Below are 57,671 nucleotides of genomic sequence, written 5' to 3' on the forward strand. Positions count from 1 at the left end.
ACTGTTCCAGATCCACCTGCCTGCCGTCGTGCCCGGCGACGATCATGCTGTCCCGCCAGTCGGGCAGATAGTGGCCGATCAGCACTTTCGGCTGTTCCGGCGGCAATTCCTTCATAAGTCCGTCGAGCCAATCGCCGTAATCGGCCAGGTCGTAGGGCAGCGGCGTTTCTCCGTAGTGGATCGGCGCGGCGATGAAAATGATGCCGCCGCGTTCGAACGAATACCAGAACGGCCCGAGATAATCCTGATAGTTGCGGCCATCGGGCTGCGGCGGCACCAGGTCGTGGTTGCCGACGGTGTAGAATACCTCGCGTCCCATCGTTCCGGCGTTGAACTCCCGGGCATGGACCGCGATGTCGGGAAAACGGCACAGATCGCCGGTCGCCAGATAGAAATCGACGTTTTCCAGTTCGCCGCGCTCTTTTACTTCCGGCAGCCAGTCGAGATTGGGACTCTCCTGGTCGGCCACCTGCAGAATCCGCACGCCGGCGGCGGCGGGAACGCGGGTCAATGCAAAATCGAACGTTTCGCCGGCCAGAAAGCGGTAAAAGCAGCGGACGCGGAATTCGGAGGGAACATGCAGCATTGCGAAGCGCGCGTCCGGCGCCGGTTCCATTGCAAAGGTGCCATCGGCACCGCTGCGGACGAATTGAAAACCGTCGCTCAACAGCAGGTTCGGCAGCGGCAAGTCGCCGGCATCGAAAACACCGTTGGCATTGACATCCTCGAATACCCGGCCGGTAATGGCTCCGGTCGCCCCGGCGCTGCCGAGCAGCAAGCAACTGCCCAGCAGCAACTGCCATTTCTTCATCATGGTCCTCTGTCTTTATTTTGTCGTTATGACGGCGTTGAAGTTTGCAGTGTCGGCAATCGAAGGCGGTTGTCCGGGGCGGACAACCGTCTTATCATGCCGACCGCCTGGTCTATTTGAAGCAGCCGGCCGGAGGCTTCACGGACGATGGCCGTAACGGTACCATTTGTTTTCCGGTTTGTCGAAAATGATCTCATCGTTTTCGAACTGATCGCCGTTTACCCCTTCGACGTGGCCGTCGAGCTTCAGGCAGTTCGCTTTTTTGTTGTGGATCAGGCCGAAGCCCCAGGCGTAGGTATTGCCGCGTTCCGCATGCTCGGTATAGTTGCCGTTGGCGGCTACGCTGCAGAAAATAAATTGGGAACCATCGGCGGCGGCGACATCGCCGAACAGGACGACATCGGACGGATTGGTCGGTTCGGTGCTCTTAATGGCAATCAGATAGCGCGAATGAACATAGTTTATTTTGTACCCGTTTTCGGCGTTCGGATCGCCCCAGATGCTGCCGACCGAATTGGTCGGGCATTGCAGCAGATTGTTCAGCTCGCCGAGGCCTTCTCCGCTGTAAATCTGCTTCCCGCTGTACCACCAGCCCAGGTCGAGGAACCAGTAGCCGGGGCCGGCCGCCCAGCCGTCAGGCAGGGTCCAGTCGTCATTGTCGTTCAAATACAGATTGTAGACGACCCCGGCCTGCTTCAGGTTGTTGGTGCATTTGATCTCCTGGGCTTTGGCTTTCGCTTTGCCGAGCGCCGGCAGCAGCATGCTGGCGAGAATTGCAATAATCGCGATGACGACGAGCAGTTCAATCAATGTGAATTTCCATTTCTTCATTTTTTCTTTTCCTTTCGTTGATGGTTGCGTTTTTTATTTAGAGTTGGAACACTTAATCTTCATTCACGGCTGCGGTGCGCTGCCCAGCGGAAGTTCCGGGTACCGGGCCGGTGGAATCCCGCATGATCAGCTCACCGGCCCGGTAGAAAGCGAGAAAAGCCTGCCGGACTTCTTCCCGGCTCTTCCTGCCTTCCAGAAGATCGAGCAGATTTTCCGCCGCGGTCGTGCCGGTTTCATAGAGCAGATCGTCGGTGGCGGTCAGCGGGATGATGCCCTGGCGGCTCAACGCGCTGTCGGAGGCGACGATGCTGATATGATCGGGGCAGCGCTTGCCGTGGCGCAGCAGATGACGCAGGAAGCCGGTGCAGAACTGATCGTTGGCGATCAATGCCGTCGGCGGTTCGAGCTGATGAAGCCAGCCTTCGGCGAAAATTTCACCGTCGATGAATTCGTCGACCGCGCTGTAAAACGCCAGGCACAACTCGAGGTCGTGGTAGCGTCGGTCCATTTTCAGCGTGCGGAGCGCCTGCTGGTAAACCGTCATCGTATCCTGATAATGATAGGGCACCAACAGTTTGCGGTGTCCCAGCCTGTAGAGATAGGCGATGATCTTGAGTAGCGTCGAATAGCTGTCCGATTTCAGCGACAGCACATCGTCCGGATAGTCGCCGCCGATGATGACGAACGGGGTGCCGGTGTCCTGGATCTTCCGGATCACCGTCAGGTCGGTCGCCCCGGCGGCAATCAGGCCGTCGACATTGCGCTGCCAGATGTTGACCGGGATGATGAAGTTGTTCAGCATGGACAGATCGTAGGTGGTGACCACCAGATGATAGTCGCGGCGTTTGCAGACTTCGGCGATCGCCGACAGGATCGAACTGAAGTAACTGTTGGCCAGGCCGAGCGTCACTTTGCTGGAAATCAGAAAGCCGATCTGGAACGATTTGCGGGTCGACAGCGCCCGGGCCGACCGCTGCGGGACGTAGTGATATTTGTCCACGACGCCCAGCACCCGTTCGCGGGTGGCGCGGCTGATTTGCGGCCGGTTGTTCAACGCAGCGGAAACCGCCGAAATCGAAACGCCGGCCAGTTTCGCGATATCGCCGATCTTCAACGGCCTTTTTTCGTCGATTTCACCTTCGATCATCTTTTCATTGCTCCAGTCATGAAACGGCTGAACTTCCAAGCGGATCCGGAAAGCCAAGACATTCCTTTTTTTTGTTCAATTTTGAGGGTGTTGATGCTAAATCGTTTTAGTGTTATAAGAATATTACCAAAAATTTTTAAAAAAGTCAACCCCCTTGTCAATTTTTTTCCATTTTTTTCCAGCATTTTTTTTTCGCTTGGAAGATTGATTTTTCTAAAACGATTTACTATATTAAGAAATCGCGACTCAAATCGTTTTAGTGCCTCGAGTGCGGACAACCGGCGCTGTCGTTCATGGTGAACGATGGCGTTTCCGGTTTGACTGTCAACGGAAAAACTTTCGTCTTTCTCTTATATAAAGGAATCAGAGGCATGAAACGAAAACTGTGGATTTTGTCGCTTCTTATCTTCTGTTGCTGCTGCTGCAGTTGGGCCGGCGAGGCGTGGACCTTGCGCGGCAGTTTGGACCGGAAAGGTCTGCACCTGGCAAACGGCCTGGAAACGATCTCGCTGGGGTCGCGGGTCATCGCGGTCGATCCGGCCTGGAAACACCGTTTCTTTCTGCAGGACAGTCCGGTGGCGGTGACGACGGTGGAAAACGGTATGGTGATCACTTCGGCCGGGCCGGCCGGAGATGCGGTGCTCGAGGAGTATTCGCTGCAGTTGAATGGCAGCCGGGCGCTGCTGACGCTGCGGATGAGTTTACCCGAAGCGATGCCGACGACGGTCGAATACACCGCGATGCTGCCGGCTCCGGCATTGCTGGCCGGGGCGTCATATCGGGCGGAACTATGGGATGGCCGGCAGGTTTCCGGCGCGATTCCGGAGAAATGGACCGACCGGCATAATCCGGAGACGCTACTGGAAGATATTCGCAAGGTCACTTTTATCAATCGCTACGGTTATGCCAGGATCGTCATTGAAGTGCTCGAAGGCGGCGCGTTGCGTCTGGTCGACCGCCGGGCGATTCCGTTTGAAAATCAAGAATGTTTCTGGCTCGGCGGGGAAATGCCGCTGACGACCGCAGGCCTGGCCAGCCGGATCGCGGTGACTTACGATCGCCCGGAGATCGTTTATGCCGAACCGCAACCGGGCGGCGCGTTGCCGGACGCATTGCCGGGAACGGCGGTGAAAAGGGTGGCCGGGGCGTCGATGCCGCCGTTTCCGTTGTTGCCGCAGCCGAAGGAAATCGTGCCGGGAACGGGGGAATTGCGGCTGCCGGAGGTGATTTCTATGTCAATCACCGGAGCGGCGGAAGCCGACCGCGGCCGGTTGCAGCGGGCGGCGGCGCGACTGTTCGGCCGGGAGACCGGCGCGACGGTAACGGCGGCAGCGGCCGGCGAGGCGCTGCTGAAAATTACGGTTGCCGACGCTCCGGCGCTGCCGGTTTCTCCGGACGGCTATCAACTGGCGATCGACTCCAGCGGCATTGCGATCGATTCCCGCAGCGCCCGCGGCGCGTTTTACGGCTTGCAGACGATTCGCGGGCTGCTGCGCGACGGTGCGATTGCCGTCCGGACCATCCGGGATTATCCGGATCTGGAGTTTCGCGGCATTCATCTGCTGGTCGACGATCACTCGCTGGCGGTACAGGGGGAATTGATCGAGAAAGTCCTGGCGCCGTTGAAGATCAATCATCTGGTGCTTGAGTGCGAGTACGCCGCCTGGGATGCGACGAAGGAACTGCACCGGCCGCAGGCGATCAGCAAGGCGGATTTGCGCGAACTGATCGAGCTGGCCGAGGAGAATTTTATCGAGGTGTCGCCGCTGCTGCAGACGCTCGGTCACTGTGAGTGGCTGTTTGTCGACGGCAAAAATCTGGATATGGCCGAAGATGTTTCGTTCCCGTATGCGTACAACGTCTCCAACCCGGAGGTCTATGAGCTGATGACGGCGATTCTGGACGAAATTCGCGAAATGTTCCCGAACGCCCGCTATCTGCATATCGGCCACGATGAGGTGAATATCTTTCTGAATTTCCCGAAACGGCCGGAAAATATCGCCCGCGGCATGGCGGAAATCGTCTACGACGACGTGATGTTCTATCACCGCTACGCAACCGGGCACGGCTGGCGGCTGATGATGTGGCACGACATGTTTGCCACCCATCAGGAGAATCCGGATATCGCCGGAGCGAGCGATACGCCGGAAAATCTGTCGGCTTTGCGCGACCGGTTGCCGAAGGACATCGTTTTTGCCGTCTGGCGTTACGAGCCGGAAACGGTCTATTTCGCCGATGCGGCGGCGTTGCTGCAGGAAGGCTTCGAGGTGATCGGCTGTCCGTGGAACGCCTATGGCAATATCGAGAACCTGGCCCGGTTCTGCCGGGAACACGGGGCGCTCGGTCTGCTGCAAACCTCGTGGACCGGCTATTTCGGCAATCAAAAATTGTTGGACAGTGAATTTCCGCAGGTTTCCGCCTATGTCCGGGCGGCCACCCGGAGCTGGAACGGCGCCGATGCCGCCAACGGGTATGACGATAATTTGGTGCTCGGCGAATTGCTGCGGCGGGGGGAAGCCCGTCCGTCCGGTCCCGGCGAATGGATCGATCTCGGAGCGGTGGCGAATTTGGAATTGACGGCGGAAGCCAACCCGTTCCTCAATCATCGCCTGTACGGGTTGGAGCAGTTGACGCCCGGGCCGTTCAACGTGGGCGACGGATCATTTGACCTGGCCGGCCGCGATGGTAAATTGATGGCGGTCGCGGTGCGGTCGCGGCTGCATCCGGATTTTCCGGCGGCGGTGTCGCTGCCGTTGAATCGCCGGGGCAAAGCGCTCTATTTTTTACAGTGGAGCATCGCTTGCGGCCAGAAAACGTTGACCGGGGTCGGCCGTTGGCTGGTGCGCTACCGGGATGGCGCCGAAGTGGAAATTCCGCTGCTGTACGGCAAGACGATTTATGATCCGCTCGCTCCGTTCAACTACCGTTTTTCCGGTTCCAACTGCCGGGAGCTGGGGGAAGGGCGGCTGTGGTTTACCCGCTGGGACAATCCGTATCCGGAAAAGGAGATCGCTTCGCTGACGCTGCAGAGCGGCCCGGCGGAATATCCGGTCTGTCTGTTGGCTTTGAGCCTGGAACAGTGAGCGGAAACATGGCCGGGTCGGGTCTAGTTGGATAAAAATCAAGTATATTTTGAAAAAAAATTGAACCGCTTTGATTGGTTGGAAATGGTGGATTCCAACTGCTGATTTCTCGTGGAAGAGTAAATTTGCATAAAATCTTATTTTGAGCTTGTAAAACGTAAATATTTCAAAAAAATCTATTTCCACCGCCGAGGTGTATTGACTTTTTTATTTTTTTTTGCTATACTTACATCAAACGATAAATATGAATTAATAGAAGCGCTTCGATTTTAAAAAGTATATGGAAAATAAACGTTTCAACATCGGTGATATCGCCAAACTGGCCGGCGTTTCGTTGTCGACCGTTTCGGGTGTCATCAATAACCGGCCGAACGTCAAGCCGGCGACTCGGGACCGTATCCTGCAGGTGATCAAAGAGTGCAACTATGTTCCGCAGAGTTCGGCCCGGGCGCTTGCCGGCAAACGTTCGAAACGGCTCTGTTTTCTGGTTTCCAGCAATGTTACGCTCGGCATGGCCAACGTTTACTTCAGCACCATCCTTTCCGGCGTCAACGCGGTCTGCCAGGCCGGCGGTTACCAGGTCGTCGTCGGCACTTATGATTTGAGCAACATTTCCCGTTTCATCCTGCCGCCGGATCTGGCGTCGAACAGCAGCGACGGGCTGATTCTAGCCGGGTTGACCGACATCGCGGTCATCCGGGAAATCCAGAAGACCGGCATTCCTTTCATTATCATCAACGGCGATTATCCGGACCCGGATATATTGACTTTGAACAGCCATGAGTCAATTTCCCTGACCAATATGCTGCTTCATCTGCTCAAGCTCGGACATCGCCGTATCATCATTCCGCATACCGCTGCCTACAGCTTTCAAGCCTACCAGCGGGTGCTCGCCGCCTTGCAGCGGCTGGACAACTATCTGGATACCGAATTGATTCCCTGGCAGCATGAACTGGATGAATTCGCGGCCGGGCGACTGTTGGCCAACGAGTGGCTGCTGCAGCGGCAGCAGTTTACCGGCCTGATTGCCAACGATCAATTTGCCATCGCCTTCCTGCACGAATTTCTCCAGCTTGGCGGCCGCTGCCCGGCCGATGTCAGCATCGTCGCCACTGAAAACTATTTTCTGCAATATTGCCAGGTTCCGCTGACCGCCCTTGATGAGCGGGTTTTTGAAGTTGGCTGCCATGCCGCTACCCATCTGCTGGACCTGCTGGAAGGCAAACGATCCTTCGAAGAAGTTCGGCATGAGATTGCCACTAAACCGATCATTACTAAGTTGATCGTCCGCGAATCGACTGCACCGCGATTTAAGGAGTGAATTCTCCTCTTTGGTCAACTAAAGAGGAATAGAAATGAAAAAAACTGTAATGAAAGAACAACCGGAGAAAGGCATTGCAGATTTCCTGCATCAATAACTTGAAAACTCTTAATTTGGGACATATTCTATATGCCAACGATTACGATGACATGGTTCCGGCCGGATATTCCGGAGGCCGTTTTTGGCCGACTGCTTTAGAGTATGCCGGAGTGCTCATGGCGCCGCCAGAATTCGGTGAGAAAAGTGATTGGGTCTGTCCGGCCAATGTTCATGTTCCATCTTCTTCAAGTTGGTTTTCCAGTTATGCCCGTATTCGGAATACGCCGCATTAATCCGCTGGCGATTAATCTGGCCTTTTGGGATGGCCATGCCGCATTGACTGGACGTAACGATATTTGTAAGGAAACCACCGATGATGGCAATGCCGTCTGCAATTTTAAACTGTGATTGTTTCGTTGAAAACAGAATTATCCCTGCTTCTTTGCTGAAGCAGGGTTGCTCATTCATAATGACGAGGAAATCGAATGCGCTATTTTTTGCTTATGGCTGTATTGCTTGGGGGGATTGTTGCTCAGGCTTCTGCCCCGGTTGATCAATTAATCCCGTTACCGCAGCAGGTGGGCGACACCTGGCGGCGCCTGAGTGGTTCCTGGCAGTTTGAGTATGATGCTGACATCCCCTTGCTGGAGCTCGGAGTGAATTACCTGTCCGAACGTTTGATTGAGGCCGGCAGTCCGCAGGGCGGGCCGGTTCGGATTCAGGTTGGCTTATTGAGTGAGCCAGGCATCCGGAAACGGCTGCCGGATGCTCAAAAGCTGCTCTTGACACTGCCGGGGGAGGGCTATGTCATTCGTCCGACTGGCGATGGCGTTCTGGTGGCCGGCCGGACGCCCCGCGGCGCCTATTACGGTTTGATGACGCTGGCGCAGCTTGTCGATTCGGCAGGCCTTTGGGTGGCTGATATTCTCGACTATCCGGTCTGGAATCGTCGCTATTTCGGCGATTATGATTTCGGCGGCGCCGAGGGGTATCTGGCGTTGTCGCGAAGGAAAATCAACGGCTTCGGGTTACAATGGCGCGATGAATGGCAGAAATTTCAGCCGGAACAATTGCAGAAGCAATGTGCGGCAATGGCCGAGGCGGCCGAAAGCGGCCTGATGGATTTCATGCTGCTGATGCATTTGTATTCTTCCTGGGGAGCTCGGGAACTTCCGCAGTTCTGCCACAGCAATCCGGCGCATGTCGAGCAGTTGATCGCCAAATTGCGCACAATGGCCAGGTGTGGCGTAGGCCATATCATGATTTGCGCTGACGATTGGACTCCGGTGAAAGACGGTAAATATATTCTGCCGACCGAGGAAGATAATCAGGCTTTTCCCGATGCGGCAAGTGCTCATGCCGCACTGATGAACCGGATTGTCGAAGAATTGAAACCGGAATTTCCGGCTCTGGAGTTTTCGCTTTGTCCGCCGCCTTACTCATTGTCACACGGCAACTCGGACCAGCGAATGGCACTGCGGCAGTACTTGACTGAAGTCCATCGTCTGACCGAACCGGAAGTCAGACTGGTCTGGACCGGCCGCCACATTGTATCCGCCTCGGTGGCCCGCGACGATTACAATGAATTTGTCGGCTATCTGCCGGGCCGCCGGTTGTTTCTGTGGGACAACAGCGATTGCATCGAATCGGAATTTCCGCTCTGGCGGACGGTATTCTATCCCGGTTTCGAATCTGACAGCGATGGTTTGATCTTTCTCAATTCCCATGCGCTTGGCGTGGCTGACAAGGCTTCGTTTATCTGGGAAAACAATGACTATTTGTGGAATCCCCGCCGGTATGAACCTGATCGTTCGTTCAAAGCGGCAGTTTCCCAGTTGTACGGCACTGCGGCGGTTGAGCCGTTGACGCAGTTGCGGCATGATGTGATCCAGTTGATGCACAATACGCCGGCGGATGCCAGTGTGCGGCAGGCCGCCCTTGATCGAATCAAAGTGGAACTGGCCGATGTCAAAACGTTGGGATTCTCGCCTTCGCGCCTGATGCGGATTTTGGAGGAAAAAGAGCAGGTATGGCATGCGGAGGTGCCGGAAATTACGATTCCGGTTCTCGAAATCGCCGACTTGCCGGTCGAACCGGATCAATTGTCTGACGATTTCTGGGCGCGCGGTACCCGGTTGCAGCTTCTGCCGAACCATGGCGGTGCCGAGGTGTCCGCCGAATACCGGACGGAAGTGACGCTGCTGATCGCCAACGATTGTCTGTATATGCGTTCAACCCAGGAACAGCCGGCTTTGGATAAAATTCCGGAAGTCGCCTATGTGGAAGCGGCCAATACAATCTGGCATTATCCGGAGATCATTGAGGTTTTCCTGCTGCCGCGTGAAGATGGAGATGCTTACGTGCATATGGGCTTTGATTTTGCCGGCCGCCGGGCCGGGGAATATAAACAAGGTGAAAAATGGCTGCCGGATTGGAAAGTGGCCGTTGAAGGCCGGGAAGACGGCTGGAGTGCCGTACTCCGGGTTCCGTTGTCCGAATTGGAACGCCTTCATCCCGAGGTGCCGTCACCGGATGCGGTTTGGCGTATGAATATCTTCCGGATTCCTTTCCAGGGACCGGTGCAGAGTCTTTCGCCGAGCAACCGTTTCCATGCGACGGAATTGTTTGCCCGTGTGCATTTTTCGAGCGGACAGGAATAGTTGAACAAATCGATTGTCAATCTACATTCTTTTCTGGCCGGCCGGGGCGGTTATCACTACCTGTTTGGCGTCGCCAGCTTGCGGCCCGGTGGAGAATATGGCAATGTGGTAAGGTCCAAGCACAAGCTTGCGCGCATCGGATTGATTGATTTGCCGTCCAACCATTATGAAAGCCGTTCTGCCCTGGTGGTAAAGGTGTTGGCTCCCAATCCCTATTATGTGGCGGGGACGCATTTGACTTTTGAAGATACGCCGGAGATGGAAACGGTGCGTGTCGAGGCGATTGATAAGATTGTTGGCTACATCAAAGCAAAGCGGTTGCAGCCGGTCATGCTGATGGGAGATTTGAATTCTCCGGCCGACGGCAAAGTTGTTGCCCGGTTGCGGGAACACGGTTTTGTCGTTACGAATGACACGGTTCCCGGCGAATTGTCCTGGCCGGCCGACCGGCCTGAGATCCTGCTTGATTACATGGCATGTTATCCGGCGGATCGGGTCAAGATTATAAATCATCGGGTTGTGGATGAGCCACAGGTTTCAGACCACCGCCCGGTATTTTCCACGATTAAATTCAACGAAAAAAAGGAATGATGATGATTGCACTGGTGACATCGGGGGCAAATGATCTGAGCGAAGTGTTGACGCAATCCGGCCTGTGTTGCCGGGCCTTTGCCGCTCCGGAGCAGGCGTTGCGGGAAACTGAAACGGGCGATGCGCTGCTGCTGCTGGCGGACGGCTGGCCGGACCGGCCGACCGTATTGCCGGAGAGCGTCGCCGCCGCCGCCAGGGAAGGGACGCGCCGGGTTTTGATCGAATTCCCCGCGGCTCTGCCCGGCTGTCCGGCGGCGGAAACCCGGGCAATCGAATTTGAGCGCGGCGTCGTTGCCGCCGATTGTTTCGGGCCGGAGTTGGCGGCCGGCCGGATCGTCATGCTGCACGATTGCCGTTTCCGGACCTTTGCGGCAGCCGACCCGGTATTGGTGCTGGCCCGGGTGGCCGGTTTCGATACGGCGGTTTACGGTTTGCCGGAGGAGCGGTTCCCGGTGCTGTATTTCGACCGGGAAAATCAACTCTGGGTGGCGACGGCCAGATTGAGTAGATTCGTCACCTCCCGGTTCGCGCCCGGCGATGCCTGGCCGGTGATCTGGCGCTGGCTGCTGCAGGAACTCAGTGGCGAAACGATTCCGCCGTTGACGGTGATCCCGCAGGTCGCGCCGACCGGTTCGCCGGCGCTGGCAATTGGCGCGGAAGAGGAACGGCGGGCGGCGGGACGGGGGACCGCCTGGGTTGAAAAGGCCCGGCTGTTTATCGGACCGGACTGGTCCGGCCGCTATCCGGTCGGCAGCAACGGTTATCCGGACGGCGTCGATCGCAGCCCGGCTGCCAAAGGGTTCAGTTGCGGCGACGGTTCATTGGGGATGATCGAGGGGGTCAACTCGATGATTTATCATGACGGAACGCAGAATTACCGCTATACGGTGCGTGCCGACTGCATGGGCGAAGCATCGCTGGCGCTGGCGCTTGGCGGCGTGACGGCGGACGTGGAGCGCTGGCGGCGTTTCAGCGCCAATCTCAATGGCTACGTCTTTTTCGACAGTTACTTTGCGCAGCGGCGTCGGGCGGAACCGGACAGCGCCAGCTATGGACTGGTGGCCTGGATGGGCAACGATGTCAACGGCGGCGTTTACTATGGCGACGACAATGCCCGGCTGCTGCTCGGTTCACTGGGGGCGGCGGCACTGCTGCGTGACGGCCGCTGGCTGGAGCCGGCGGTGCGCTGTCTGCTGGCCAATCTGCGGACGACCGGACCGGAGGGCTTCCGGGGCGAGCGGCTTGAGGACGACGATTTGCAGCGGAACGGCTGGCGGCATTATCGCCAATTGTCCCGGACCCATTATGCGCCGCATTTCGAAAGCTGGTTGTGGGCGTGTTATCTGGCCGCCTACGCCGGCAGCGGTTTCCGGCCGCTGCTGGATTGTGCGGAAACCGGCCTCCGGAATATGATGGCCGCCTATCCGGAGCGCTGGAAATGGACCAACGGCATCCAGCAGGAACGGGCGCGCCTGCTGCTGCCGCTGGCTTTTCTGGTGCGGGTGGAGGATACGGCGGAACACCGGAACTGGCTCGCTTTCATGGTCGACGAGCTGCTGCGCCATCAGGACGGCCTCTCCGGGGCGATTCAGGAGCAGGTGGGCGAACCGGGAACCGGCATGTTCGGACCTTGCGCCTCCAATGAAGCGTACGGCAAAACCGAAGCGCCGCTGATCCAGGACAATGCCGACCCGTTGAGCGATCTGTTGTACACGGCCAATTTCGCTTTCATCGGCCTGCATGAAGCGGCCGCGGCGACCGGCGAACTTCGCTGGACGGCGGCGGAAGACAAACTGGCCGCTTTTCTCTGCCGGATTCAGGCGGCATCGCCGGTGCATCCGGATCTGGACGGCGCCTGGTTCCGGGCCTTTGATTTCCGGCGGCACGATTACTGGGCCAGCAACGCGGATACCGGCTGGGGGGCCTGGAGTGTGGAATCGGGTTGGACTCAGGCGTGGATTGCCGCGACCTTGTGGCTGCGGCAGCGGCGGCAGTCATTGTGGGAGTTGTACGGTGCGCTGGAGTGGCGGGAGACGGTGAAACGCTGCGCCGCCGGACTGGAGTTGTTGTAAACCGTCTGTTATATGAAGTGTCCCCCGAAAGTCAGGCAGACTTTCGGGGGACATTTTCTCACCGGCCAGCCGTTCGCGACTGCTCGGCGGCTTGCCTTCAACGTTTCGGAATGGCCGCTTCGATTTCGGCGGCAATCCGGCGGCGGACCTGTTCCAGCCGGACCGGATCGCGCGAGAAATCGGTCATCGAGCGGCTGATCGCTTCGACATGGGGCAATACCGCGTCGCGGCCGCGCAGCCGGGCAAGGATGGCCAGATATTCGTAATCCTCGATGCCGTCGCGCAGGCTGATCATCCGGATGCCGGCGACCGGACCGTCCGGCGTCGGGTAGAGCAGGTTGCCGTCGCCGCTGGCGACGAATCCGGTGGTCTGCCAGTCGAGAAACGGCTGCCAGCGCGCAATCTGCCGGTTGAACGACCAGTCCTGATTCATATGCCAGTAGAGCAGGCCGTCGCTTTCGAATTGCCAGCCCTGCCAGGCGAGCAGCCGCCCCTCGATCAGCGGGTAATCGATCGCGGCGAAATTCGCGTAAGGATAACGCGGATCGTAACAGACGTACCACCAGACCTCTTTGCCTTTCCGTCGCAGCTCGGCGGAATGCTGCGGATCGTAATCCGGCGACAGCGGACAGTAACAGTCGAGCCAGTCCTGGTATTCCGGCCCCTGATTGCGGCACTGCTCGTACAGATAACGCGCCGTCGACAGCGTTTTCAATTCCGAATAACGTTCCTTGACGAACCGGAAGGTCTGCTTGATCACTTCATCGTATTCCGGGCCGCGCTCATCGAAACCGTAGAGATAACCGTCGGCGGCCAGATTGTTCCGCTTCAATTCCCCGACATAATCGTCCAGCCGTTGGGCGATCGACCGATTGAAGTCATCGCCATAGGCGTCGACCGGACTGGTTGCCACCCACAGCGCCTCGCTGCCTTCCTCGATCGGCGTGACCAGATTGGTGACGCAGAAGGCGTTCATGCCGCGTGACCGGGCGTAGAGCAGATCGGTGACCGCCGGCGGTTCGACCCGGGAAATATCATCCGGATTGAGTTTGTAATCCAGCATGATGTCGAGCAGTTTGCGGCGCAGTTCCGGCGTGATCTCCGGCCAGACGCAACGGGTGAAGCCGTCCATCTGGGCAAAGGCGGTCCGCATGGTCGGCCGAACCGGCAGCTCGAACGAATAGACCTGCAGGGTGACCGGGAAAGCGGCGACGGTCTGACCGGCGCTTTTCACTTCGACCGTTCCCCGGTAAAGGCCGGCTGGCTGGTCGGCGGCGGCGTTGAATTCCAGCCAGACGCTTTGCGTATAACCGCCGCGCAGTGTGAAACTATCCTGTGGAATCAACGGTTCCGGCGTCCAGCCCGGCCGCGACGCATGCGGGTCGCCCGGATGGAAGGACGGAGTCGGGCTCCAGAGGTTGGCGCCGAGATAACAGCGGATGGCCGAGGCGGGAAAGCGGGCGCCGTCTTCGGCGACCAGATCACCGGCGATAATTTGCAGATCCAGCGTTTCCCGGCGCGGCAGCCGCAGCGCCAGTTGGGCATTTTCCCGTTCCCGGCGGGCCAGCGCCAGATCGATGACGGTGCCGTCGCCGTCGGTCTTCAATTCGTCCGGATAGAGTCGCCGGGCTGCCGGCACGGTCCAGGCTTCCAGAGCGGCAATGTCGGGTTGAGCTTCGCCCGACGGCGCCGCATAACGAAAAGTCATGGCAGTTTCGCCGTTGAACGTGGTCAGCTCCACTTCTTCCGGCCGGCGGTCATCGGTTGGGTGCCAGTGAAAGAGCACGTCGGTCGGATGCCAGCGGGCCAGCGTCTCCTCTGCCGGCTTGTCCAGCACGGCGATTTCTTCGCCGCCGGCCAGCAGCCGGCAACGCCAGCCGGGCCGGTTGTCACCGAGCTGGGCGCGGATCAGCAAACCGTCCGAACAGGGCTGGTCGGAGCAGACCTGGACGGAATTGGGCAGCAGATTGGCCAATTCCGGCACCGGGTTGCGCGACAGTTTCAGGTCGTCGAACCATACCCTGCCGCCCTGGCCGTCACGGATCAATGCGAACAATTTGATCTGTTTGACCGGCTTGACCGGCTGGAAAAATCCGGCGGCATATTCCCAGTCGTGGGCAGTCGGCCGCCAGTTGGCATAGGCGCCGTAGTGGAAGGTGCCGTCTTCGTAGGCGATGTCCAGTTGCAGTTGGTAAGTGGCGGTGGCGGTCCGTTCGCACCTGCTCCAGCCGCTGAAAAAAATCGGCCGGGTATCGGGCTGTTCGTAATCGACGGTCTGGCAGAGGCCGAGCACCGCCGTCGTATCGCTGGAGGCCAGAAAAGAACGTTTCCCGCCATGGGCGGTGGAATCGTCCACCTTGCCGCCGTCGCCATAGGCGGTCCAGCCGGCCGGGAATCCGGCCGGATCGATGGCTTCAAGGCCTGGGTTGACCAACTGGTTGTCGCCGGTACACGACGATATGGCTGCCGTGAAATTCGTCGAACTTGACAGCAGAAGGCCGGCTATGACAGTTTTAAAAAACATTTCAACACTCCGGAATGATGGCGTCAGCGAACCGGCGTTTCCCGGCCGGTGGCGATATAAAGGCCGCTGGCACCGTTCAACGGGCTCCACAACTTTTCCCACAGCAGCCATTCGGCGGCGACGACCGATTCGGCATGACCATCGATGGCTACCATGTTGGCGCGGTTGTTGTGCCGGCCGGCCACCGCATAGGCGTTCATGCTGGTTCCCTTCAAAGTCGGCCAGCAGCCGGCATCGACGCTCAATAGAATGCTTTCATGCCAGTTTTCCATGCCGGCGGCGACACCTTCGCTTTTCGGATAACTGTCGGCGGCATACATCAGCGAAGACGCCGTACCGAAGGAAGCCAATTCGACGGCTTTGTGCGGCTTGTGCCACCAGTTGCGGCCGCTGAGCTCGTAGGTGGCGACGATGCCGGTGCTGTTGTAGTTGATGCCGTAGCAGCCTTCGTCCTCGTCGAGGATGGTGTCCCAGTCGGTGCCTTTGCCGGCGGCGGCCGGGCAGACGACGCTGCCGGAGCCGTAACCATACTCCTCCTTCAGAATGCCGTAATAGGACCACCAGCCGTTGTCGCGTACCAGATTCGGACTCAATACCCAGTCGTCGTAATCATTCTGATAAAGCGCGTTGGTGGTACCGAGCTGTTTCAGGTTGTTCAGGCATTTGATTGATTGCGCCGTCGCCTTGGCCTTGCCGAGCGCCGGCAGCAGCATGCTGGCGAGAATGGCGATGATGGCGATCACGACCAGCAGTTCGATCAGTGTGAAATTCTTTCGGGACTGATTTTGCATTTTGACATCCTTTCCTATTTTGGATTTGTTCAAATGATATGACAATCAGCTATTCGGCCGGTTGCCGGCGGCAATTCGGGACAGTTCGCTGATATCCAAATATATATTTAGCGAAAATTTGCAAATAAGTCAATGGCCATTTATGTTAAAAACAGTTACTCGTATAGCACGAAAGGATACTGATGCAAAATGTCGGAAACGAGTGCCATCCCGTCTTTGCTCTTCTCCCATGCCGGCATCGGTGCCGGCAAGGCATTTTTCGGCGGCCACAATCATGACGGCACGGAACTGGTCTTTGTTCGCCGGGGACATTGCGAATCGGTTTTCAGCCGGGAGCAGAACAGCCGTGAATCGCTGCGGCTGACCGCCGGCGTGCACGATCTGTACGTCATTCCGCCGCGGCTCTATCACAATCAGATCAACCTGGAGACGACCGAAACGCTCTATCTGGTTTTTCAGGCCAGCCGCGAGTTGTTCGACAGTACGCTGCGGATCATCCATGTGACGGACGAACTGGTGGAAAACTGGCTGGAGTTGATCGTCAGACTGGACGATGAACTGCAGTTTGAACAATGCCGCGGACTGCTCTATGCCTTGCTGAACCGGTTGAAGGAGGCCGAACGGTCACAGCGGGCGGACGACAGGTTTCCGCCGCAATTGAACCGGGCTTTGGCCTTCATTGAACGCAATCTGGCCGACGGCGAACTCTCCCAGAAGGAAATTGCCCGCTCGGCAGTGATCAGCGTCAGTTACCTGAAGAAGTTGTTTCTGCACCGTCTCGGCACCAGTCCGATGACTTATGTTCAGGACCTGCGGATGTATCGCGCCAGACAGTTGCTGCGCAACCGCTATTTGTTCATTTCGGAAGTCGGCGTAAAGTGCGGCTATCCGTCGGCGAATTATTTTTCCCGGGTATTCCGCCGGCATCACAATATTTCCCCGGAGGAGTTTCGCCGTTATCTGGACACCGGGGTGGAACGGGAGGACGATCAGCCGCAACATTTTATTTGATCCGGTGCCGGGCAGGGGTCAGCATTCCGCCTCGCCGGCGGCGGCCGGCGCCGGATTGCCGCCGCACCGCGCCTTCAATTCCCGGAAGAACAGAAACACAAACGGAAGGCAGCAACCGGCCGAAAGGATGTCCGCACAGGTCTGGGTGATCTGCACGCCGGTCAACTGGAAAAAGTGCGGCAGAATGACGATCAGCGGCAGGAAAAAGATTCCCTGCCGGCACAGCGACAGGAACGTCGCCGACGCCGATTTGCCGAGCGATTGAAACAGCATGTTGGTGATGACGACCAACGGCTGCAGCGGCAGGACGAGACATTGGGCCCGGAAGGCGAAGGCGCCGATGGCGACCACCGCCTCGTCGTTACGAAAGAACGCGATGATTTCCGGTGCGAAAAGAAAGGCGACGCTGCCGCCGAGCAGCAAGCCGACCGTGCCGGTTTTGAGACAGAAGAAATAGGCTTCTTTGACCCGCTCATACCGTTTGGCGCCGTAGTTGTAGCCGACCACCGGCTGAAACCCCTGCCCGAAGCCCAGCAGCACCGACAGCAGCAGAAAGAAAATCCGTCCGACGATCGACATGGCGGCGACGGCGGCGTCGCCGTAAACGGCGGCATTGACGTTGAGCGCGACGGTGGCGACGCTGGCCAGGCTTTGGCGGCAGAACGACGGCAGCCCGGTTTTGATGATGTCGAGCTGGGTGGTCCAGTGCCAGGAGATGTGGCGGAAGGAAAGCCTGGTGATGCTCCGTCCGGAAAGAAAGCAGAACAGCAGAATGCCGAAACTGACGCACTGGCTGAGCAGGGTGGCGATGGCGGCGCCGGAAATGCCCCAGCGCAGGACGAAAATGAAAATCGGGTCGAGGGCGATGTTCAGCAAGCCGCCGAGTCCGAGTCCGACCATCGACAGCACCGCTTTGCCTTCCGCCCGCAGGATGTTGTTCATGACGAACGAACAGCACATGGTCGCCGCGCCGAAGAAAATGTAACGCGCATAGGCGCTGGCGAACGGCAGAATGGTGGGGGTGGCGCCCAGCAGGCGCATCAACGGCGCGTTGAACACCAGGCCCGATACGGCCAGTAAAATTCCTGCCGCCGCCGCCATGAAAAAAGCCGTCGAGGCGAAGGCGTCGGCCGCCGGCTTGTCCTGGCGGCCCAGGGCGCGGGACACCAGACTGCCGGAACCCATGCCGAGTGTGAAGCCGATCGACTGAATGATCGCCATGATCGCAAAGACGATGCCGACCGCGCCGGTGGCGCTGGTGCCGAGTTTGGCGACGAAAAAGGTGTCGGCCATATTGTAGACCGCCGAAATCAGCATGCTGAAAATGGTCGGGATCGCCAGAGAGATGACCAGCCGGGGAATCGGCGTTTCGGTCATCCGCTGAAATTGGCGTTGTTCCGCTGCGGTTCGTGCCATGGCTGCCCCTAAAATTTCATCCGGTTGCCGGTCAGGTTCTCATACATGCGGCAGAGGTAGATTTCGAACTGCCGCTGCTCTTCGGCGGAAAAATTCTGCAGTGAAATCGCGTTGACCGCTTCAAAACGTTCGGCCAGTTCCCGATAAATGCGGCGTCCCCTGGCGGTGATGCCGATACCGGCGGCGCGTTTGTCGCCATCGACGTCGTTGCGGACGATCAGCCGGTTTTCCTCCATGTTGTTCAATAACTTGGAAATGGTCGCCGGATCGATGTCGCAGGCGTCGGCCAGCTCTTTCTGCCGGCAGTTGTCGTGCAGCGCCAGAAAATGAAGGATTTTCGGCTGGCCGGGCGACAGGCCGATTTCGAGAATCAAAGGACGAATCCGGTTCTTCTGCGCGTTGAACACCTTTAACACCAGCAGATTGAACGGTATTTTCATGATAGTTGGCTTTCTAATGGTTGCAAAGCTAACTATATCGCCAAAACCTTTTTTGTCAAGTCGATTGGCGTTTTCGTTTGACCGGTCTTTTTTGATTGGGAATTCCCGGAAACAATGGACTGCCGGAAAAAGGCCGACCGGCCCGCTCCCGGCAGGAGCCAGGGAACGAACCGGCATCGGCCGAATTTTTCGGGAGGCTTTCCCGGTTACTGTTTGGTGATTTTGACCATAACCGTCGCGCCGTTGATATCCAGGGCGGTGCCCTGCAGACCGGGGGTCCGGGTCAATTGCACCGCCTGCGTTTCGGTTTTGATGTAAGCGGCGAAGTCGACCGGCGCCCGTTCGAATTCCGGCAGCTCGAAATCGTATTCGACCGCGATGCGGTCGGCCACCGCCAGATTCAGCTCTTTGCGCAGATTCTGGATCCGGCTGACCAGCTCGCGGGCGAATCCTTCGGCTTCCAGTTCCGGCGTCAGTTTGGTTTCCAGCGCGATGGTGATGCCGTCGCCGGTTGCTACCGTCAGGCCGGGTTTTTCCTCGCGCTGAATGACCAGATCGTCACCGGTCAGCAGTACGACCGTGCCGTCCGGCAGCGGCAGCTCGTACAATTTGCCGCGCAGGATTTCACCGATTTGCGACGAAGTCAGCGCCGTGATGGCGGCGGCGGCCGCTTTCATATTCTTGCCCAGCCGGGCGCCGAGCACTTTGAAATTGGCTTTGGCCGAGCGGTGCACCAGTTGTTCTTCATCGTCGCCCAGTTCGATTTTCTTGACGTTGAGCTCCTCGGCGATGATGCCGGTGGTTCCGGCCAGCATGCGCCGGATGGCCGGATCGGCGACGACGATGACGGCGCGCGCCAACGGCTGGCGAACCTTCAAATTGCTCTGCGTCCGCAGGTAGCGGCCAAGCGAGACGGCGGTCATCGTACTGCGCATCTGCTGCTCCAGTTCGACATCCCGCCGCTCGAGGGCAGCGGTCGGAAAATCGCACAGGTGCACCGATTCCGGCATCGACTCGGTCCGCAAATTCCGGTACATCGCTTCGGTGGTGAGCGGAATAAACGGCGCCGCCACTTTGGCGAAGGTGACCAGCACATGATGCAGAGTCGCGTAGGCTTCCTGCTTGTCCGCATCGTTCTGGCTCTTCCAGAAACGGCGGCGGCTACGGCGGATATACCAGTTGGTCAGGTCGTCGACAAATTGGCTGAAACGGTTGGCGGCTTTCTGCAAATTGTAGTGATCCAGTTCGTGCCCGATCTCCTCGACCATCTGCGAAAGAGAACTTAATATCCAGCGGTCGAGCACGTTGGACGGCTGCAGCGGCGGCGCGGCGTCGGCGTTCGGCGCGTAGTGGTCGACATTGGCGTAGGTGACGAAGAAACTGTAGGCGTTCCACATCGGAATCATCACGCCGCGCAGCACTTCCCGGATGCCGCTCTCGGAAAATTTGAGGTCTTCGGCCCGGACCACCTGGCTCCCGAGCATGAACAGCCGCAGGGCGTCGGCGCCGTACTGGTTGACGACCTCCATCGGGTCCGGATAATTTTTCTTGCGCTTCGACATTTTCTGGCCGTCTTCCGCCAGGATCAGGCCGTTGACGACGACATTTTCAAACGGCGGCTGATTGAACAGTGCCGCGCCGAGCACCACCAGCGTATAAAACCAGCCGCGGGTCTGGTCCAATCCCTCGGCGATGAAATCGGCCGGGTAATTGGCTTCGAACCGCTCCTTATTCTCGAACGGATAATGATTCTGGGCATACGGCATCGAACCGCTTTCAAACCAGCAGTCCAGCACCTCCGGTACCCGGGTCAGCGGCGATTTGCCGCTCGGCGACGGAATTTCCAACCGGTCGACGAAATGCTTGTGCAGATCGGTGATTTTCCGGCCGGTCAACCGTTCGAGCTCGGCCACCGAACCGACGCAGATCGCTTCGCCTTCGGCATTGCGCCAGATCGGCAGCGGCGTGCCCCAGTAACGGTTGCGGCTGATCGCCCAGTCGCGGGCATTTTCCAGCCATTTGCCGAAACGGCCGTCTTTGAGATGGGCCGGCACCCAGTTGATCTTCCGGTTGGCATTGATCATCTTTTCCTTGATCCGGTCGATCCGGACGAACCAGGTGGAGACCGCCCGGTAGATCAACGGCACGTCGTCCCGCCAGCAGTGCGGGTAATTGTGCCGGATGGTGCCGCGGTGCACCAGTTTGCCCTCGTCCTTGAGCCGGCGGATGATATCGTTGTCGACCGACTTGACCGGCCGGCCTTCGTAGTCGGGCACTTCGGCGGTGAAGCAGCATTGTTCGTCGACCGGACAGACTTCCGGCATCCGGTACTGTTTGCAGACCGCTGCGTCGTCTTCGCCGAAGCCCGGCGCGGTATGGACGATGCCGGTGCCGTCTTCCGTGCTGACGAAATCGCCGCACATCACCTTGAAAGCGCCCTGGTGTTCCAGCTCGGCAAAGTACGGGAACAACGGTTCATACCGCCGGAATTCCAGCGCCTTGCCTTTGAAGCGTTCGACGATGTTCGGCTGCTCTTTGTAGTAGGCCTTGACCCGCGCTTCCGCCATGATATAGAAGTCGCCGTCGTCCTCGATCCGGACATAATCGATGTCCGGACCGACGACCAGACCCATGTTGCTCGGCAGGGTCCACGGCGTCGTCGTCCAGGCCAGGAAATAGGTGTTGGCGTCGTCGGCGGCCTTGAAACGGATGGTGATTGCCGGGTCGCACACCTCGGCGTAGCCCTGGTTGGCCTCGAAATTGGACAGCGGCGTCGCGCAACGCGGACAATACGGCAGGATTTTGTATCCCTCGTAGATCAGATCCTGATCCCACAGCGACTTGAATACCCACCAGATCGACTCCATGTAGTCGCGGTCCATCGTCCGGTAGCCGTTGCGGAAATCGACCCAGCGGCCCATCCGGGTGACGATCTTTTCCCATTCGGCGGTATACCGCAGCACGATCGACCGGCAGGCTTCGTTGAATTTGTCGATCCCGTAATGTTCGATCTCTTTTTTGCTGCTCAAATGCAGCTCTTTTTCCATTTCATTTTCGACCGGCAGCCCGTGGCAGTCCCAGCCGAAGGTCCGCCGGGCGTATTTGCCGCGCATCGTCTGGTAACGCGGCACGACATCCTTGATGGTGCCGGCCAGCAGATGGCCGTAATGCGGCAGTCCGGTGGCGAACGGCGGGCCGTCGTAAAAGACGAATTCCGGCGCGCCCCGGCGCTGTTCCAGCGATTTTTCAAAAATTTTCCGAGCTTGCCAAAATTCCAGAACTTCACATTCCACGTCCGGAAAGTGAACTTGATTGCTGACTTCCTTAAACATTACTCTTCTTCCGTATGATTGGCGGCGTCCGGTTCGAACGACGCGATATTTTCGTATTTCAGGCGGATGCGCTTGCCGGTATCGGAAACGACGAAGCCGGCCAGGGTATCCTGAATGTTGGTGACGGCATCCATCCGGTATTCCGTCCCGTCCTTCATCACCACCCGGAACGGTCCCTGGCGAATGCCTTCCGCGTCCGGCTCGAGGTTTTCGAAGAAATCGCGGTCGAACAGCACGTCGTCATACATCTCTTCGTCGAAACCGCCGCCGGCATTGGCGTCGTCGTTGCCGAGCGACGCTTCGACTTCGGCGGCGATCGCCTCCTCATCGACATCCTCGCCGCGCCGCTCCCGGCGGGCGACGTCGTTCTGCATCCGGATATTTTTCAACCGGGAGGTCAGGCCGTCCACCAGCGGATTTTCTTCTTCCTGCGCGGCGCGGGTCTGTTCATCGATCTTTTCGATGTGTTCGATGTGCTTGGCCAGTTGAATCGGGTAATAATAAGGCATCACCAGTCCGAGCAGGAAATGCTTGGCCAGCGGATGGTTGGCCAGCTCGGCGACGGTGGCGGCGTAAAAACCGCTGGCCAGCCAGGCTGAAATCAGGATGAAATACAGAATGAGGAAAATAATGGAAATCCACCAGCATGACGTCAACAACAGTTCAAGATATTCGGCCAGGCGCCCGAGGACCCCTTCTGCAAACTCTAAATGTCCCATATTGTTATCCCATCCGTTTTCAACTTGTAATCATTATCTCAAGATGATACTATAAAGCCGTTTCGGTCGTTTTTCGAGCCGAAAAATCATCTTTCCCGCCGCTTTTTTGCAAAATCGGCCCGGGTCGGCCTGGAAACTGCGGCGGCGGGAGGCCGGAATGCCCCTTGGACGGCCTTGTTTCAAGGCGACCGGGGAGGGCGGCGCGGCGGCAGGTAATATTCCAGATCGGGCGCCGGCGGCGGCGCGGCGTCGTAGGCCTGGAAGCAAGCCAGATAGGCGTTGTCATTGTTCGGCGCCAGCAGGTAGGACTGGAAAGCCAGCCGTTGCGCCGTCGCCGGATTGCCGGCGCGCCGGTAGTTGTTGGCCAGTTCGGCCAGTTCGTCGGACCGGCGGGCGGCGCCCGGCGGAATGAATTTGAACAATTTGAAATATCGTTTCAGGCTCTGCAGTTCCGGCGGCAGCTCCAATTCGACGAAGTGCTTCAAATATTTCGGCTCCGCCTCCATCATCGCCGCAGTGGAGGCCGGGTTGATCCGAAGCGAACCGGACATGTAGCGATAGGAGTAGATATGCGGATCCTCCAGCGCCATGCCGGTGGCGAAAATCATCAGCGACACCTGATGGTCCGCACAAAATGCGGCAAACTGCGCCTCCGGCGCGTTGAACAGCAGCTCGATGTAATCTTTGATATTGCCGCGGACTGTCTCCAGCTCGAATTTCGGCTGCACGATAATCCGGGCGCCGCAGTAACCTTTCAACAGCGAGCTGACATCCAGATTGGCCAGAATCACTTGATTCCGGCAGTCGAAGCGGCGTAAATAGGAGATCAGTTGACACAGTTCGCCGATGTCCGGCGGATATTGCCGGCGGCCGCTGAAGCTGGCCGCCCCCTCCCAGTACAGCCCGGCGAGAACGGCGAGAATCAGCAGCGCCCGGCTCCAATGGCGCCGCAGCGTTCGCCAGGCGGCCAGCAGCAGAAACGGCAATGCCGCCGAAAGGAACAACGCGGCGAAGACGTGGAAGCGGACGAAGAAGATGAAGAACAGAAAAGTGACGACGGCCAGCAGCGCCAACGGCAGAAATTGCGGCGCCACCCGGCGCAGTTGGCGGCGGCCGCGCCGCCAGCCGGCGAGGAGGATGGTCAGCAGGACGCCGCCGAACAGGATGCCGGGGAAAAAGGTCCGGACGATACTCCAGGTCGCCGAATGCAGTTCCGGGGTCCACAGAAAACGCTGGTCGAAATTGAGCAGCGCCGGATCAGCCGGTTTGACGTTGTGGAATTTGAGTTTGGCCCAGGCCAGGTCCTGGAAATGGCGGTAACTGCCGCCGAATTCGGAGTGCTGCGACAGCCCGTACCAGATGGCGACGGTTGCCGCTACCGCCAACAGGATTGCCGCGGCCCGCCGCCGGTAGCCGCCGGGCCGCCACGGCAGCAGGTTGGCCAGAATCGCCACCGGATAAATGCCGAGTATCACCGGCGACAGCAGGAAACCGTGGGCGATGTTGTACGGCATGAACAACGCGGCGTTGACCATGCCGATTTCCGACACCAGCAGCATATTGCGCCGCCGAGCACTCGGAATGCCGCCGAGGAGGAGGCGCGCCACTTCGGCGACGCCCCACAAGCCGAGCAGGAATTGGCCGGCATCCCACAATGATACCGCCAGAAAAGCGAGGATCGCCGCCAGGATCGGATAACCGGAACGTTGCCGCCGGCTGCCGGCGGCCATCACCGCGAACCAGCCGACGATGACCGGCATTGCAAACGGTCCCTGCAGCAGGTCCTGGCCGGTGTAGCGGGCGACTGCCGCCGGCGCGACAATGTTGACCAGGGCGCCGGTCAGCGCCCAGGGCCAGGGACAGCGGCAGGCCAGCAGCCACAAAAAAATCAGACCGGGAATCAGCGCGATCCAGCCGAGCAGGCAGCAGCGCATGAAGGCGGTTTCCGCCGGATTGTCTTCAAAGGCGGTCTCCGCCGGCGGCGGATTGCCGGCCAGCCAGCGGCGCAGTTTGACTGCGTAGCCGAGCGTATATTCCAGCCCCAGCGACATCTGTTCTGAAACCTGGTAGCGTTCGGCGCCGACCAGTTGCGGATCGTAACCGGCGATCGGTTTGCCGTCGGCAACCTGATTGATGTAGGAATACATGATGGCGCTTTCGACCAGAAACGGCGTCGCCAGGCCGCCGGCCGCCCGGTTCAGTTTGGCCATATCCTGCCGGGCGATCAGGCCGCGAAAGCAGAAGGTCGCCGCAAAGCAGAACAGAAAAAGCAGCGCGGTGAACCCGAAACGCCAGCGCCGGCATGGAGAACGAAAAATTTGAAGCATGATCTTATTCCCTGCCGGCATGTTCAATGCTGCCGGCGCAGATGCGTCGGCAGGATGCCGAGTTCTTCGCGATATTTGGCGACGGTGCGGCGGGCGACGTTGACGCCGGCGGCTTTGAGCTGCTGGGACAGTTTGTCGTCGCTCAACGGTTTTTCCGGATTTTCCGCCTCGACCAGCGCGCGGATTTTTTCCTTGATGCTCCGGGAGGAGACATCCTCGCCTTCCGCGTTGCGGTAGCCGCCGGAAAAGAAGAATTTGAACTCGAAGATGCCGTAAGGCGTCTTCAGATATTTGTTGGCGATCGCCCGGGAAATGGTCGTCTCATGCAAATCAAGTCGGTCGGCGACCTGCTGCATGGTCAACGGCCGCAGGCAGTCGATGCCGCGGGTGAAGAAATCGTGCTGTTCGACCGCCAGCGTTTCGGCGATCCGCCGCAACGTGCTCTGGCGGTGCTCCAGATTTTTCAGCAGGTTCTGGGCCGACAGCAGCTTTTCTTTCAGATACGCCCGGGTTTCCGGCGGCGTTTCCGGATTCTCCAGCATCTCCAGATAGGTTTTGGAAAATCGCAGTTTCGGCAGGTAGTAATCGTGCCCGTGCACCACCGGCTTGCCGTGTTCCAGGGCGATTTCCAGCTCCGGCACGACGAACACCGGATAATCGGGCGCCAGCGCCTGGCCCGGATGCGGGTCCAGCTCCTTGAGAATTTCCAGCAATGCCTTCAATTCATCCAGCGAAATGTTCATCGCTTTGGCGGTTTGCGGCAGTTTGTTGCGGGCGATGTCGTCCAGATGGTGTTCGATCAGCGTGTCCAGCCGCGGATTGTCGATATGGCGCCGGCGCAACTGCAGTTGCAGGCATTCGGCCAGCGTGCGGGCGCCGATGCCGGGCGGATCAAAACTCTGCAGGAGTTCGATCGCCCGGTCGACGGTGGCGAGATCGCAGCCGGCGGCCATCGCAATGTCGGCCGGATGAGTGACCAGATAACCGTTGTCGTCGACGCTGCCGATCGCCAGCTCCGCCGCCCGCAGCAGCGGACCGGAGGCGTCGCTCAGATGGAGCTGCTCCAGCAATTGATCCTGCAGCGACGGCTGCTCGACGAGCGAATTGAGCCAGTAATCGTGCTGCTGCTGTTCTTGCTCCCGGTCGTGATTGACGCTGTCGTAGGTCGGCAGTTCATCCTTCCACTCTTCCGCCAGCTGGGTGCCGGAGAAATCATCATCTCCTTCGCCGGCCTGCCGGTCGGCGTGACGGATGTCCGCCTCGGTGGCCACCGACAGAGGATCGCCGGAGAGTTCTTCGATCGGATTTTTTTCCGCTTCGACCAGCGGATTCTGTTCCAGTTCGTTTGCCACCAGTTCCTGCAGTTCCAGCATCGGGGCGATCAGAAATTCCAGCGACTGCATCTGTTGCGGGGACAGCGTCTGTTCCTGACGCAAAGACTGTTGTTGGGTCAACTGATTGCCGGCCATAAAAAATCCTGTTATTCTGCCGCGTTGCGCGGAATCCATGGTTTATTCTCAAAAACGGGTTGCAATTTACCCTTTTAGAATTTAAATTTGAATGAGTTTTTTTCCAGTCATAAAGCTGGATTTTGAGAAAAATAATATCGAAAGCCAATTTCACCGAAGACTATGAGCGAATCCTCGAATACGGCGGCGATCACCGCATTGGGCAGCGGCAGCCGCGGCAACGCTTTTGTCGTTCAGTACGGCAAAACCGCGATCATGATCGACGGCGGCTTCTCCGCCAGGGAGCTGCTGCGCCGTCTGGAACTTCTCGGCATCGACCCGGCCATCATCCGGGCGATGCTGCTGACCCACGATCACGATGACCATGTGCGCGGCTGCCGGGTGTTTTGCGACAAACTGAACATCCCGCTGTGCGTGTCCGGCCGGACGGCGGAATACCTGCGGCCGCGCCGCAAACTGCCGGAAAAGGTGCTGGAATTCGCTCCCGGAGAGACATTCAAGCTCGACGCCTTTCAGGTGCTGCCGTTTCAGGTGCGGCACGATGCCATCGATCCGGTCGGTTTCCGGCTGCATTGCGGCGGTTTTCACATCGGCATCGCCACCGACATCGGCCTTTTGACGCTCCTGGCGCAACAGCGGCTCCACGATTGCGATGCGTTGGTGCTGGAAAGCAACTATGACCAGCAGATGCTGCTCAATTCCCAGCGCAGCATCAGCTTGAAACGCCGGATCATGGGGCGCAACGGCCATATGAACAATGTCGACGCGGTGGCGGCGCTGGAACAATTGCTGACCCATCGGACCAAGGTGCTGTTTCTCACCCACGTCAGCAGCGAATGCAACCGTTATTCGCTGGTACGCGAGCTGGGCGCCGCCAAACTCCGGGAATTGTGCCGGGAGGATATTCACTTTTCGGTGATCGAACAGGATACGCCGCAGCCGCCGGTGACGCTTGCCGCCGCCGTTCCGGAGAAAAAGCCCGGGAAAAGAACGCCGCCGGTGACCGTTGTTCGGGATCCCGTGCAACTGGATTTGTTCGACCCTCCGGCCGTACGGGTGGCCAAGTGATCGACGAGCGTCTGCTGCAGGTGCCGCCGTTGAAAATGGATTGCCCGAATTGCCGGCAGCGGCTGGATTTGTCGGATTTGCCGCCGGAGGCCGTGGTGCGCTGTCCGAATTGCCGGCAGCGTTTGACGGTGCCGCGCCAATTTGCCGTCTACCAGCTTTTTGAATTGCTTCAGCAAAGTGACCGGGCCTCCGTTTATCAGGCTTATGATCCGGCTTTGGACCGGCCGCTGGCGATTAAGATTCTTCATCCCTACAAAGATCCGGCGCTGGTGGTGCTGCAGCGGGAGATCTTTTACTATGCCGGCCAGATTTCCGCCTGGTTGAATCAGCCGGCCGTCGCCCGGGTTTACAGCGTCGGCGAAGAAGCCGGCCTGCCGTTTCAGGTGATGGAGCTGTTGACCGCCCGGACGCTTGCCGAGCTCGGCCGGCAGGGAAGCCGTTATGATCTGGAATTGCTGCTGCGCAACCTGGTCAGTTTGGCCGACGCGCTGGGGGCGGCCGCCGTTTCCGGCGTCGGACACCATGAATTGTGGCCGGGAAATTTGTTGCTGGATGCGGATGGTCTGGTGCGTATCCTCAATTTCCGGCCGCCGCCGGACCCGCTGGCCGAACCGGTCATTCCATCGGAAAGCTGTCCGTTCATCCGCTATTTGAGCCCGGAGCGCCTGACCATCGGCGAAGAGAGTGTCGCTTCCGATGTTTACAGCCTGGGGGTGATTGCCTATGAATTGCTCAGCGGGGTTCATCCGTTCGAATTGTGCGATCTCGGTGAAATGATCGACAGCCAGTACCGGAATTCCTTTGTGTCGCTGGCCCGCCGCGAGCCGTCGCTGGATGCGGCGACGGCGGATTTGATCGACCGGATGATCAATGGCGAGGTCGGCGGCCGGCCGGAATATCCGGAAATTCAGGTCACTTTTCAAACTGCCCTGGAGCGGGTGATCGAAGCGCGCAATGCGACTGGTTTGTTCGCCCGGTTGCGGAAATACCTGCCGAGCCTGGAAACGACCGGCTCGTAATACCTTTTCCGTTATTCTCTTTCAAAACAGAGTTTGAACCGCAGTTCGGCGCGGTCGAACGTCCGGCCTGCGGTCCGCCTGTACCCGGCGGGCGGATTCCGCCGGGTGCTCCGTTCCTGCCGGGTATTGTTCCGGATCGGCAGATAAAAAAATCCCGGCAAATCTGCCGGGACTTTCGATTTTATCAGATGCGGAACAGAGGTGATTACAATTGACGCTCTTTTTTCCTTTTCAGGCCGAACGCGCCGAGTCCGGCGCCGCCGAGCAACAGCGTGGCCACTACACCGGGAAGCGGCTCGCCAACCGATACTTTGAAGACGTAGTCGGCATTCGCCAAATCATTCGGGCCGAAGTAGTTGTCCATTGAGAAGCCAACCAGCCAGCTGCCGTCCGCCGCCACCTGCTGACCGACGTAAGTACCGTTGACGCCATTGATGCCCGGGGTCGAATATTTCTTGACGCCGTCGGCTTCCACCCAGAAACCGACGTTTTCGCCCTGGCCGATCTTGGCGATATCGCCGCTCACCGGATCTCTGAAGACAAAACTGCCGTCCTGCATCGCCAGCGCTTTATATTCACTGCCGATCTGGTTATTGCTGTCGATCGTGTACATGCCGAATGTAACCGCGGAAGTGGTGTTCGGCGCCTTGACCATCGAAAAAGTAACCATCGCCTCACGATTGAAATGCAGGGTGTTCTGCAGCGGCGAAGTGGTGACGATCGCCGTGGCGGCGGTGTTTTTGCTGCTGGAACTGACCGTGTCGTACTGGAACGCCGCGAAAGTCGGGAGCGCCAGCATCAACGCCAACAAAGCAGTTACGAATTTGCTCATTTTGTTAACCTCAAAGTTTCCGTGTTTTATTGCTTGCCAGGTTGCTCTGTACCATAAAATATCCTTGCTTTCCCGTAATGCAAGGAGAGAAAATATATTTTTATCTTTTTTTTGTTGAAAAATAGAAGACGTTTCAAGTAAGCAGGTTGTTCCATTTTAAACCGGACCTTCTCCAGAGGTGTTCCGGCCGGCCGGAGCACCTTGGCGCGAAAGGGAAAATGACGCCCGGGCTAGATAGCAAAAATGGTTTACTCCGAACAACTCGACGCGGGGAAAATGCCGGCAGACTTGCCTGGAGTCGACCGAATCCGGCCGGAGAAAAATGAAAAAAGTCTCTCGTCCGGTCCGGGTGGGATCTGACGAGAGACTTTTACGGCGGCCAAGAAATCAACTGAAAATGGTTTGTCCGGTCAGGCCGTCGAGCAGGGCGCTGCCCGGTTCGAGTTTGCGGACCTTCTCCAGCGGCTGATAACGCCGGTAGAGCGGCAGGTACTTCCGCAGAGCCTGCCGGGAGCGGAGAAGCAGTTCGGATTCGACATCCGCTTCAAATGATGTAGGTTGTTCGCCGCGCGTCCAGGCCGCTTCGAATTGATACAATTTTTCATAGAAGGCGTTGGCTTTCAAGGCCGGCCGGTTGTTGTCGAGCACGAGGTCGGTTTCGTCGTATTTTTCATTGCGGGCCAGTTTGCCGCGCAGGAAGTCGATGAACATTTCCCAGCGCACCAGGTAATAGTCCTTCAGCAGTCCGTGCCATTCGCGGCAGCAGTAGTCGAACAGCGGCTGCGGCTCGTCGACCGGCCCCCACAACGTCAGCTGCATCCGGACGTTGTATTCATAAAGTGCTTTTTCCGCCGGTTCTTCGGCGCAGGCGGCGGCTTCCTGCAGGAACTTGTCCATCCGGAACAACGGATGGGTGGCCAACAGGGCGTCGCAGTCGCGCATCAGCGTCAGAAATTCTTCGCTGCGCGCCTCGAAATTGGCCTGATCGTTGGCCTTGAACGCTTCGGCCGCATCGTGCCAGATGAATTTGCCGAGCGCCACCAGCGCCTGGCGGCCGAGCGTCAGGACGTCGAAACGGTAGCCGGCGTTGCCGCCAAGCTCGTCGGCGGCTTGCAGCAGCAATTCCCACGGCGGGAAGAACTGGCCGGGCTGGTCGGTGTCCAGGTTGAAACCGATCCAGGCGTTGGCCGCCTTGACATCAAGCCGGGGCCGGGCGGAAAATACGCCATCGGTCCGCCGATTGCAGTAAACGGTTTGCAGCATGATCTGCCAGGCTTGCCATGCCGGCTCCGGCAGCGCGCCGTAACGGCGTTTGACGTAAGCCTGCAGCCACGGCAGCAATTCGATTTTCTCCTGCCGCAAAGTGGTTTCGAACATCAGCTCGAAGATGACCGGATTGTTTTCGATGCTCTCCGGAAAGGCGCCGCCGCCGACCAGATTGCCGTATTTCTGCCGCAGCCGGTGGAAGGTTTCCGGAATATAGGCGAGGTTGCCGCCGATTTCCGTCTGGCCGCCGAAACTGTGAATGATGCCCCAGGCGACCGGCGCGCCGAACATGCCGCCGGTTGCCTCCAGCCGTTCCTTGCCCATATCGAGAAGCAGCAGCCGTTCGGCCGGCACCGCCTGGATGATCGGTCCCCGTTCGCTCCAGGCCTGCATGACCCAGACCGCCTCCGGATCGGCCCGGCGCATCTGTTCGTAGACGAATTTGCCGCAATGGCTCAGGTAGGTTTCGCTCTCGTCCGGGGCGGCCTGCTCGTGGAACAGGTCCAGGCTGTAATAGTGATCGGTTCCGAATGCTTCGATCAGTTCCGCGATAAAAATGCCGGTCAGTTCCGCATAGGCCGGATCGGTCGGTTCCAGCAGATTGACGCCGGGGAAATTGCACCAGCCCATGCCGGGATGGACCGTGGCCTCGGGATGCAGCTCTTCCCAGCGCGGCGGAATCTGGCCGGAAAAGAGCGGCAGAATCGGTTTCATGCCCCAGGCGCGTTCCGCCTCGATGATGCGTCGGCCGAGCTCACGGTGGGTTTCAATCCAATGCAGCGGCAGCGGTCCGCAATGCGAGTGCATATTGTTCATCCACTGCCACGGCAGAAACGCCGGGCCGGACAGAAAGGCGCGCACTTCGGCATCGGTCAGGCCGGCGCGCAGGAAGGTGCGGTACCAGACCGCTTCGATGCCGGTGACGGCCAGCGGCATGTTCAGGCCGTTGAGCGCCATGAAGTCGATCTCGTCCTCCCAGCGTTCCCAATTCCAGAAGGCGGCGGTGTAGCCGAAGGTGCAGTAATTCAAATAAGGGCGCACCGCCAGCGGCAGCGTCATCGAGAATTCCCGTTCCAGCGCCGGCGGCGTGTCCGGCAAATCCAACTGGCAGCCGCACCAGGAGATATGGGCATTGCAGAAATATTTCAGAAACCAGTTGAATCCGACGGCCAGCGCGATCGGCGTATTGCCAGTGATCTGCAGCCGTCCCGGCTGCGGGGTGGACAGTTTGAAGCATTCGGTCTGTCCGTCCGGCTGGAGCCGGGGATCGATCAAGGTTGACCAGCGGGGGGCATATTTGTTGACCAGGCGGATAAAGGGTGTCGTATTCATCGTTTTCCTTAAAAGCTTGAAATTGCTGGAATGTCTGAGCGTTTCCAATCGTAAATTCTTATTTTGCCAACATGCGGCGCCGGACTGCCGACCCGGCTCGCGCGCCGCCGACCGGAATCATTCGGCAGACCTCTACTATAGAGCATTTTCCGCCGCCATTCAAACGGCGGAAAATGAAAAGCGCTTGCATTTGCCGGAAGCACCGCTATAATAGCCTCAAAAAAAATTTACCGGAAGCGGGGCACGATGCAGAGTTTGAAAATTGAAGGCGGCGCGCCGATCGGCGGCGAGGTGGTCATCAGCGGCAATAAGAATGCCGCGCTGCCGATGATTGCGGCGGCGTTATTGACCGAAGAGGAAGTTGTTTTGCACAATATGCCGGATATTCTGGATGTCCGGGCGATGCTGTCGGTCGCCGAATTGCTCGGCGCCGATGTTTCATTTGAGCGCAACACGGCGCGGATCCGGTCCGGCCGGCTGCGCGGCAATGAAGTGCCGCGTTCATGGTGTTCAAAGATGCGGACTTCCATCCTGTTTGCCGCTCCGCTGACGGTTCGGACCGGCGGGGCGACGCTCTATCCGCCGGGCGGGGACATCATCGGCCGGCGCCGGCTGGACGGCCATTTTTACGGGGTGGAATCGCTGGGGGGGACGATCGAATGCGACGACGCCTATTGCTTTCAGGCGGCGAAGCGCCTGCGGGGCCGGGAGCTTTTCCTGGATGAAGCGAGCGTTACGGCGACGGAGCAGATTCTGATGGCGGCGGTGCTGGCGGACGGTGTGACCGTGCTGCGCAATGCCGCCAGCGAACCGCATGTCACCGATCTGGCTGAACTGCTCAACACGATGGGCGCGAAAATTTCCGGTCTCGGCAGCAATACGTTGACCATTGAGGGGGTGGAATCGCTGCACGGGGTGGAGTACACGGTCGGCGGCGACCATATCGAGGCCGGCAGTTTTCTGGCGATGGGAGCGGCCTGCGGCGGCGAACTGACGATCCGGGGTACGACGCCGCGGCATTACTGGATGATGCGGCGGGTGTTCGAACGGTTGGGGATTCAGCTCAAATTGCTGCCGGACGCCATCTTCCTGCCGGGCGGGCAGGAACCGGGGATCAAGCAGGATTTCGGCGGCCATATTCCGGTGATTGCCGACGGGCCGTGGCCGCAGTTCCCGTCGGATATGATGAGCTGCGCGATCGTTGCGGCGACGCAAAGCCGGGGAACGGTGATGTTCTTCGAGAAAATGTTCGAGAGCCGGATTTATTTCGTTGACCGCTTGATCAGCATGGGGGCCAACGCGATCGTCTGCGACCCGCATCGGGCGGTGATTACCGGGCCGGTCAATTTGCGCGGGACGGTGCTTTCCAGCCCGGATATCCGGGCCGGCATGGCATTGCTGATTGCGGCGATGTGCGCCTCGGGCCAGAGCGTCATCAATTCCAGTGAAATCATTTTCCGCGGTTATGAGAATATCGTTGAAAAAATTCAACGGGTCGGCGGGAAGGTGACCTCGGCGCCCGGCGGCTATTGACGCCGGGAAAGGTGGGAGACGCATAAGCCGTTTTTCTTTCGGGCGTTACGGTCGGCATTGGCCTGAGTTTTTTTCATTCAGTTGCTGCCGCGGAGCCGGTAGTTGCGTGGCGAAACTCCGGTGTGCCGCTTGAAGATTCGCGAAAAATAATATTGATCCGGAAAACCGAGCGCCGCTGCGATTTCCTTGACGCTTTGCGGCGTGTTGTGCAGCAGTGACCGGGCCATTTTCAGCCGGTGCTCGGTATGGTATTCAAGCGGTGATACGCCCCAGGCCCGCTTGAAAATCCGAAAAACCTGGGAAGGCGAACGGTGGATCAGCCGGCACAACAGCGCCAGATCGAAGTTGCGGTTGAAGTTCTGTTCCAGATACTTTTTCAACGCCGCCGCTTCCGGGTTGAACGGCTCGGCCGCCGAGCGGATGTGATTGCCGATGTGGTACAGCAGCGTGCAGATGGCCAGCCAGCCGCCGTAACGTGCATCAGCCAGGTGGCCGGTGACCAGTTCCCACGAATTCCGGAAGGCCTGCTCCAGAAAGCATTGCGGCAGGAAATAGACCCCTTCCAGATGGTACATTGCCATCAGATTTTCCACCAGCTCGCCCGAAACATTGAACCAGATTTTGGTCCACGGATCGGCGGGCGCGGTCCAATAATGGCGCCGGTGTCCCCGCGGAACGATATAAGCGTCTCCGGCCGACGGCCGGAACGAATGTCCGTTAATCTGGTAGAAACCGCTTCCGGAAACGATGTATTCGAAGGTGTAAGCCGGGTTGGGAAATTCGTCGAAACCGATCCGGTAGCCGGGCGGACAATAGGAAATGCCGCATAACTGTATCGCCAGATTCTCATCCTGTTCCGACGGCAGGAAAAATACACAATCCTCGCCGTTCGGTTCAAAGCGCTGCCGGTAAGCCATTCTTTTTCCCTTTCCGTTCTATTGGTGCACGATAATGTAATGCAATTGACCGGGAAATTCCACGCTTCCGGATATCTTTGCAATCATCGTCCATTTTTTGCATGATTCGGCCATTTCATTGCAGGAGTATTTGTAGTATAATTATACGATAGGAAAACGGATCCGGACTTCGCGAAAATTTCAATGGATTACGGAAAGGAGAAACTGAAATGCGTTGTTTGAGTAAAACTTTCACACTGATAGAGTTGCTGGTTGTGATCGCGATTATCGCCATTCTCGCCAGCATGCTGCTGCCCGCATTGTCAAAGGCGCGGGCGGCGGCGATGGGCATCCAGTGTCTCGCCAACCTGAAGCAGATCGGACTGGGCGGGACGATGTACGTGAATGACAACGATGACTGGCTGCTGCCGATGACGTTGATCGAAACTCCGGTCAACCGCAGTTGGCTGCAGGCGTTTCAGGAAATGGGGTATGTCGGCGACTGGAAAGCGATGGTCTGTCCCTCGGCAAGACATGGAGCGGATTTAAAAGCCGAGCTCACCCGGTATCCGAAAGAGGGGGCCAGTTACGGCGTCAACGCCAACTCGATCGGCCACAATAGCCGGGGAACGGGCTGGAGCCAGACGCACCGGTTCATCGAATTTACCGACTGGGCGACGCGGACATTATGGTATGCCGATGCGGCGCAGAGCGGAATCGATTCCGGGGTGGCCAGCGATACCAGTATTTTGGTCGGCTTCGGCTATGGAGTTTATCCGGTTGATTTTACCGCCGACGGCTATTATATGACCAGCGCCCGGCACAGGCATGCGGTCAATGCCGTGCTGCTCGACGGCCATGCCGAAGCGCTGCCGGTACCGGCGTTGATGGAGTACGATCCGCACTGGCTTCCCCGCACCGGCGCCGATGGTTCATTATGGACCTGGTAAAGGGAGGATGGCGCAATGATGCGGTCTCTTGCCGTGGCGGGCTGTCTGGCGGCCCTGGCCAATGTTGCTTTTCCGGCCGGGATTCCGGTGCCGGAAAAGAAGTTCATCGAATGCTCCTGGACCACCCCGACTCCGGCGTACGTCCGGGAAAACATCCGGGAAATGGAACGCCGGGCGCCTTACGACGGAATCCGGATCCGTCTGGAAGCGGAGGGGGAATATCAGGGCGAAAAAGTAATCTGCGAACCGTTCCGGATTCTTTCCGGAATCCGGTGGCGGTACGAATGGTTTGAATCGGCGGTTGCCGATTTGAAGGCGACCGAGTTCCGGCAATTCACCGATAATTTCCTCGATACCGGGTTTCAGCCCGGCATCCGGGACTGGTTCGACGACGCGGCCTGGGAGGCGGCCTGCGCCAATTTCGGATTGATGGCGCGAATCGCCAGCGAAACCGGAATGAAAGGGCTGGTCGTCGATCCGGAAATCTACCAGGAACCGATGTTCCGTTTCGCTCCCGGCGGCAACCATTCCTACGAAGAAACGGTGGAGCAGGTGCGCCGTCGCGGACGTCAGTGGGGAGAAGCGGTATTCGGCGCCTACCCGGCGATCACGCTCTTCTTTTACTACGGCTGGAGTTATAATCTCCCGGCCGGCCGGCGCAGCGCCGGCGACGCCCTTGAGGCGCTTTACGGTTATCCGGGATTGCTGGTGCCGTTTCTGAACGGCGTTTACGATGTCCTGCCGCCGGAAGCGGTTTTTATCGACGGACACGAGGATCAAAGCTATCAGGCCTGTTCGCCGGAGCAGTTTCACCGGATGCACTGCGATTTCTCCACCCGGTTCGTTTCGCTTGTCGCTCCGGAGAACCGGAATAAATTCCGGGCCCAGACCCATCTGGGGCCGGGCATTTATCTGGATGCGTTTTTCACCAATCGCCCGGGAGATTACTGGCATCTGAAACCGGAGGCGTCCGACCGGGTAACGCTTTTCCGCAACACGCTGCTGTGGGCGCTGGATTCCACCGACCGTTACGTCTGGAGCTGGGGAGAACAGTTCCGCTGGTGGGATTTCCCCTATCACGGGTCGATGGCGCTGCATGTGCAGAATCACGGGACCGGCGATTTCTGGGAGAATCGGGCGCCGGGAATTACCCGGGCCGTGCGGATCGCCAAACGCGATCCGGAAGCGATTGCCGAGTACATCGCCGCCCGAGCCTGCCGCAACCTGGTCCGCAACGGCGATTTCACCCGTCCGGCGACCGCGGTCGAACCGGTTCCGGAGTGGAGTTACTGGGAAGATGAGGCCATTTCCCGGGGAAGCTGCAGGGTGGATGCCGAAGCGGGTGGCGTGGTCTGGACGCATACGGGCTGGGGATTGCTGGAACAGGCGGTTCCGGTGAGCGAAGGGCATTTGTACGTGTTGCGGCTCCGGGCGGACGACCGCGCCGCGGCGGGTGAACCGGCGGCGCTGATCAACTGGATGGATGCGGACCGCCGGTTCATCCGGAGCGATTACAACCGTTCCGTCCTGTTTGGCCTGCCCGACACGGCGGGAGTCCGGGAAGGGCTGGAACTGGTATTCCCGCCCCCGGGCGCCGTTTATATGAGGGTATTGTTCGGAGTATGGCGCCAGACCGAAAGCGACGGGCCGATCCGGTTTCATTCGGTGGAAGTATATGATTTGGAATGACGGGCAGTCCGGACTGCCTCAAGGAAGGAACAAAACACAACATGGCGAAGCATAAATGCGGAGTGGTGATTACTCCAGAAGATTTGCACGGGTGCGATTGGGGCGGGAAGCTCCGCGAGAACGGCCTCAACACGCTGGGACTTCACGCCGGCGGCGGCGAAGAGGAACAGGAGGTGCTGGCCCTGCTGGGCCGGACGGCGCAGCAGGCGTTTCGGCAGTCGATTGGCCGATATGGAATTCAAGTCGAATATGAATTGCATTCGGCGTGTTCGCTGCTGCCGCGAGCGCTCTTTGCCGAACATCCGGATTATTTTCCGGTGAATAAGCTGACCCAGCAGCGGATGCCGCACGGCAACTGGTGTATTTCCAACCCCGGAGTCCGGGAGGTGCTCCGGCGGAATGTCCGGCAGCTTGGAATGCTGCTTGCGCCTTCCACGCACCGGCATTATCTGTGGGGCGCGGACGGGATCAACGGCTGGTGCCACTGCGACGCCTGCGGCCGCTATGGCGATGCCGACCAGGGATTGCAATCGGTGAATCTGCTTGCCGAGGCATTGGCCGAACAGGATCCGGCGGCCGAGGCCGCCTACCTCGCCTACAATCAGAGCACTTATGAATTCTCCCGGAAACCGGCCGCCAACGTGTTTCTCGAATTCGCGCCGATCACGCGCTGTTACCGGCACACGATCGACGATCCGGCCTGCGCCGTCAACCGTTATTTCATGCGGCAATTGAAAAAGCTGCTGCGTCTCTTCGACCCCCGCCGGACGCAGGTCCTGGAATATTGGCTGGACAGTTCCTACTTCAGCCGATGGCGGAAACCGGCGGTCGTCCCGGTGTGCACCCCGGAGTTGATTGCCCGCGACCTGGACGCCTACCGCAGACTGGGCATCCGGCACTTCACCACCTTCGCCGTTTATATGGACGGCGAATATTTTGAACGTTACGGCGATGCGCTGCTGCGCGCCTATGCCGCCAACGTGGCATAAGAAAAAACCGATGCGCGCGCCGCGTTGCCCTGCAGATGGCTTCGCGGCGCGAGCTGTTTTAAGCCCAAAAACCGCACGCGACGTATATGGCGGAACCTCAAGTTGCTTGACCGGTTTGGCGCGCCGCTCCTCGTCTGGCGGAATCGCCTGTAGCTGTTGAAACTTTCCGCTGTCGCACCCGGTTGCTGCGGGAACCGCTCCGGTATGAAGCCGGGCGGCCCGGCTGCCAGGCCAACTGCCGGAGAATCCGGCCGGATGTTTGAAAATTATATGGCGCGGAAAACTTGTAAAATGACGATTTCGCCGGTAAATTAACCGGAATGCCCCCAACTGACGGCAAAGGATGGCACATGCTCGGACCGATTGTTTTTCTTGACGAAGTCGACTCGACCAACACCTATGCGAAAGATCATTTGAACGAACTGGCGGACGGTACGCTGGTGGTGGCGGCCCGGCAGACCGCCGGCCGCGGCCGGGTCGGCCGGGTTTGGCAGTCGCCGGAAAATCGCAACATCTATGCTTCCTATGTGATGAAGCGGTGTCCTCAGCCGTTTTTTGCGACGGCGACCGCCGGTTTGGCCGTGCTGGATACGCTGGAGAGCTTCGTGCCGGCCGCCGGATTTTTCATCAAATGGCCGAATGACGTTTACTGCCGGGATTGTAAAATCTGCGGCATTCTTTGTGAAAGCCGGCCGGCGGAGGGCGGCCGGTGTATGCAGATCGTCGCCGGGATGGGGATCAACGTCAATATGACGCCGGAAGAGCTGGCCGCCATCGACCAGCCGGCAACCTCGATTCTGGCCGAATCCGGGCAGGAAATTAATTTGAAAAAAGTTATCGAAAAATTAGCTTTCTCTTTGAAACGGCGCTATATTATATATTCAAATTCCGTTGACGAAATATTCCTGGACTGGAAAAAAGCGAACCGGCTGATCGGTCAGACGATCAGCGTGATTACCGGGGCGGGACGCCTTTCCGGCCGGGTGGCGGATTTGGCGGCGAGCGGCGAATTGCTGCTGGAAGTGAACGGCGCCATCAAGCGAATTCATTCCGGCGATGTCCATATCGATCGCGATTCGATCGATTTCGGCCGGCTCGGCCGCTGCGAGGGGAAGACGGAGAAATTTGTATAGTTTATTGATCGATTAGTGATAGAACCCAAATCAAGAGGAAAAACGAATGACACTCATCATTGACGGCTTGAAGTTGATGGTACTCGGCATGGGGATGGTTTATATCTTCCTTGCGCTGATGATCGTATTCATGAACGTCCAGTCCAGGCTGTTGAAACCGTTTGCCGGCATGCTCGAACCGCCGCCGCCGCCGAAGCGCAAGCCGAAACCGGCCGCCAAGGCCGACGGCGGAGCCGACCAGCAGCGCGCGGTCGCCGCCATCGCCGCGGTGCACGCTTATCGGCAGGATCACCAGTAAACTTTTTTGAGCAATTCTTTCAAGTATAAAATAGTCAAAAGGAAACGGCTAAATGAAAAAAATTTCTTTTATGGACACTTCGTTCCGCGACGGCTTTCAGTCCTGTCTCGGCGCCCGGGTTAAAACCGAAGATTTTCTGCCCGCGCTGGAAGCGGCGGTGGCGGCCGGCATCGATAATTTCGAAATCGGCGGCGGTGCCCGTTTTCAGAGCTTGTATTTCTATTGCCAGGAAGACGCTTTCGACATGATGGACAAATGCCGCAAGGTGGTTGGTCCGAATGTCAATCTGCAGACGCTTTCCCGCGGCGCCAACGTCGTCGGTTTGGTGTCGCAGTGCCGCGATATCATCGATCTGCATGCGAAAATGTTCAAAAAGCACGGCGTCAGCACGATCCGCAACTTTGACGCGCTCAACGACGTCCGCAACCTGGCCTACTCCGGCCGCTGTATCGCCAGCGCCGGTTTGAAGCATCAGGTCACCGTGACGATGATGGGATTGCCGCCGGGCCTCGATAACGGCTATGCCCATACGCCGGCGTTTTACGCCGATATCCTCAAAGCGATCCTCAAGGACGGCGTGCCGTTCGACAGCGTCGCCTTCAAGGATGCCTCCGGCACTTCGACGCCGAAAACCGTTTACGATACGATCAAGGAAGCGCGCAAGCTGTTGCCGGAAGGCACGATCATTCAGTACCACACCCATGACACCGCCGGCGGCGCCGTTTCCTGCAATATGGCGGCGATTGAAGCCGGCGCCGATATCATCGACCTGGCGATGAGTCCGTTGTCCGGCGGCACCTGTCAGGCCGATATCCTGGTGATGTGGCACCGGTTGCGCGGCACGGATTACCAGATGGACATCGATCCGGAGAAGATCATGAAGGCCGAAAAAGTCTTTGAAGAGTGCCTCAGCAAATACTTCATGCCGCCGGAATCGATGCAGGTCAGCCCGAAGATCATCTTCAGCCCGATGCCGGGCGGTGCGCTGACGGCCAACACCCAGATGATGCGCGACAACAATTGTCTCGACAAATATGACGACGCGATTGCCGCGATGCGCGAAGTGGTCGCCAAGGGCGGTTTCGGCACCTCGGTGACGCCGGTGTCGCAGTTCTATTTCCAGCAGGCGTTTGCCAATGCGATGCAGGGCAACTGGAAGAAAATTACCGAGGGATACGGCAAGATGGTGCTCGGTTATTTCGGCAAGACGCCGGCCACGCCGGACCCGGAAATCGTCAAAATCGCCTCCGAACAGCTCGGTCTGGAACCGACCACCGAAGACGTGCACGACATCAACGACCGCAATCCGAACCTCGGCATCAAAGCTGCCACCGCGAAGCTGGAAGCGGCCAAATTGCCGGTGACCGATGAAAATATCTTCATCACCGCCACCTGCGGCGACAAAGGGATCGAATTCCTCAAGGGCAATAAGCCGATGGGAATCCGTTACAAGGAAGACGAGGCCAAGAAGGCCGCGCCGGCTGCCGCTCCGGCGAAAGCGGCCGCGGCCGCGCCGGCCGATTATACGGTGACGGTCGACGGCAAGAGCTTCAACGTCCATGTCGCGCCGGGCGGTGCCGCCACGGCTGCTCCGGTTGCCGCCGCGCCGGCCGCTGCCGCTGCTCCGGCTGCCGGCGGCGGTGCGATGTTCGACGTCGCTTCGCCGCTGCCGGGCACGGTGGTCAAGACGGTCGTGGAAGTCGGGGAGGAAGTCAACGCCGGCGACACCATCGCCATCATCGAAGCGATGAAGATGGAAACGCCGGTGGCGACGGAAAAGGGCGGCCGGGTGGCCGATATTCTGGTGTCGACCGGTCAGGTGATCGCCTCCGGTGAAGTGCTGGCCGTTATCGAGGAGAAATAATCCATGCGGTTTGTCAAAATAACCCTGCTGCTGCTGGCGGTGTTCGGTTGGGTCGGCCTTCGGGCCGATGCGCCGGAACTGTCGCAGCTGGCCCGACAGGCAGGATACCTGCAGCCCGGTGCTGCGGAAGTATACAACGATGGCATTTACAGTTGGCAGCAACTGCCGGACGGCAATTACGCTCTGGTCTATTGCTGGGATAAACCGGCGATCATCTACTCTTTGAGCGTTCAGCCGAAGCAGAAGGTGATGACCGGCCGTGAAGCGTTGATTCTGGATGTGCCGAATCGCAGCAAGGCGAAGACCAAAATCGCCCTGTCCGGCGAGATAGTCCGGCTGGGCGAGGGGGTGGAAACCGCCGCGAAGGTCCAGCCCGGCGATGTGTTGTTCATCATGAAGGAAAAACCGATCATCCACGATTCGCTGTCCCAGGTGCATACCGGCGGCGATGAGGGTGGTCTGCCGGCGTGGGGCAATATTTTCAACGGCCTGTGGGAAAGTACCGGCGTTTACGACGTCATTCGTCAGACTTCGTCCAGTCCCGGCCAGACCTGGATGCTGGGGCTCGGCCGTATCCTGATGATGCTGGTGGCGCTGGTATTGCTCTATCTGGCGATCGTCAAGGAATTTGAACCGCTGCTGCTGCTGCCGATTGGCTTCGGCGCCATTCTGGCCAACATTCCGGTAGCCGGCATTGCCGGGCCGGACGGCATTCTCGGCATTCTCTACAGTGCCGGCCTGGAAACCGGATTGTTTCCGTTGCTGATCTTCATGGGCGTCGGGGCGATGACCGATTTCGGTCCGTTGATTGCCAATCCGAAGACGGCTCTGCTCGGGGCGGCCGCCCAGTTCGGTATCTTTACTGCGCTGCTCGGCGCCTTGTGCCTGACGCTGCTCGGCAATGCGACCGGTCTGGCGATCAACTTCACGTTGCCGGATGCCGCCAGTATCGGTATCATCGGCGGCGCGGACGGCCCGACGGCGATTTATCTGACCAGCAAACTGGCGCCTCAGCTGCTCGGTCCGATCGCGGTAGCGGCCTATTCCTACATGGCTCTGGTGCCGATCATCCAGCCGCCGATCATGAAATTGCTGACTACCGAACATGACCGGAAAGTGCGTATGAAACAGTTGCGCCCGGTTTCCAAAGTGGAAAAAATCTGCTTCCCGCTGTTGATCACGCTGATGTGCGCCTTCATCCTGCCGGATGCGGCGCCGCTGATCGGGATGCTGATGTTCGGCAATCTGATGCGCGAGTGCGGCGTCGTCGAACGTTTGAACCAGACCGCGCAGAATGCGCTGTGCAACATCGTCACCATTTTCCTCGGTCTGTCGGTTGGCTCCAAGTTGTCCGCCGATCAGTTCCTCAGCGTTCAGACGATCGGTATTCTGATTCTGGGAGCGATCGCGTTCTCGGTCGGTACCGGCGCCGGTGTGATTTTCGGCAAGATCATGAATCGCTTCACCAAGGAAGAGATCAATCCGTTGATCGGCGCGGCCGGCGTATCGGCGGTGCCGATGGCGGCGCGGGTCGCCAACAAGGTCGGTCTGGAATCCGATCCGCACAACTTCCTGTTGATGCATGCGATGGGTCCGAATGTGGCTGGCGTGATCGGTTCCGCGGTGGCGGCCGGCGCACTGTTGAAGGCGATCTCGATGTTGAATTGACCGAGATCGTCTCGGACGATTGCTTCAAAAGGCGGTTTCCCGTTCGGGGAGCCGCCTTTATTATTGCGGCGGCATGATCGGACGCGTTGGGGGCGGACTGGTCGAAATGGGCCGTTCCCGACCGGGCTGTGCCGTCAAAAGAGGTGAGGACGGCCGGCGGCCGCTTGGGACGGACAAGTTTTTCAACGGGCGTTTCTTGTTCAGGAGGTCGCCAGAGAGTTTAAAATTTCCGGAATCTCGTCGTATTCAATATTGTCGTCAAATTGTTCGGTCAGTTCCCACCTGCCGCGCGAAGGATTGGAAAGCAAGCCGTACTTTTTCAGGTAAGTCCTGGCCCAGCCAATCCGATAGGAAACTTCGGCGCAATTGCCGTTTTTATGCGGAATTGTCACAATATCTTCGGGAAGATTCATTATTTCAATGACTTTTTGATCAATGGAATCATTTTTCGCCACCCCGCCCAGCTCTTTTAACGCCTCCAGGGTCGGTTTGATCATCTGATCGAATGACGGCACTGAATTTTTATCGCTGGTCATGCTGAAAACCTTTTCATGTGCAAATGTTAAAAATTGTGACCATCATATTATATCCCTTATTGTTTTGAGGGTCAAGATAACTTGCGCCATATGCAGGTTTTTTTCTATAAATACGCTAGTCGTTATCATTTCCTGGGGAAACAAAATGAACGTGACCGGCTGGGAGGGCTATGCCCCGTTTCGGCGTGGTTTTATCTTGCGTTTCCGTCGCAGGTAAACCAGACCGAGAAGGCCGGGAATGACGGCGGTCAGAATCCCCAGCAGGAAAGCATTCCGGAATCCCGCGGCGTCGATGGCGAGCCCGCCGAAAAATGAACCGGTGCCGAAGCCCAGGTTCACGCACAGATAAAAGGTGGCGTTGGCTGCGCCCCAGCGCCGTTTCGGTGTCCGCTTGACGGCCAGCGCGGAAAGCAGCGGCATCACCACCCCGAAGCCGAGGCCGAGCGGAATGCCGGCGCCATAAAAGAGCAGGCGATTCGACGTGAAGGCCAGCAGCAGAAAAGCGGCGATGGTCAGCAGCAGGGAAGGCAGCAGGATCGTCAGCGGCTGATATTTGTCCATGAACAGACCGGAGCCGAAGCGGACCGCGAGCATCGCCGCCGCGGCGGCAATGAAAAATGGACCGGCGTTGCCGAAGCCCAGTTGAAGGGCGTACAAGCCGGCGAAAACGATTACGCCGCAGATGCCGGTGCAGAAGATCAGAATCATCAACGCCGGCAGGATGGCCCGCTTTTCGATGAAGCCGGCCCAGAATGCCCGGCGCCCCGGTCCGGCTGCCGGAACGGCCGGCCGGCAGGAGGCGGCCCGGGTCGGTTTCCGGTCGCAAAAACAGTTGCTATGGTAAAAAGGAATGAGGTAGCGGTTATGAAATGAAAGAGGCTGATTCTCAAAGATGTGATACTGTAAAATAAGACATCGGCTCTGACGGACAGAGTCATGCAGACAGTTAAAACATCACAAAAGGAGATGGTATGATAAATAACTGACGTTCGCGGAATCAGCTTTCTGCGTGTAATTTATGGCGATTAACTTACACGTTTGGAAGCGGACAGGTTGCAGACTGAATGTTTCAATGAGGCGCATCAGAAACGATGACGACCCCGGAAAGGAGATTAGTCAGATCTGTAAACCAGAGCGCCACCGTAGAGAGCGACTGATTAATCGACTACTCTGTATGGGAGGATGGTGAGGCCGTGACAGCAGTTCCGCTTCGATTCGTGAAAAACGAATGGAGGCAGAGAATGATGACAAGTTTTGTTGGAGTGGATTTGCACCGGAACAATTTTACTTATTGCATCCGGGTAAATGGGGAAGAACGGAAAATCGGCAAGTGTGAGATTACCGAACTGAAGGGCTTTGCCGCAATGCTCGGTCCGAACACGGCGATGGCGGTGGAGGCGACCGGAAATACGTTCATGTTTTGCAGCTCGCTGAAAGCTCATGTCGGGCGACTGGTGGTGGTGAATCCATCACAGTTCAAAGTCATCAGCATGTCCACCAAAAAGACGGACAAACATGACGCAAAAGTGTTGGCGGAGTTCCTGGAAAAGGATATGCTTCCGGAGGTAAGAGTGAAAGACGATTTGCAGGCGAAAATTTCAAGTCTGACGCAGACCAGGGAAAAACTGGTTCAGTTGCGTACCGTATTGAAAAACAAAGTCAACAATCTGTTAGCAGCTAACTTCATCGTGCTGAAACGGGAAGAACTGTCCACGGAGAAAGGGCTTTTGAAAGCATTGAGTTATCACTTCGACCCGATCACCGACACGGAAATGCTGGTGGTTGTCGAACAGATTCGCAGTCTGAACAAAAGCATTGAAAAACTGGATAAGGCGATTGAGGATCACGGCAGCAAGATGGACGGCTTCGACAACCTGAAATCCATCAAGGGAATCGGCTCGAAAGGTGCGGCGATCCTGTTGGCAACCATCGGCAATATCGCTGATTTCCGATCGGCAAAGCAGTTGGCCGCTTATATCGGAATCGTCCCCAGAGTGAGCAATTCAAATGACACGGTTTGCCACGGAAGAATCACGAAGAGCGGCAGCAAGATCGCCAGAACCGCTTTGGTGCAATGCGCTTTGATCGCCAAACGCTACAGCCCGTATCTCAATGCCTTTCATGAATCGGTAAAAAGTCGGCGGGGAGGTGCGAAAGCCAATATCGCCTTGGCTCGCAAATTCCTCGATATCGTGTATAGAACATTAAAAAACAATTGGATGTTTGAGAATTTTACTCAATTCAAGCTCGTAAAAAATTGAGTTTTTCTCGACATCGAAGTGGAAATTTATCATGGGAGACATCAGCCATGAGAAAATGTAGCACGGTATCGTTCGAAGGTCAAGTGATATTTGTCGGAATTGATGTGCACAAGGAAAGTTGGGTGGTGAATTTGCGGCATTGCCACCGTGAACTGGACAAGTTCAGCATGAATCCGAGCCCTGAGATGTTGGCGAAGTATCTGAAGATGAACTATCCGGGCGCCGAGTACCGGAGCGTTTACGAGGCAGGATTCAGCGGATTCTGGGCGCACCGGCGATTGTGTGAGCTCGGGATTGAGAATATCGTAATCAACCCGGCGGACGTGCCGACCAGCGGCAAGGAGCGCGACCGCAAGAACGATGCGGTGGACAGCCGAAAATTGGCGCGGGAACTGGAGAACCGGACATTGGAAGGGATCTATATTCCGCCTGAAGATAATTTGGAATTGAGAAACCTGGTCAGACGTGAAACGAAACTGACCGGCAATATAACCAGGGTCAAAAACCGGATCAAAGGACACCTGAATTTCATGGGGTTGAAGTTTGGAAGTTGGTCTGGAAGTTCTTTGAAAATGATGTATGCGGACGCGGCAAAGCGTTACGATTATGCCTTGCAGAGCATGTTGCGGGAACTGCGTTTTCTCAGAGAAGAGAAACTGCATGTGATCCGCGATGAACGGCGGTGTCTGAAGCGTTTGAAGCGCGACAAAGTACAGAAGCATCTACAGAGTATACCTGGCGTCGGGTTTCATACGGCGGTGATGCTTCAGGCCGAATTGTGGGACTTGCTGCGCTTTGAAGACAAGGATTCGCTGAGCTCGTATGTGGGATTCGCACCGAGGTTGGTCGGCAGCGGCGAACACGAGGCCGTCAAATCCGCCGGGAATCGCAAGAAAAAGCAACTGCATGCCATCCTGATCCAGTCGGCGTGGAGGTCGGTGTCGTACAATCTGGAGATTCGGGCCAGATATGGAGCCTTGCTTCATAAGGGGGCCAGTCCACAACGGGCTATTTCGATCATCGGCAAGAAATTGCTCTATGCGCTTCGGGCCGTGTGGCTCCAGGAACGTGATTACATGGTATCCGCAAGTGAATAAGATTTAAGTAGTTTCGGAGATTCTGTTTGCTGTGACTGTGAAATTCGGTTCTTTTTAGCACGTCGTTCGTTTGCTCCTTGATCCGAGGGGATCATGTAAAACAGTTTGCGAGTGCTATTTCAGAGTGGAACAGCAAAATGCGAAACCTTGAATTCATTCAAGAGTTGTCGTCAATAATAGTGTCCGATTTTTGCCCGAACCGCAACCAGAAGATAATCTTTAATTGGAAGACTGTAAAAATATTTACAGATGGAAGTCCTCTGCCCTTTGAGGCGGAGTTTCGCAAATAACAACAAATAACAGGAAAAATACAAACAAAGAAAGAGTCAGTCTCTTGACTTTTTCATAATAGGAGCGGCAGCAGCATGCCGAAGGCAAACAACGCCGCCCCGGCAATCATCACTTGCCGGCAGCCGACTGCATCGGCGAGCCGTCCGGCAATCAGGGACGGCACGATGGCGGCCAGGGTGAAAACGGTGACCGTCAAACCGCCGAGCAGCGGGGAGCGGCCCAATTGTTCCATGTAAACCGGCAGCGCGGCCTGGAGGGCGTCGACCGAACCGGTTACGGCCAGCGAGATGAAGATGATGTTGATGAAAGTCGGCGTCCAGATGCCCGGCTTGTCTAGAGAGGCGGCGGTATTGCCATCCATTTTCAGATCCTTTCGTTTTCATGCCGTTAAAAAAAACGTGCGCCGCTCCGCTGGACTTACGCCGGAAGGCAACACGCTTCGCATAAAAAACAAAAAGCGCAAATCCAATCTGGACTTACGCTTGGCGCTGCTCGATATACATTGTTACCATACCATTCCCGCCGGTTTTTTCAAGTCGGTTTGGCGGTTTTTTGGCAACTGTGGCATGCGTTTCGGATCGGGACTTGTACAAATTCTCCCGGCGGTGTATTTTATATCGGTTTACAAAAGAAAATCGGCAGCATGAACAACACATCGGCAAATGCGGAACGCCTGACGGCGGCTTGTGTCCTGAGCATCATCGGCGGCTTTCTGGATATTTACACCTACCTTTACCGGGGAAAGGTATTTGCCAATGCGGTGACCGGCAATATGGTGCTTTGCGGTTTTCACCTGGCTCATCTGGAGTGGCGACAGAGCGTAAAATACCTGTTCGCCATCTTCTTCTACGCGCTGGGAATTTTTATCGCCGAAATCGTCCACCGCAAGCTGCCGGCTTTCCGGAAAATCACCTGGCACCAATGCGTGATCCTGCTGGAACTGCTGTGCCTGGCTCCGGTCTGTTTCGTTCCATACGGTGAGTTCGACTTCATCGTCAATGCGTTGATCTCCTTTGTCTGTGCGCTGCAGGTGCAGACTTTCCGGCGGGTGCGCGGTTTGCCGTTCGCCTCGACGATGTGTACCGGCAATCTCCGCAGTGGGACGGAAGCGTTGTTTCTCGGTTGGGTCGGCCGGGATCCGGGGGAATGGCGCAAAGCGCTGCATTATTACGGGGTGATCGTCTGTTTCATTTTCGGCGCCGTTGCCGGAGCGGTTCTGCTCCATTGCTGGGGACGGTATGTCTTCCTGCTGGTGCCGGCCGGTTTATGCGCGGTCTTTGGACTGATCACCACCCGGCGGGAACTTGCTTCCTGGCGGCGTTCGTTTCGCAAGCTGAGGCGGTTTCATGCCTGAACGTTGCGATAGCCCCGGTCCGGGTTTTCCGTTTCCCGCCCGGCCAGCGGCCTTCACCGGATTCAGCCGATTGTTCCCGCAGCGGTATGGATTCCTCGTCCGCTTCGTCTGCCGGGTAGAGGATGCCGAGCCGGGAAATGAACACCTCTTTTTTTTTAGCCTGAATATTGCGTAAATTTTCAAAAACAAAGAGGCAGATTCTCGACTAACGTATTATATTGTAATATCTTACATCACAATATAACGCCGAGGTCTGCCAATGACAAAATGTAATGTTTCGATTCCGGTCTTTCAAGGTCCGAAAAGCAGAAAAATTGAATTCAATTTCGCCGGTGGAGATATCAGCAGTGACGGCGGGTTGCTTTTTGTGAAAGAATTCGACCGCAAACTCGGTTTGACCCGGCGCGCCGGTAACCTGCTGGATTCTTTTGATATTCGACAGCCCGGAAAAGTTGAACATTCCTATCTGAGCATGCTTCGTCAACGAGTTTTTGGTTTGGTTGCCGGCCATGAAGATCTCAATGACCATCATGAATTGCGAACTGATCCGCTGATTCAAACTGTTGTCGGTCGTGATCGTCAACTCGCCACTCCAAGCACTTTATGTCGATTCGAAAATGGAATCGATCGTCGTGCTTGCGTAGATTTGAGCCGATTGTTTGTCGAATTCTTTATCGAAAGTTTTTCCACGCCGCCTCGAGAATTGATTCTTGATTTCGATGCTACCGATGACCTCACTTACGGGATGCAGGAAAATCGCTTTTTTCATGGCTATTATGACCACTATTGCTTTTTGCCGTTGTATGTTTTCTGCGGGGATCAATTGCTTGTGGCTTATTTGCGTCCATCAAAAATTGATGCGGCCAAGCATGCTTGGGCGATTCTCTCGCTACTGGTAAAGCGCTTTCGGCAGAAATGGCCGAAGGTTAAGATTATTTTCCGGGGAGACAGTGGCTTTTGTCGGCAGAAAATGCTGAACTGGTGTGATAAAAATGAGGTCAAATATATTGTCGGATTGGCGAAAAATCCACGTTTGCTGGAATTATCAAAAGATCTTCAAGTGAAAGCGGAAGCACTTTACAACGAAACACATGAAAAAGCAAAACTGTTTACTCAGTTCGAATATGCGGCAGGAACTTGGAAATACCCGCGCCGGGTGATTGCCAAAGCGGAATTCAACTCCCCCGGACCGAATAATCGTTTTATCGTCACCAATCTTGATGATGATGGACAATATCTTTATGAAAAAGTCTATTGCGCCCGAGGTGAGATGGAAAACAGGATCAAGGAACAGCAGCTGGATCTTTTCGCTGATCGGACGAGCTGCCATGACTTTGCGGCAAATCAATTCCGGCTTCTGCTTTCAAGTTTGGCTTATATTCTCATGGAACGGTTTCGGGCATTGTTGTTGACAGGAACTCAATTTGCCGAGGCTACCTGCGGCAGCATTCGCTTATACCTGGTGAAAATCGGTGCCATTATTCGGCGGAATACCAGAAAAATTTATGTTGCTCTTTCAAGTGCTTGTCCAAATCAGGAACTCCTCCGCTTGATCGCTGCGAAAATCATCGCTTGGGAATAAAACCTTGGAGAGCTGTCCCCGGCTCGCCGAACAACAACGGGGGAAAGGGGGAATATGCTCAATTTGCAAAAAAACGACAATATCCGACTCTGAAAATAAAAACTTCCGAATCTTCTGAACATTTCTCGACGATTCGAAAGTTTCATGCAACATTCAGGTTAGGCAATCATTGACGGCCAAATCGGCGGCTGGTTGAATGCGGCGTCTGTCCGGACCTTCCGTTGGCCGCTGCCGGGACTTTCCGGGAAAGGAGGTTCGAGGATTTCGATTTGTTGTGCTCCAGCTTGCCGGAGCGGAAAAGGCCGAGGTCCTGATCAATGCCGTTCCGGAAGCGGTGAGCCGCAATCCGGCGTGCTGCGGTTGCGGATGAAGCTCTTTAGAAATTGCAGGATTGCGCCACCGGGCAACTGCGGTGGTGACGTTCCAGACAGGCCCTGAAATGCTCGAAGATGGCTTCCACCGCCAGTTTTTGACAAACCAGATCCTGCCGCCGGGAAGGGGCTTCGCGCCAGGCCAGCGGTTCCCGCTGGATGTGACGGTGGTTTTCCACGGCGAGTTCGGCGAAAGTTTCATCCATCAAAGCGGCGAAGGGGGCCAGATCCCAGATCGACAGCATTTTCCCTTCCGGCGGCAGATAACCGAACGAAAAGGTATATTGGCGCCGGTAGCGATTCAGCAGGAATTCTCCCAATTCTCCGGTATCGCGCAGCAACGCCGTCGCCCGGTCGAGGCATAATGTCAAATTCTGCGCCACTCCCAGGCAGGGGAACAGACGCAGCGGCACATCGGCGTTGAAGACGACCGTCGAGGCCAGCAAATCCTGTTCCAGGTTGAATTCGGCCGGCGGCTGGCGATAGGAATGGCTGCCCAGCCAACTGACGCAGAGACGGTCGGCGATGTCCGGCGCCAGCAGCAGCGCCGCCGCGATATTGGTCAGCGCGGCGATCGCCACGATATGGAGCGGTTGTTCCGGCGTATGCTGCCGGGCCAGTTCGATCAGATGGCTGGTCGCCTGGGTCGGCTCCGAAGAACGGTTGTCCAGAAAATCGGTCGCTCCGTAGAAAACCGGCACCTTCATTGCCGGGAAGAAATGGAGGATCCGGCGGATTTCCCAGTAGCTGTTGAACATGCCCTCGGCCGGCGAATTGACCCGGCAGTGCAGGAACGGCGCCGCGTAAACAGCCAGCACGTTGAGCCGTTCCGGCGCCAGCAGGGCATAACTGATGGCGAACTGATCGTCCGTTTCATTGGCGGCGTCGGTATCGATGATGATATCGACCGGTCTTTTATCTGCTGTAGCCATAGTCGTCATTCCAGAATGTCGCAACTGATGTTTTCCGCTTCGAAGAGATATTTGCCGTTGCCCAGCGCGCGGGTATGGCCGGACGTGGAGTGCAACGGCCCGATTTCCCCGGCAATTTCCACTTCCGCCCGGTTCCAGCCGGCCTCGACTCCGGCAATCAGCAGCCGGTAATTGCCGTTGCCGTCGGTCAGGCAGCGGGCCCGCACCAGACCATCGGCCGTCGTCACCTTCACCGCCGGTCCAGCCTGGTTCGAGAGGATGAAATCCTGCAGCGATTTGAGCCGGTCGCCAACCCGGCACACTTCCGGCCAGCGCCGGTCGAATTGACCTTCCTCCGGCCCTTTGTAGAGATCGAAATAGGAGTACAGGATGAATCCCTTGGCGTTGTAGATGGCCTGCAGGATGCAGTTGGCCAGCATTTCGTGTTCGGTCGGATAACGGAACTTCTCCTGAAATACGCTCAGGTCGTTGGCCGCTTCGGCGTCGTAGTGGCCGATGTTGTGTGCCTGCGGCACCGCCCAGTAGGCGGTCGCAATCCGGTCGGTCTGGCGTCCCATCTGGTCGACGATGACCATATCCCGCCGGTCTTTGCTGTAGATCGGGTAGGGATCGACGCCGAGCACGTCCAACGACGGCAGGTAATACGGCAGATCGCTGCGCTGGAAGAAAACCGCCCAGGTCGGATGATTGGGGTCGAGCTCATTGATCAGCCGGCGGCGTTTGATCAGCGCCGGCAACTGTTCGCGCGCTGATTCGTCGCAGATGTACCAGGCGAGCAGAGCCGGATGCGTTTTCAGCCGGCCGACGAGATGGCGGACCAGGTTTTCATCGCCTTCGATGCCGTTCCAGCTGATCAGCGACGCGGCCGAAACGCCCGGCGGATAGAGGTCTTTGAGCGAAAAAATCACTTTGAGGTTCAACGCGTCGGCATGATCCATGATCGCATCGATTTCCTCGAAGGAACTTTTGTCCAGAATGGCATACGGCATCACCGTGTTGAACGGGCCTTCGGCGATCAAATCCAGATCCCAGTCGACGACGCCGAGCAGGTAGAGGCCAAGCGGCATGAACGGTTCGCCGTCGACGACGGCCCGGCCGTATTCGTCGATGAAGCAACTGCTGCCTTCCGGCGACCCGGCGGCGGAGATTGTCACCGGCAGCTGGCGTTCGGCCACCGCCGGATTGTCCGGGGTTTGCAGTACGACCGACAAGTTGGCGTCGCCTTCCGGCAAGCGGCCGAAAACGGCTTTGATCCGTTGGTTCTCGACCGGGACCTGCCGTTCGGCGAGCACTTGATCACCGGCTTTCAGCGTCAATCGCGCCGTCAGCGGCACTTCGCTGCCGCTATCGTCGGCCGGTACGAACTGGCCGAAGAAATAGCTGTTCAATTCGATTTTACCGTCCCGGCTGCTGATCGACTCATGGGTCGGCCAGGCCTGACTGACCAGCCATTCCGGCTGGTCTTCCTCCATGAAAATATCGTCGAACCAGACCGTGCCGGTCGCCTCCGGCCGCAGGTAAACCGTCAACACATAATTGCAGTCCGCCGGATCTTCGCCCTGGGTGATGAAGGACGCTTCGATCGGCTGCCAATCGGTTTGACCGCCCCGGACTTCATTGGCGTAAATGCCATACAGATATTTACCGTCCTGCGAGACTTCGACGCAGACGCTGGCGGTGCCTTCCAAATCCACCGGCCTGACCCAGCCGCCGAAATGATATTTGACGCCGGGCTGCGGCTTCGGCAATTCGGTCCGCACCAGGGTGCGGTGATAGTCTTCCGGTTTCAGCCGGGTGTATTTCAGACCGCTGGTCTGGTTGCGGCCGCCGCCGCGTTCCACTTTGATCTGCTCGCCGTCGACGGCGCTCCATGGCGCGCTGCCGTTTTCAAAGGAACCGTTGCGGACCAGATTGTCGGCGACAACGCCCTGGCTGCCGAGCCACAGGACCAGAAAGGAAAATAAAATTGTTTTATGGTAGTTCATGCGATTTGATCCGTAATTTTTTCCGTTTGGGGTTGAATTCTGACAAACGTTTCGACCACTGCCGCTCCTCAAGCCGCCACTCCGGCCCGTCAATGATTTAAGTATACTGCATTTCACTGGCAAAGACAATAGCATAAGGCTTGATAATCTGGTCTTAATATAGCACAAAAAGACTTTTCTGTTTGCAGGCGCCGGAATCGTCCGGCGAATGGAAGAAAAACTACCGCATTCATGTTAAGAAAGATAATGCCGGAACGGCCCGGTTTTCCGGCCGGAGAACGGCAGAAATCATTGGGATATTTTCGCTTGTTCACTAGCACTAAAATCGAAGCTGCCGCCGGTTGCGGCCGCCGTGAAATTACCGTTCCGCCGCCCGGTGCGGCGGAACGGCTGGGGATTGGAACGAGCCGGGAGTGCGGCAAAAAGTTACAAAAACGATTTGACTTTATTCGCCTGGAAGAATAGAATACTTTTCGAGGAAAGTCAATGGCATAATGCCCGGCTTTACTAAGGTTAATTCAGCACAGAACGATTTTCGGGTGGTTGATTATGGGCAATGTTTCGAATTTTCCCATTTTTTCCCAGGCATCGTATTTCAAGGATTCCAAAAACGTTCAGTTCCACTCCCATCCGGCGACGGAGCTGATTTATCTGGTGCGCGGTGAGTGCGAAGTGACGCTCAACAATAAAAATGTGCTGGCGACTCCCGGTACGCTGCTGATCATCTCACCGGAAACCGAGCACAACCAGATCAACCACGGACATGTGGAGACGCTGTTTGTCGTCTTTTCGGTCGAGCCGTCCTTCTTCGATTCGTCCACCCGGGTGCTTCAGGTGGAAAAAGACCGCTGGATCGTTCATCTGGTCCACGATATTTGTGAATTGAGCATTCAGACCAACTATGACCTCTGCGACGGCCTGATTTATTCGCTGATCAAGCGGATCAAGCAGTTTGAAAAGGAACAGGCGGACAGCCAGGACCTCCACCCGGCGCTGCAGAAGGCGCTCGAATATATCGAAAGGAATTTTGCCCGGAATTTCGAGTTGAGCGATGTCGCCCGCCATGCCAATGTCAGCCAGAGCCATTTGAAAACGCTGTTCGTTCGCCGTTTCGGGCATTCGCCGCTGCTGTTCATCCAGAATTTCCGCATGGCCCATGCCCGGCAGTTGCTGCTCAACAGTTATCTGGCGGTCTCCGATGTGGCGGCGGCCTGCGGTTACAACGATCCGAACTATTTTTCGCGGGCTTTCCGCAAAATTCATCACTGCACCCCTTCGCGCTACCGGTTGATCGTCGAGGAACGCAAGGAGCATGCCAACGATTTCATCCGGTTGTAAGTCGATGCTCGCCTGGGTTCACGGCCGCGCAGGGAAATCATTTCACTGCCGAAATAAAAAAATCGACAGCCGCCAGGTGGCACGGCTGCCGATCGGTTCGGTTCCGGTCTCCTCTTGACTCTTCCAATTCTGTCCGGTCCCCAACCGTAAAATATAATGAACTGCCGGTTACGGCTCCTCTTATCCAGTGTCGGCATATTCCACCGGCCGTCAGCGGTCGGCAAGGACTCCTCTTGGGAGGGGGCACCGTTTTGCCCGGCCTGCCGACCATTCGTCCCGCTTCCTTGACGAATGATAGATCCCCAGTCAGGTTTTCCCGCCCGCTTGTAGCCATTTCGATGGCGATAAGTCGCGGAACGAAGGAAACATTCCCAATTGCGGATCGCTGTTACAGTTCTCCGGCCCAACACCGCCGCAGCGGTCGGCTGCCGGAGCTTTCTGTAATGCTAGTTTCTTCCACCGGAATGATAGCCGGTTTCATGCCAGAAAAAAATTATTTATGATATCTTCTTGACCATAAAACGTTTAATATGCGATCTGTCCGATGGGGCCGGAGGACGGGAAAAGTAAAAATATTTTTAAGAAAAAAGCGCAATTATCAATTTAATTTGTTTATGACCCGGCTTTTGTTTTTATTGTAAAGAAAAGTTGATATTTTAATTTTTTTTGATCCTTTTTTTCGGTACTCCGCCCGGGATTGCCGTCATTTTTTCCGGAACCGGGCGGATTTTTGTAACGGCTTGGCACCAAGTGCCGCCAAAATTATTTTCATTTTTTTTAGAGTAAAACGGTGGATTTTTTATATAAAAAAATGGTTTCCATGATATGTTTTGACAGTACATGGGCAATCGGGTGAAATGGATGAAGAAAAAAACGTTGCTGCGGCTTCTGGTGCTGCTGGGATTCGCATTCCCGGTGACGGTGATTTTGCTGCATGTTTTTCTGCGCTGTTATTTCATCGCCGAGGAACGCCGGGAAGTGCGGCGGACCTGGGCGCAATTGAAAACGTCCGGTTTTGTTTGCTCCGGGCGGGAAATGGCTGCGCGCCACCCGGCGGCGGAACCGGCGGAGGCCGCCGCATTTATGACTCTGCTGCGGCAAACCGCTGATCTGAACTCGAAATGGTCGGGGAAGGCGGCGGTACAGTCTCCGGAGACGCGGGCCGAACTGGACGCGCTGATGGCTGTCTGGCAGCCTTATTTGGCGGCGGAACGTTTGCCGCTGGTTTCCGATTTCCGGCAGGGACCGGCTCAACTGCCTTGGCCGGAATTGTCCGGATGTGAAAATTTTTCCTCCTTGCTTCTGAGATTGGCCCGGCAATGTTCGGCCGCGGGACGGAGCTGCGAACTTCCGGAAATTTGGCGGCAGCATAACCGGTTGGTCCGGCTGGTTGCCGGCTATCCTTTTTTGGACAGCGTGGCACATGCCCGGCGGCTGGACCTGGCGGCGGCGACACTGCTGTCACCATTGGTGGTGTCCGCCGGACGTGGTGACGTCCCGGATGAAGCGCTGCGGCAACTGGCTGCTGAGCGGCAGGCTGTCGAGATGGCGTTGTTTCAGGCCTTTGTGCGCGGGTTGCAGGAGGAAGCCTACGGGTTGGAGAACGGTTGCTGGCGGGAACAGTATTGCCAGGGACTCTCCTATCGCAACGAGGCCGACTGGAACCGCCTGGTTCATCGTTATGCCAGAGTGCTCGAAGATTTGTACCGGGAGACCGTAAATAATTGCAACGGCACGCTGTGGCCGTCCATTTATCTGCCGCCGCCGCTGCTGGAACGGCGAAGTACCCTGCTGGAATACGCCAGAGCCATGGTTCATTTCCGCGCGGTCAACCGGGGGATTCGTTATTGGCTGGCATTGGAATGTTTCCGCCGTCGGCATGGCCGGCTGCCGGTGCAGCTGGACGAACTGGTGCCGGAATTTCTGGCTGAATTGCCCGAGGATCCCTATAGCGGCCGGCCGTTCGGTTACCGGTTTCCGGCAGGAACGGTGTTCAGTATCGGCTATGATCGCATCGCGGCGGATGGGGCCGGAGATGACCTGGTTTTTCCGCTGACGACGGCCGCCGGCGGAAAAGAGGCCGGGGAGGGGGAGCCGGAGCAATAGATAGGGGAGACTCCTGGAATTTTTTTGCCTTGACGGCCGCCATATTGTTACTGGTCCTCGGGGGCGCGGTGAGTTGGATGCCGGAAGATGCTTTGCTCAATTACTGGGCGTTGCTGATCATGGCCGTGGCGCTCTGGCTGCAACCGGGAATTTTCAGCCGGGCTGCCGCTGTTTTGATAGGGGGCCCGGGCTTGGCGGTGTTCTGGGGATGGCGGAATGGCTGTCCGCCGCATTATCCTCTCTCGATTCCGTTGGGATTCGGCGGCCTCGCGGTCGTATTCATCTACGGCCTGGCGTTGGGACAGGCTTTCCGGTGCTGCGGGCGGAGGCATGACCGTGGCGTTTTATTGTTTGCTGCCGGGCTTTTCCTGATTTTTTCGATTGGATTGAGATTTGAAATGATGCGTTGGAAAATATGGGACGATTTTTTCCTGTCCCGCTGCTGGCTGTGCGGCGGTTTTCTCTATCTGTTGCCGGTCGGGTATCTGGTCGGACGGGTTGGTTTCCTGCTGATGAAGAGACCGTGGATGAAGTCGCTGGCGTGGAAAGGAGGGTGGAGAATACTGGCTTGCATAACTGTTTGCTGGCTGTTGGCGGATTTGTACGGCTCCGGGTGGAATGAATTGTACTGCTTCTGGTTCAGTCCGATGCTGTTGACGGTACTGTTGATTACTTCTCCCCGCCGCCGTCTTTGGCG

The 57,671-nt window shown here is 57.3% G+C and carries 46 protein-coding genes (2 of these 46 cut by a window edge); 25 read left to right on the plus strand and 21 right to left on the minus strand.

Going from position 1 to position 57,671, the window contains the following annotated elements; translation table 11 throughout:
* The 4 genes from HWX74_RS09760 to HWX74_RS09775 form a co-directional block, all read right to left on the minus strand.
* Positions 1-814 carry the beginning of a PQQ-binding-like beta-propeller repeat protein gene (locus tag HWX74_RS09760; protein ID WP_176013356.1) on the minus strand. The gene continues 1,628 nt to the left of window position 1, outside the view, so 814 of the gene's 2,442 nt are visible here — the first part of the coding sequence; the start codon lies at positions 812-814; the stop codon falls past the left edge of the window.
* 135 nt (positions 815-949) lie between these two features.
* Positions 950-1,642, minus strand: coding sequence for a type II secretion system protein (locus HWX74_RS09765; RefSeq protein ID WP_176013357.1), 693 nt, complete (start codon positions 1,640-1,642; stop codon positions 950-952).
* Between the two features lie 52 nt (positions 1,643-1,694).
* Positions 1,695-2,789: a LacI family DNA-binding transcriptional regulator gene (locus HWX74_RS09770; RefSeq protein ID WP_176013358.1), complete on the minus strand. Its 1,095-nt coding sequence runs from the start codon at positions 2,787-2,789 to the stop codon at positions 1,695-1,697.
* Positions 2,786-2,974 (minus strand): hypothetical protein, encoded by a 189-nt coding sequence (locus HWX74_RS09775; RefSeq protein ID WP_176013359.1) that lies wholly within the window; start codon positions 2,972-2,974, stop codon positions 2,786-2,788. The genes HWX74_RS09770 and HWX74_RS09775 overlap by 4 nt, the downstream gene beginning before the upstream one ends.
* Before the next feature lie 186 nt (positions 2,975-3,160).
* Here HWX74_RS09775 and HWX74_RS09780 point away from each other — a divergent pair, with 186 nt between their 5' ends.
* Complete coding sequence (locus HWX74_RS09780; protein ID WP_176013360.1) at positions 3,161-5,872, plus strand: glycoside hydrolase family 20 zincin-like fold domain-containing protein; 2,712 nt, start codon at positions 3,161-3,163, stop codon at positions 5,870-5,872.
* Positions 5,873-6,152: 280 nt separating this feature from the next.
* Positions 6,153-7,193, plus strand: coding sequence for a LacI family DNA-binding transcriptional regulator (locus HWX74_RS09785; RefSeq protein WP_176013361.1), 1,041 nt, complete (start codon positions 6,153-6,155; stop codon positions 7,191-7,193).
* 213 nt (positions 7,194-7,406) lie between these two features.
* On the opposite strand, the gene HWX74_RS09790 is transcribed toward HWX74_RS09785, so the two are convergent.
* Complete coding sequence (locus HWX74_RS09790) at positions 7,407-7,700, minus strand: hypothetical protein (RefSeq protein ID WP_176013362.1); 294 nt, start codon at positions 7,698-7,700, stop codon at positions 7,407-7,409.
* A gap of 188 nt (positions 7,701-7,888) precedes the next feature.
* Here HWX74_RS09790 and HWX74_RS09795 point away from each other — a divergent pair, with 188 nt between their 5' ends.
* The 3 genes from HWX74_RS09795 to HWX74_RS09805 are packed head-to-tail and all read left to right on the plus strand — an operon-like array spanning position 7,889 to position 12,555.
* Complete coding sequence (locus tag HWX74_RS09795) at positions 7,889-9,892, plus strand: beta-N-acetylglucosaminidase domain-containing protein (protein WP_217704919.1); 2,004 nt, start codon at positions 7,889-7,891, stop codon at positions 9,890-9,892.
* Positions 9,893-10,483, plus strand: a complete 591-nt coding sequence (locus HWX74_RS09800) for an endonuclease/exonuclease/phosphatase family protein (RefSeq protein WP_176013364.1) — start codon at positions 9,893-9,895, stop codon at positions 10,481-10,483.
* Entirely contained in the window at positions 10,480-12,555 is a 2,076-nt protein-coding gene (locus HWX74_RS09805; protein WP_176013365.1) for a hypothetical protein, read from the plus strand. The genes HWX74_RS09800 and HWX74_RS09805 overlap by 4 nt, the downstream gene beginning before the upstream one ends.
* Positions 12,556-12,652: 97 nt before the next feature.
* Here the strand turns inward: HWX74_RS09805 and HWX74_RS09810 are convergent, their stop codons facing one another.
* Both HWX74_RS09810 and HWX74_RS09815 read right to left on the minus strand, forming a co-directional pair.
* Positions 12,653-15,079, minus strand: a complete 2,427-nt coding sequence (locus HWX74_RS09810; RefSeq protein WP_176013366.1) for a glycoside hydrolase domain-containing protein — start codon at positions 15,077-15,079, stop codon at positions 12,653-12,655.
* 23 nt (positions 15,080-15,102) lie between these two features.
* The gene (locus HWX74_RS09815; protein ID WP_176013367.1) at positions 15,103-15,870 is read right to left on the minus strand and encodes a type II secretion system protein; all 768 of its coding nucleotides are present in this window, start codon (positions 15,868-15,870) and stop codon (positions 15,103-15,105) included.
* 189 nt (positions 15,871-16,059) lie between these two features.
* On the opposite strand from HWX74_RS09815, the gene HWX74_RS09820 reads away from it, so the two are divergent.
* A complete protein-coding gene (locus tag HWX74_RS09820) occupies positions 16,060-16,881 on the plus strand; it encodes an AraC family transcriptional regulator (protein ID WP_176013368.1) in 822 nt (273 codons plus the stop codon).
* A gap of 18 nt (positions 16,882-16,899) precedes the next feature.
* Here the strand turns inward: HWX74_RS09820 and HWX74_RS09825 are convergent, their stop codons facing one another.
* The 6 genes from HWX74_RS09825 to rpoN all read right to left on the minus strand — a co-directional run bounded on the left by HWX74_RS09825 (position 16,900) and on the right by rpoN (position 26,584).
* On the minus strand, positions 16,900-18,297 hold the full coding sequence (locus HWX74_RS09825) for an MATE family efflux transporter (RefSeq protein WP_176013369.1): 1,398 nt from the start codon (positions 18,295-18,297) through the stop codon (positions 16,900-16,902).
* Positions 18,298-18,305: 8 nt separating this feature from the next.
* A complete protein-coding gene (locus HWX74_RS09830) occupies positions 18,306-18,737 on the minus strand; it encodes a MarR family winged helix-turn-helix transcriptional regulator (protein WP_176013370.1) in 432 nt (143 codons plus the stop codon).
* Positions 18,738-18,943: 206 nt separating this feature from the next.
* Positions 18,944-22,069, minus strand: a complete 3,126-nt coding sequence (ileS, locus tag HWX74_RS09835) for an isoleucine--tRNA ligase (RefSeq protein ID WP_176013371.1) — start codon at positions 22,067-22,069, stop codon at positions 18,944-18,946.
* A complete protein-coding gene (locus tag HWX74_RS09840; RefSeq protein WP_176013372.1) occupies positions 22,069-22,788 on the minus strand; it encodes a hypothetical protein in 720 nt (239 codons plus the stop codon). Before HWX74_RS09840 ends, ileS begins: the two co-directional genes overlap by 1 nt.
* 179 nt (positions 22,789-22,967) lie before the next feature.
* On the minus strand, positions 22,968-25,115 hold the full coding sequence (locus HWX74_RS09845) for a hypothetical protein (RefSeq protein ID WP_176013373.1): 2,148 nt from the start codon (positions 25,113-25,115) through the stop codon (positions 22,968-22,970).
* Positions 25,116-25,138: 23 nt separating this feature from the next.
* On the minus strand, positions 25,139-26,584 hold the full coding sequence (gene rpoN, locus HWX74_RS09850) for an RNA polymerase factor sigma-54 (RefSeq protein WP_176013374.1): 1,446 nt from the start codon (positions 26,582-26,584) through the stop codon (positions 25,139-25,141).
* A gap of 162 nt (positions 26,585-26,746) precedes the next feature.
* Between rpoN and HWX74_RS09855 the strand changes: the two genes are divergently transcribed.
* A complete protein-coding gene (locus HWX74_RS09855; RefSeq protein WP_176013375.1) occupies positions 26,747-27,652 on the plus strand; it encodes an MBL fold metallo-hydrolase in 906 nt (301 codons plus the stop codon).
* Complete coding sequence (locus HWX74_RS09860) at positions 27,649-28,671, plus strand: protein kinase (protein WP_176013376.1); 1,023 nt, start codon at positions 27,649-27,651, stop codon at positions 28,669-28,671. The genes HWX74_RS09855 and HWX74_RS09860 overlap by 4 nt, the downstream gene beginning before the upstream one ends.
* A 205-nt stretch (positions 28,672-28,876) precedes the next feature.
* Here the strand turns inward: HWX74_RS09860 and HWX74_RS09865 are convergent, their stop codons facing one another.
* Positions 28,877-29,503 (minus strand): hypothetical protein, encoded by a 627-nt coding sequence (locus tag HWX74_RS09865; protein WP_176013377.1) that lies wholly within the window; start codon positions 29,501-29,503, stop codon positions 28,877-28,879.
* Positions 29,504-29,890: 387 nt separating this feature from the next.
* The gene (locus tag HWX74_RS09870) at positions 29,891-32,101 is read right to left on the minus strand and encodes an alpha-N-acetylglucosaminidase (protein WP_176013378.1); all 2,211 of its coding nucleotides are present in this window, start codon (positions 32,099-32,101) and stop codon (positions 29,891-29,893) included.
* Between the two features lie 246 nt (positions 32,102-32,347).
* On the opposite strand from HWX74_RS09870, the gene murA reads away from it, so the two are divergent.
* Entirely contained in the window at positions 32,348-33,634 is a 1,287-nt protein-coding gene (gene murA, locus HWX74_RS09875) for a UDP-N-acetylglucosamine 1-carboxyvinyltransferase (RefSeq protein ID WP_176013379.1), read from the plus strand.
* 77 nt (positions 33,635-33,711) lie between these two features.
* Here the strand turns inward: murA and HWX74_RS09880 are convergent, their stop codons facing one another.
* Positions 33,712-34,551, minus strand: coding sequence for an AraC family transcriptional regulator (locus HWX74_RS09880; protein ID WP_176013380.1), 840 nt, complete (start codon positions 34,549-34,551; stop codon positions 33,712-33,714).
* A 209-nt stretch (positions 34,552-34,760) separates the two neighbouring features.
* On the opposite strand from HWX74_RS09880, the gene HWX74_RS09885 reads away from it, so the two are divergent.
* From HWX74_RS09885 to HWX74_RS09915, 7 genes are all read left to right on the plus strand, one after another.
* On the plus strand, positions 34,761-35,480 hold the full coding sequence (locus HWX74_RS09885) for a type II secretion system protein (RefSeq protein WP_176013381.1): 720 nt from the start codon (positions 34,761-34,763) through the stop codon (positions 35,478-35,480).
* A gap of 15 nt (positions 35,481-35,495) precedes the next feature.
* Positions 35,496-37,169 carry a hypothetical protein gene (locus HWX74_RS09890; RefSeq protein ID WP_176013382.1) on the plus strand — a complete coding sequence of 558 codons (1,674 nt, stop codon included), beginning with the start codon at positions 35,496-35,498 and terminating at the stop codon, positions 37,167-37,169.
* Positions 37,170-37,210: 41 nt separating this feature from the next.
* On the plus strand, positions 37,211-38,158 hold the full coding sequence (locus tag HWX74_RS09895; protein WP_176013383.1) for a DUF4838 domain-containing protein: 948 nt from the start codon (positions 37,211-37,213) through the stop codon (positions 38,156-38,158).
* Positions 38,159-38,508: 350 nt separating this feature from the next.
* Positions 38,509-39,291: a biotin--[acetyl-CoA-carboxylase] ligase gene (locus tag HWX74_RS09900; protein ID WP_176013384.1), complete on the plus strand. Its 783-nt coding sequence runs from the start codon at positions 38,509-38,511 to the stop codon at positions 39,289-39,291.
* 46 nt (positions 39,292-39,337) lie between these two features.
* Positions 39,338-39,589 carry an OadG family protein gene (locus HWX74_RS09905; RefSeq protein ID WP_176013385.1) on the plus strand — a complete coding sequence of 84 codons (252 nt, stop codon included), beginning with the start codon at positions 39,338-39,340 and terminating at the stop codon, positions 39,587-39,589.
* Between the two features lie 52 nt (positions 39,590-39,641).
* Positions 39,642-41,453: a biotin/lipoyl-containing protein gene (locus tag HWX74_RS09910; protein WP_176013386.1), complete on the plus strand. Its 1,812-nt coding sequence runs from the start codon at positions 39,642-39,644 to the stop codon at positions 41,451-41,453.
* Between the two features lie 555 nt (positions 41,454-42,008).
* On the plus strand, positions 42,009-43,121 hold the full coding sequence (locus HWX74_RS09915; RefSeq protein ID WP_368506823.1) for a sodium ion-translocating decarboxylase subunit beta: 1,113 nt from the start codon (positions 42,009-42,011) through the stop codon (positions 43,119-43,121).
* A 200-nt stretch (positions 43,122-43,321) separates the two neighbouring features.
* Here the strand turns inward: HWX74_RS09915 and HWX74_RS09920 are convergent, their stop codons facing one another.
* Entirely contained in the window at positions 43,322-43,657 is a 336-nt protein-coding gene (locus HWX74_RS09920; protein ID WP_176013387.1) for a winged helix-turn-helix domain-containing protein, read from the minus strand.
* A gap of 168 nt (positions 43,658-43,825) precedes the next feature.
* Positions 43,826-44,365: an MFS transporter gene (locus tag HWX74_RS09925; protein ID WP_176013388.1), complete on the minus strand. Its 540-nt coding sequence runs from the start codon at positions 44,363-44,365 to the stop codon at positions 43,826-43,828.
* Here HWX74_RS09925 and HWX74_RS09930 point away from each other — a divergent pair.
* The 3 genes from HWX74_RS09930 to HWX74_RS09940 all read left to right on the plus strand — a co-directional run bounded on the left by HWX74_RS09930 (position 44,346) and on the right by HWX74_RS09940 (position 47,015).
* Positions 44,346-44,501: a hypothetical protein gene (locus HWX74_RS09930; protein WP_176013389.1), complete on the plus strand. Its 156-nt coding sequence runs from the start codon at positions 44,346-44,348 to the stop codon at positions 44,499-44,501. The two genes, HWX74_RS09925 and HWX74_RS09930, sit on opposite strands and share 20 nt — an antisense overlap.
* A 400-nt stretch (positions 44,502-44,901) precedes the next feature.
* Positions 44,902-45,918 (plus strand): IS110 family transposase, encoded by a 1,017-nt coding sequence (locus HWX74_RS09935; protein ID WP_176014518.1) that lies wholly within the window; start codon positions 44,902-44,904, stop codon positions 45,916-45,918.
* 47 nt (positions 45,919-45,965) lie between these two features.
* Complete coding sequence (locus tag HWX74_RS09940; protein WP_176011898.1) at positions 45,966-47,015, plus strand: IS110 family transposase; 1,050 nt, start codon at positions 45,966-45,968, stop codon at positions 47,013-47,015.
* Positions 47,016-47,358: 343 nt separating this feature from the next.
* On the opposite strand, the gene HWX74_RS09945 is transcribed toward HWX74_RS09940, so the two are convergent.
* Positions 47,359-47,667 (minus strand): MFS transporter, encoded by a 309-nt coding sequence (locus HWX74_RS09945; RefSeq protein WP_176013390.1) that lies wholly within the window; start codon positions 47,665-47,667, stop codon positions 47,359-47,361.
* A gap of 282 nt (positions 47,668-47,949) precedes the next feature.
* Here HWX74_RS09945 and HWX74_RS09950 point away from each other — a divergent pair, with 282 nt between their 5' ends.
* A complete protein-coding gene (locus tag HWX74_RS09950) occupies positions 47,950-48,660 on the plus strand; it encodes a YoaK family protein (RefSeq protein WP_176013391.1) in 711 nt (236 codons plus the stop codon).
* 259 nt (positions 48,661-48,919) lie between these two features.
* Positions 48,920-50,242 (plus strand): IS1380 family transposase, encoded by a 1,323-nt coding sequence (locus tag HWX74_RS09955; RefSeq protein WP_176012100.1) that lies wholly within the window; start codon positions 48,920-48,922, stop codon positions 50,240-50,242.
* A 376-nt stretch (positions 50,243-50,618) separates the two neighbouring features.
* On the opposite strand, the gene HWX74_RS09960 is transcribed toward HWX74_RS09955, so the two are convergent.
* Together HWX74_RS09960 and HWX74_RS09965 are read right to left on the minus strand one after the other, a co-directional pair.
* Positions 50,619-51,545 (minus strand): nucleoside hydrolase, encoded by a 927-nt coding sequence (locus HWX74_RS09960; protein ID WP_176013392.1) that lies wholly within the window; start codon positions 51,543-51,545, stop codon positions 50,619-50,621.
* A gap of 5 nt (positions 51,546-51,550) precedes the next feature.
* Positions 51,551-53,530, minus strand: coding sequence for a carbohydrate binding domain-containing protein (locus tag HWX74_RS09965; RefSeq protein WP_176013393.1), 1,980 nt, complete (start codon positions 53,528-53,530; stop codon positions 51,551-51,553).
* 231 nt (positions 53,531-53,761) lie between these two features.
* Here HWX74_RS09965 and HWX74_RS09970 point away from each other — a divergent pair, with 231 nt between their 5' ends.
* From HWX74_RS09970 to HWX74_RS09985, 4 genes are all read left to right on the plus strand, one after another.
* Complete coding sequence (locus HWX74_RS09970; RefSeq protein ID WP_176013394.1) at positions 53,762-53,995, plus strand: hypothetical protein; 234 nt, start codon at positions 53,762-53,764, stop codon at positions 53,993-53,995.
* Positions 53,996-54,079: 84 nt separating this feature from the next.
* Positions 54,080-54,868, plus strand: coding sequence for an AraC family transcriptional regulator (locus HWX74_RS09975; RefSeq protein WP_176013395.1), 789 nt, complete (start codon positions 54,080-54,082; stop codon positions 54,866-54,868).
* A gap of 861 nt (positions 54,869-55,729) precedes the next feature.
* Positions 55,730-56,974 (plus strand): hypothetical protein, encoded by a 1,245-nt coding sequence (locus HWX74_RS09980; RefSeq protein ID WP_176013396.1) that lies wholly within the window; start codon positions 55,730-55,732, stop codon positions 56,972-56,974.
* 77 nt (positions 56,975-57,051) lie between these two features.
* Positions 57,052-57,671, plus strand: partial view of a hypothetical protein gene (locus HWX74_RS09985; RefSeq protein ID WP_176013397.1) — the 5' portion only. The gene runs 64 nt beyond the window's last position; only the first 620 of its 684 coding nucleotides appear in the window; it begins with the start codon at positions 57,052-57,054; its stop codon lies off the right edge, out of view.

The sequence above is a fragment of the Victivallis sp. Marseille-Q1083 genome, assembly GCF_903645315.1.
In the GTDB taxonomy this organism is placed as follows: domain Bacteria; phylum Verrucomicrobiota; class Lentisphaeria; order Victivallales; family Victivallaceae; genus UMGS1518.

Bases quoted from the DNA above. Each gene is read 5' to 3' on its own strand.
- HWX74_RS09765 (WP_176013357.1), bottom strand. From the start codon at position 1,642: ATGAAGAAATGGAAATTCACATTGATTGAACTGCTCGTCGTCATCGCG.
- HWX74_RS09770 (WP_176013358.1), bottom strand. From the start codon at position 2,789: ATGATCGAAGGTGAAATCGACGAAAAAAGGCCGTTGAAGATCGGCGAT.
- HWX74_RS09775 (WP_176013359.1), bottom strand. From the start codon at position 2,974: ATGCTGGAAAAAAATGGAAAAAAATTGACAAGGGGGTTGACTTTTTTA.
- HWX74_RS09780 (WP_176013360.1), top strand. From the start codon at position 3,161: ATGAAACGAAAACTGTGGATTTTGTCGCTTCTTATCTTCTGTTGCTGC.
- HWX74_RS09785 (WP_176013361.1), top strand. From the start codon at position 6,153: ATGGAAAATAAACGTTTCAACATCGGTGATATCGCCAAACTGGCCGGC.
- HWX74_RS09790 (WP_176013362.1), bottom strand. From the start codon at position 7,700: ATGAATGAGCAACCCTGCTTCAGCAAAGAAGCAGGGATAATTCTGTTT.
- HWX74_RS09805 (WP_176013365.1), top strand. From the start codon at position 10,480: ATGATGATGATTGCACTGGTGACATCGGGGGCAAATGATCTGAGCGAA.
- HWX74_RS09810 (WP_176013366.1), bottom strand. From the start codon at position 15,079: ATGTTTTTTAAAACTGTCATAGCCGGCCTTCTGCTGTCAAGTTCGACG.
- HWX74_RS09815 (WP_176013367.1), bottom strand. From the start codon at position 15,870: ATGCAAAATCAGTCCCGAAAGAATTTCACACTGATCGAACTGCTGGTC.
- HWX74_RS09820 (WP_176013368.1), top strand. From the start codon at position 16,060: ATGTCGGAAACGAGTGCCATCCCGTCTTTGCTCTTCTCCCATGCCGGC.
- HWX74_RS09825 (WP_176013369.1), bottom strand. From the start codon at position 18,297: ATGGCACGAACCGCAGCGGAACAACGCCAATTTCAGCGGATGACCGAA.
- HWX74_RS09830 (WP_176013370.1), bottom strand. From the start codon at position 18,737: ATGAAAATACCGTTCAATCTGCTGGTGTTAAAGGTGTTCAACGCGCAG.
- ileS (WP_176013371.1), bottom strand. From the start codon at position 22,069: ATGTTTAAGGAAGTCAGCAATCAAGTTCACTTTCCGGACGTGGAATGT.
- HWX74_RS09840 (WP_176013372.1), bottom strand. From the start codon at position 22,788: ATGGGACATTTAGAGTTTGCAGAAGGGGTCCTCGGGCGCCTGGCCGAA.
- HWX74_RS09845 (WP_176013373.1), bottom strand. From the start codon at position 25,115: ATGCTTCAAATTTTTCGTTCTCCATGCCGGCGCTGGCGTTTCGGGTTC.
- rpoN (WP_176013374.1), bottom strand. From the start codon at position 26,584: ATGGCCGGCAATCAGTTGACCCAACAACAGTCTTTGCGTCAGGAACAG.
- HWX74_RS09855 (WP_176013375.1), top strand. From the start codon at position 26,747: ATGAGCGAATCCTCGAATACGGCGGCGATCACCGCATTGGGCAGCGGC.
- HWX74_RS09865 (WP_176013377.1), bottom strand. From the start codon at position 29,503: ATGAGCAAATTCGTAACTGCTTTGTTGGCGTTGATGCTGGCGCTCCCG.
- HWX74_RS09870 (WP_176013378.1), bottom strand. From the start codon at position 32,101: ATGAATACGACACCCTTTATCCGCCTGGTCAACAAATATGCCCCCCGC.
- murA (WP_176013379.1), top strand. From the start codon at position 32,348: ATGCAGAGTTTGAAAATTGAAGGCGGCGCGCCGATCGGCGGCGAGGTG.
- HWX74_RS09880 (WP_176013380.1), bottom strand. From the start codon at position 34,551: ATGGCTTACCGGCAGCGCTTTGAACCGAACGGCGAGGATTGTGTATTT.
- HWX74_RS09885 (WP_176013381.1), top strand. From the start codon at position 34,761: ATGCGTTGTTTGAGTAAAACTTTCACACTGATAGAGTTGCTGGTTGTG.
- HWX74_RS09890 (WP_176013382.1), top strand. From the start codon at position 35,496: ATGATGCGGTCTCTTGCCGTGGCGGGCTGTCTGGCGGCCCTGGCCAAT.
- HWX74_RS09895 (WP_176013383.1), top strand. From the start codon at position 37,211: ATGGCGAAGCATAAATGCGGAGTGGTGATTACTCCAGAAGATTTGCAC.
- HWX74_RS09900 (WP_176013384.1), top strand. From the start codon at position 38,509: ATGCTCGGACCGATTGTTTTTCTTGACGAAGTCGACTCGACCAACACC.
- HWX74_RS09905 (WP_176013385.1), top strand. From the start codon at position 39,338: ATGACACTCATCATTGACGGCTTGAAGTTGATGGTACTCGGCATGGGG.
- HWX74_RS09910 (WP_176013386.1), top strand. From the start codon at position 39,642: ATGAAAAAAATTTCTTTTATGGACACTTCGTTCCGCGACGGCTTTCAG.
- HWX74_RS09915 (WP_368506823.1), top strand. From the start codon at position 42,009: ATGCTGGGGCTCGGCCGTATCCTGATGATGCTGGTGGCGCTGGTATTG.
- HWX74_RS09920 (WP_176013387.1), bottom strand. From the start codon at position 43,657: ATGACCAGCGATAAAAATTCAGTGCCGTCATTCGATCAGATGATCAAA.
- HWX74_RS09925 (WP_176013388.1), bottom strand. From the start codon at position 44,365: ATGATTCTGATCTTCTGCACCGGCATCTGCGGCGTAATCGTTTTCGCC.
- HWX74_RS09935 (WP_176014518.1), top strand. From the start codon at position 44,902: ATGACAAGTTTTGTTGGAGTGGATTTGCACCGGAACAATTTTACTTAT.
- HWX74_RS09940 (WP_176011898.1), top strand. From the start codon at position 45,966: ATGAGAAAATGTAGCACGGTATCGTTCGAAGGTCAAGTGATATTTGTC.
- HWX74_RS09945 (WP_176013390.1), bottom strand. From the start codon at position 47,667: ATGGATGGCAATACCGCCGCCTCTCTAGACAAGCCGGGCATCTGGACG.
- HWX74_RS09950 (WP_176013391.1), top strand. From the start codon at position 47,950: ATGAACAACACATCGGCAAATGCGGAACGCCTGACGGCGGCTTGTGTC.
- HWX74_RS09955 (WP_176012100.1), top strand. From the start codon at position 48,920: ATGACAAAATGTAATGTTTCGATTCCGGTCTTTCAAGGTCCGAAAAGC.
- HWX74_RS09960 (WP_176013392.1), bottom strand. From the start codon at position 51,545: ATGGCTACAGCAGATAAAAGACCGGTCGATATCATCATCGATACCGAC.
- HWX74_RS09965 (WP_176013393.1), bottom strand. From the start codon at position 53,530: ATGAACTACCATAAAACAATTTTATTTTCCTTTCTGGTCCTGTGGCTC.
- HWX74_RS09970 (WP_176013394.1), top strand. From the start codon at position 53,762: ATGTTAAGAAAGATAATGCCGGAACGGCCCGGTTTTCCGGCCGGAGAA.
- HWX74_RS09975 (WP_176013395.1), top strand. From the start codon at position 54,080: ATGGGCAATGTTTCGAATTTTCCCATTTTTTCCCAGGCATCGTATTTC.
- HWX74_RS09980 (WP_176013396.1), top strand. From the start codon at position 55,730: ATGAAGAAAAAAACGTTGCTGCGGCTTCTGGTGCTGCTGGGATTCGCA.